53 protein-coding genes (2 of these 53 cut by a window edge) are annotated in these 57,671 nt (G+C 43.5%); 34 read left to right on the forward strand and 19 right to left on the reverse strand.

Going from position 1 to position 57,671, the window contains the following annotated elements; all coding sequences use genetic code 11:
- A protein-coding gene (locus tag QWZ01_RS19485; RefSeq protein WP_290326233.1) for a glycoside hydrolase family 10-like protein crosses the window boundary here: on the forward strand, positions 1 to 122 show its final stretch. It extends 1,441 nt beyond the left edge of the window; only the last 122 of its 1,563 coding nucleotides appear in the window; the start codon falls outside the window, past its left edge; it ends in the stop codon at positions 120 to 122.
- 10 nt (positions 123 to 132) lie between these two features.
- Here the strand turns inward: QWZ01_RS19485 and QWZ01_RS19490 are convergent, their stop codons facing one another.
- The 5 genes from QWZ01_RS19490 to QWZ01_RS19510 form a co-directional block, all read right to left on the reverse strand.
- The gene (locus QWZ01_RS19490) at positions 133 to 882 is read right to left on the reverse strand and encodes an SDR family NAD(P)-dependent oxidoreductase (RefSeq protein WP_290326235.1); all 750 of its coding nucleotides are present in this window, start codon (positions 880 to 882) and stop codon (positions 133 to 135) included.
- Between the two features lie 3 nt (positions 883 to 885).
- Entirely contained in the window at positions 886 to 1,674 is a 789-nt protein-coding gene (locus QWZ01_RS19495) for a DUF1835 domain-containing protein (protein ID WP_290326237.1), read from the reverse strand.
- Positions 1,675 to 2,063: 389 nt separating this feature from the next.
- Positions 2,064 to 2,801, reverse strand: coding sequence for a carboxypeptidase-like regulatory domain-containing protein (locus tag QWZ01_RS19500; RefSeq protein WP_290326239.1), 738 nt, complete (start codon positions 2,799 to 2,801; stop codon positions 2,064 to 2,066).
- Positions 2,802 to 3,485: 684 nt separating this feature from the next.
- Positions 3,486 to 6,821 carry a vitamin B12-dependent ribonucleotide reductase gene (locus QWZ01_RS19505; protein ID WP_290326241.1) on the reverse strand — a complete coding sequence of 1,112 codons (3,336 nt, stop codon included), beginning with the start codon at positions 6,819 to 6,821 and terminating at the stop codon, positions 3,486 to 3,488.
- A gap of 439 nt (positions 6,822 to 7,260) precedes the next feature.
- Positions 7,261 to 9,726, reverse strand: a complete 2,466-nt coding sequence (locus QWZ01_RS19510; RefSeq protein ID WP_290326243.1) for a TonB-dependent receptor — start codon at positions 9,724 to 9,726, stop codon at positions 7,261 to 7,263.
- Between the two features lie 123 nt (positions 9,727 to 9,849).
- Between QWZ01_RS19510 and QWZ01_RS19515 the strand changes: the two genes are divergently transcribed.
- Together QWZ01_RS19515 and QWZ01_RS19520 are read left to right on the forward strand one after the other, a co-directional pair.
- Positions 9,850 to 10,503, forward strand: a complete 654-nt coding sequence (locus QWZ01_RS19515; RefSeq protein ID WP_290326244.1) for a metal-dependent transcriptional regulator — start codon at positions 9,850 to 9,852, stop codon at positions 10,501 to 10,503.
- 374 nt (positions 10,504 to 10,877) lie between these two features.
- A complete protein-coding gene (locus QWZ01_RS19520; RefSeq protein WP_290326246.1) occupies positions 10,878 to 11,573 on the forward strand; it encodes a sulfite oxidase-like oxidoreductase in 696 nt (231 codons plus the stop codon).
- Positions 11,574 to 11,647: 74 nt separating this feature from the next.
- Here the strand turns inward: QWZ01_RS19520 and QWZ01_RS19525 are convergent, their stop codons facing one another.
- The 3 genes from QWZ01_RS19525 to QWZ01_RS19535 all read right to left on the reverse strand — a co-directional run bounded on the left by QWZ01_RS19525 (position 11,648) and on the right by QWZ01_RS19535 (position 13,455).
- Positions 11,648 to 12,154 (reverse strand): hypothetical protein, encoded by a 507-nt coding sequence (locus QWZ01_RS19525; protein WP_290326248.1) that lies wholly within the window; start codon positions 12,152 to 12,154, stop codon positions 11,648 to 11,650.
- Between the two features lie 96 nt (positions 12,155 to 12,250).
- Positions 12,251 to 12,433 carry a PhnA domain-containing protein gene (locus tag QWZ01_RS19530; protein ID WP_290326250.1) on the reverse strand — a complete coding sequence of 61 codons (183 nt, stop codon included), beginning with the start codon at positions 12,431 to 12,433 and terminating at the stop codon, positions 12,251 to 12,253.
- 38 nt (positions 12,434 to 12,471) lie between these two features.
- Positions 12,472 to 13,455 (reverse strand): pyruvate dehydrogenase complex E1 component subunit beta, encoded by a 984-nt coding sequence (locus QWZ01_RS19535; protein WP_290326252.1) that lies wholly within the window; start codon positions 13,453 to 13,455, stop codon positions 12,472 to 12,474.
- Positions 13,456 to 13,597: 142 nt separating this feature from the next.
- Here QWZ01_RS19535 and QWZ01_RS19540 point away from each other — a divergent pair, with 142 nt between their 5' ends.
- Positions 13,598 to 15,481, forward strand: coding sequence for a DUF4153 domain-containing protein (locus tag QWZ01_RS19540; protein WP_290326254.1), 1,884 nt, complete (start codon positions 13,598 to 13,600; stop codon positions 15,479 to 15,481).
- 129 nt (positions 15,482 to 15,610) lie between these two features.
- On the opposite strand, the gene QWZ01_RS19545 is transcribed toward QWZ01_RS19540, so the two are convergent.
- From QWZ01_RS19545 to QWZ01_RS19570, 6 genes are all read right to left on the reverse strand, one after another.
- On the reverse strand, positions 15,611 to 16,156 hold the full coding sequence (locus tag QWZ01_RS19545) for a dihydrofolate reductase family protein (protein WP_290326256.1): 546 nt from the start codon (positions 16,154 to 16,156) through the stop codon (positions 15,611 to 15,613).
- Between the two features lie 27 nt (positions 16,157 to 16,183).
- A complete protein-coding gene (locus tag QWZ01_RS19550; RefSeq protein WP_290326258.1) occupies positions 16,184 to 17,578 on the reverse strand; it encodes a LutB/LldF family L-lactate oxidation iron-sulfur protein in 1,395 nt (464 codons plus the stop codon).
- Between the two features lie 123 nt (positions 17,579 to 17,701).
- A complete protein-coding gene (locus QWZ01_RS19555; protein WP_290326260.1) occupies positions 17,702 to 19,264 on the reverse strand; it encodes a M28 family peptidase in 1,563 nt (520 codons plus the stop codon).
- 28 nt (positions 19,265 to 19,292) lie between these two features.
- Positions 19,293 to 19,727 (reverse strand): ribose 5-phosphate isomerase B, encoded by a 435-nt coding sequence (gene rpiB / locus QWZ01_RS19560; protein WP_290326262.1) that lies wholly within the window; start codon positions 19,725 to 19,727, stop codon positions 19,293 to 19,295.
- Positions 19,728 to 20,033: 306 nt separating this feature from the next.
- Entirely contained in the window at positions 20,034 to 21,470 is a 1,437-nt protein-coding gene (pyk, locus tag QWZ01_RS19565) for a pyruvate kinase (protein WP_290326265.1), read from the reverse strand.
- 67 nt (positions 21,471 to 21,537) lie between these two features.
- Positions 21,538 to 21,957, reverse strand: coding sequence for an IPExxxVDY family protein (locus QWZ01_RS19570; protein ID WP_290326267.1), 420 nt, complete (start codon positions 21,955 to 21,957; stop codon positions 21,538 to 21,540).
- A 155-nt stretch (positions 21,958 to 22,112) separates the two neighbouring features.
- Between QWZ01_RS19570 and QWZ01_RS19575 the strand changes: the two genes are divergently transcribed.
- From QWZ01_RS19575 to rnc, 3 genes are read left to right on the forward strand one after another with little or no spacing between them, the layout of a single operon-like run.
- Positions 22,113 to 22,349: an acyl carrier protein gene (locus QWZ01_RS19575; RefSeq protein WP_031266521.1), complete on the forward strand. Its 237-nt coding sequence runs from the start codon at positions 22,113 to 22,115 to the stop codon at positions 22,347 to 22,349.
- Between the two features lie 19 nt (positions 22,350 to 22,368).
- Positions 22,369 to 23,622 carry a beta-ketoacyl-ACP synthase II gene (fabF, locus tag QWZ01_RS19580; protein ID WP_290326268.1) on the forward strand — a complete coding sequence of 418 codons (1,254 nt, stop codon included), beginning with the start codon at positions 22,369 to 22,371 and terminating at the stop codon, positions 23,620 to 23,622.
- A 10-nt stretch (positions 23,623 to 23,632) separates the two neighbouring features.
- Positions 23,633 to 24,358: a ribonuclease III gene (gene rnc / locus QWZ01_RS19585; protein ID WP_290326271.1), complete on the forward strand. Its 726-nt coding sequence runs from the start codon at positions 23,633 to 23,635 to the stop codon at positions 24,356 to 24,358.
- Between the two features lie 208 nt (positions 24,359 to 24,566).
- Here rnc and QWZ01_RS19590 read toward each other — a convergent pair whose 3' ends face one another.
- The gene (locus tag QWZ01_RS19590) at positions 24,567 to 25,382 is read right to left on the reverse strand and encodes a hypothetical protein (protein WP_290326273.1); all 816 of its coding nucleotides are present in this window, start codon (positions 25,380 to 25,382) and stop codon (positions 24,567 to 24,569) included.
- 226 nt (positions 25,383 to 25,608) lie between these two features.
- On the opposite strand from QWZ01_RS19590, the gene QWZ01_RS19595 reads away from it, so the two are divergent.
- The 8 genes from QWZ01_RS19595 to QWZ01_RS19630 all read left to right on the forward strand — a co-directional run bounded on the left by QWZ01_RS19595 (position 25,609) and on the right by QWZ01_RS19630 (position 32,372).
- A complete protein-coding gene (locus QWZ01_RS19595; RefSeq protein ID WP_290326274.1) occupies positions 25,609 to 26,484 on the forward strand; it encodes a YicC/YloC family endoribonuclease in 876 nt (291 codons plus the stop codon).
- Between the two features lie 81 nt (positions 26,485 to 26,565).
- Positions 26,566 to 27,147, forward strand: a complete 582-nt coding sequence (gmk, locus tag QWZ01_RS19600; RefSeq protein WP_290326276.1) for a guanylate kinase — start codon at positions 26,566 to 26,568, stop codon at positions 27,145 to 27,147.
- A 96-nt stretch (positions 27,148 to 27,243) separates the two neighbouring features.
- Positions 27,244 to 27,816, forward strand: coding sequence for a nicotinate (nicotinamide) nucleotide adenylyltransferase (gene nadD / locus QWZ01_RS19605; protein ID WP_290326278.1), 573 nt, complete (start codon positions 27,244 to 27,246; stop codon positions 27,814 to 27,816).
- A gap of 587 nt (positions 27,817 to 28,403) precedes the next feature.
- Complete coding sequence (locus tag QWZ01_RS19610; RefSeq protein ID WP_290326280.1) at positions 28,404 to 29,003, forward strand: MiaE family protein; 600 nt, start codon at positions 28,404 to 28,406, stop codon at positions 29,001 to 29,003.
- Positions 29,004 to 29,073: 70 nt separating this feature from the next.
- On the forward strand, positions 29,074 to 30,207 hold the full coding sequence (locus QWZ01_RS19615) for a sensor histidine kinase (RefSeq protein ID WP_290326282.1): 1,134 nt from the start codon (positions 29,074 to 29,076) through the stop codon (positions 30,205 to 30,207).
- A 6-nt stretch (positions 30,208 to 30,213) separates the two neighbouring features.
- On the forward strand, positions 30,214 to 30,915 hold the full coding sequence (locus QWZ01_RS19620) for a LytR/AlgR family response regulator transcription factor (RefSeq protein WP_290326284.1): 702 nt from the start codon (positions 30,214 to 30,216) through the stop codon (positions 30,913 to 30,915).
- A gap of 128 nt (positions 30,916 to 31,043) precedes the next feature.
- Complete coding sequence (locus tag QWZ01_RS19625) at positions 31,044 to 31,787, forward strand: dioxygenase family protein (protein ID WP_290326286.1); 744 nt, start codon at positions 31,044 to 31,046, stop codon at positions 31,785 to 31,787.
- A 48-nt stretch (positions 31,788 to 31,835) separates the two neighbouring features.
- On the forward strand, positions 31,836 to 32,372 hold the full coding sequence (locus QWZ01_RS19630) for a hypothetical protein (protein WP_290326288.1): 537 nt from the start codon (positions 31,836 to 31,838) through the stop codon (positions 32,370 to 32,372).
- Positions 32,373 to 32,605: 233 nt separating this feature from the next.
- On the opposite strand, the gene QWZ01_RS19635 is transcribed toward QWZ01_RS19630, so the two are convergent.
- Together QWZ01_RS19635 and QWZ01_RS19640 are read right to left on the reverse strand one after the other, a co-directional pair.
- The gene (locus tag QWZ01_RS19635; protein ID WP_290326290.1) at positions 32,606 to 34,204 is read right to left on the reverse strand and encodes an FAD-dependent monooxygenase; all 1,599 of its coding nucleotides are present in this window, start codon (positions 34,202 to 34,204) and stop codon (positions 32,606 to 32,608) included.
- A 7-nt stretch (positions 34,205 to 34,211) separates the two neighbouring features.
- On the reverse strand, positions 34,212 to 34,919 hold the full coding sequence (locus tag QWZ01_RS19640) for an SAM-dependent methyltransferase (RefSeq protein ID WP_290326292.1): 708 nt from the start codon (positions 34,917 to 34,919) through the stop codon (positions 34,212 to 34,214).
- Between the two features lie 56 nt (positions 34,920 to 34,975).
- Between QWZ01_RS19640 and QWZ01_RS19645 the strand changes: the two genes are divergently transcribed.
- The 12 genes from QWZ01_RS19645 (at position 34,976) to QWZ01_RS19700 (ending at position 45,079) form a co-directional block, all read left to right on the forward strand.
- The gene (locus QWZ01_RS19645; protein ID WP_290326294.1) at positions 34,976 to 35,692 is read left to right on the forward strand and encodes a hypothetical protein; all 717 of its coding nucleotides are present in this window, start codon (positions 34,976 to 34,978) and stop codon (positions 35,690 to 35,692) included.
- 219 nt (positions 35,693 to 35,911) lie between these two features.
- Positions 35,912 to 36,292, forward strand: a complete 381-nt coding sequence (gcvH, locus tag QWZ01_RS19650; protein WP_290326297.1) for a glycine cleavage system protein GcvH — start codon at positions 35,912 to 35,914, stop codon at positions 36,290 to 36,292.
- Positions 36,293 to 36,688, forward strand: coding sequence for a VanZ family protein (locus QWZ01_RS19655; RefSeq protein ID WP_290326299.1), 396 nt, complete (start codon positions 36,293 to 36,295; stop codon positions 36,686 to 36,688). It abuts the gene before it with no gap.
- Between the two features lie 413 nt (positions 36,689 to 37,101).
- Entirely contained in the window at positions 37,102 to 37,317 is a 216-nt protein-coding gene (locus QWZ01_RS19660) for a FeoA family protein (RefSeq protein WP_290326301.1), read from the forward strand.
- A gap of 9 nt (positions 37,318 to 37,326) precedes the next feature.
- Positions 37,327 to 39,441: a ferrous iron transport protein B gene (gene feoB / locus QWZ01_RS19665; protein WP_290326303.1), complete on the forward strand. Its 2,115-nt coding sequence runs from the start codon at positions 37,327 to 37,329 to the stop codon at positions 39,439 to 39,441.
- 139 nt (positions 39,442 to 39,580) lie between these two features.
- Positions 39,581 to 40,192 carry a SprT-like domain-containing protein gene (locus QWZ01_RS19670; RefSeq protein ID WP_290326305.1) on the forward strand — a complete coding sequence of 204 codons (612 nt, stop codon included), beginning with the start codon at positions 39,581 to 39,583 and terminating at the stop codon, positions 40,190 to 40,192.
- 628 nt (positions 40,193 to 40,820) lie between these two features.
- Entirely contained in the window at positions 40,821 to 41,459 is a 639-nt protein-coding gene (locus tag QWZ01_RS19675; protein WP_290326306.1) for an MBL fold metallo-hydrolase, read from the forward strand.
- Between the two features lie 116 nt (positions 41,460 to 41,575).
- On the forward strand, positions 41,576 to 42,802 hold the full coding sequence (locus QWZ01_RS19680) for an FtsX-like permease family protein (protein ID WP_290326308.1): 1,227 nt from the start codon (positions 41,576 to 41,578) through the stop codon (positions 42,800 to 42,802).
- A 10-nt stretch (positions 42,803 to 42,812) separates the two neighbouring features.
- Entirely contained in the window at positions 42,813 to 43,184 is a 372-nt protein-coding gene (locus QWZ01_RS19685; RefSeq protein WP_290326310.1) for a hypothetical protein, read from the forward strand.
- An 84-nt stretch (positions 43,185 to 43,268) separates the two neighbouring features.
- Positions 43,269 to 43,640 carry a 30S ribosome-binding factor RbfA gene (gene rbfA / locus QWZ01_RS19690; protein WP_166094943.1) on the forward strand — a complete coding sequence of 124 codons (372 nt, stop codon included), beginning with the start codon at positions 43,269 to 43,271 and terminating at the stop codon, positions 43,638 to 43,640.
- 11 nt (positions 43,641 to 43,651) lie between these two features.
- Positions 43,652 to 44,338, forward strand: a complete 687-nt coding sequence (locus tag QWZ01_RS19695) for a peptidoglycan DD-metalloendopeptidase family protein (protein ID WP_290326314.1) — start codon at positions 43,652 to 43,654, stop codon at positions 44,336 to 44,338.
- A gap of 78 nt (positions 44,339 to 44,416) precedes the next feature.
- Complete coding sequence (locus tag QWZ01_RS19700; protein ID WP_290326316.1) at positions 44,417 to 45,079, forward strand: energy transducer TonB; 663 nt, start codon at positions 44,417 to 44,419, stop codon at positions 45,077 to 45,079.
- Between the two features lie 4 nt (positions 45,080 to 45,083).
- Here the strand turns inward: QWZ01_RS19700 and QWZ01_RS19705 are convergent, their stop codons facing one another.
- A complete protein-coding gene (locus QWZ01_RS19705) occupies positions 45,084 to 45,650 on the reverse strand; it encodes an RNA polymerase sigma-70 factor (RefSeq protein WP_290326318.1) in 567 nt (188 codons plus the stop codon).
- A 243-nt stretch (positions 45,651 to 45,893) separates the two neighbouring features.
- On the opposite strand from QWZ01_RS19705, the gene QWZ01_RS19710 reads away from it, so the two are divergent.
- From QWZ01_RS19710 to QWZ01_RS19740, 7 genes are all read left to right on the forward strand, one after another.
- Positions 45,894 to 46,964 carry a FecR domain-containing protein gene (locus tag QWZ01_RS19710; protein WP_290326319.1) on the forward strand — a complete coding sequence of 357 codons (1,071 nt, stop codon included), beginning with the start codon at positions 45,894 to 45,896 and terminating at the stop codon, positions 46,962 to 46,964.
- A gap of 229 nt (positions 46,965 to 47,193) precedes the next feature.
- Positions 47,194 to 50,682, forward strand: a complete 3,489-nt coding sequence (locus tag QWZ01_RS19715) for a TonB-dependent receptor (protein WP_290326320.1) — start codon at positions 47,194 to 47,196, stop codon at positions 50,680 to 50,682.
- 22 nt (positions 50,683 to 50,704) lie between these two features.
- A complete protein-coding gene (locus QWZ01_RS19720) occupies positions 50,705 to 52,474 on the forward strand; it encodes a RagB/SusD family nutrient uptake outer membrane protein (protein ID WP_290326321.1) in 1,770 nt (589 codons plus the stop codon).
- Between the two features lie 110 nt (positions 52,475 to 52,584).
- Entirely contained in the window at positions 52,585 to 53,715 is a 1,131-nt protein-coding gene (locus QWZ01_RS19725) for an acyltransferase family protein (protein WP_290326323.1), read from the forward strand.
- A 238-nt stretch (positions 53,716 to 53,953) separates the two neighbouring features.
- Positions 53,954 to 55,414: a circularly permuted type 2 ATP-grasp protein gene (locus tag QWZ01_RS19730; protein WP_290326326.1), complete on the forward strand. Its 1,461-nt coding sequence runs from the start codon at positions 53,954 to 53,956 to the stop codon at positions 55,412 to 55,414.
- A gap of 130 nt (positions 55,415 to 55,544) precedes the next feature.
- Entirely contained in the window at positions 55,545 to 56,480 is a 936-nt protein-coding gene (locus QWZ01_RS19735; RefSeq protein ID WP_290326327.1) for an alpha-E domain-containing protein, read from the forward strand.
- A 9-nt stretch (positions 56,481 to 56,489) separates the two neighbouring features.
- Positions 56,490 to 57,461 carry a transglutaminase family protein gene (locus tag QWZ01_RS19740; RefSeq protein ID WP_290326329.1) on the forward strand — a complete coding sequence of 324 codons (972 nt, stop codon included), beginning with the start codon at positions 56,490 to 56,492 and terminating at the stop codon, positions 57,459 to 57,461.
- An 85-nt stretch (positions 57,462 to 57,546) separates the two neighbouring features.
- Here the strand turns inward: QWZ01_RS19740 and QWZ01_RS19745 are convergent, their stop codons facing one another.
- A protein-coding gene (locus QWZ01_RS19745) for a TlpA family protein disulfide reductase (protein ID WP_290326331.1) crosses the window boundary here: on the reverse strand, positions 57,547 to 57,671 show its final stretch. 385 nt of this gene lie beyond the right edge of the window; only the last 125 of its 510 coding nucleotides appear in the window; its start codon lies beyond the right edge, outside the window; the stop codon is at positions 57,547 to 57,549.

A 57,671-nucleotide genomic window follows, 5' to 3' on the forward strand; every position in this document is an offset into this window, starting at 1 on the left:
ACCTTGGTTTTGAGGATACTACCGTTCAGAAAGGCAAAACCTACTTATATGTAATAACCGCGATAGACAGGCTTAAAAATGAAAGCGACCGCTCCCCAACCATTGCGGTCACGGTACGCTGATGAACTTTGGTTAGCTGTTCATTACCGAACCGCAGTTAATATCAATGGTTTGCCCTGTTATTGATCGTTGGCTTAGCAGGTAGGCCACCAGCCCGGCTATTTCTTCGGGTTGGCTCATGCGCCTGAGCGGAACGCTTTGCATGGCTATTTCGTAAAATTCTTGCTTGCTGATGCCTATGCCATCGGCAATACCCTGCAATCCATCCTGCGACATTTCCGTATCAACCCAACCGGGGCAAATGGCATTTACCAGTATATTTTCCGGAGCAAACTGTACCGCCCACGAACGCATTAAACCCAGTAAACCAGCTTTAGATGCACAATAGGCCGAATAGTTGGCAACCCCTAAACGTGCCAATACCGATGAAGTGATCAGGATATGTTTTTCTCCCGATGATCTTTGCAGCGCGGCCAAAAAGGTATTAACAAAATTATAAGTACCTGTAAGGTTAGTCCCAATAATATCGTCCCAGCGATCTTCATTGCCCCAATAGTTTTCACCGCCAATGCCAGAGTTGGCTATCAATCCGTTCAGGGCAGTATCACCCAATTGCTGATATGCATTGGCAAGGCTCTCCTTATCTTTTATATCGGCAACCAACAGGCTATGTCCACTCCCTGGTAAACCCGCCAGGGTTTCTTTCAATTTTGCCTTGGTACGCCCCAGTAAAATACAGGTATTACCATCCTGGGCCAGTTTCTGAGTAATGGCTTTGCCTATGCCGCTTCCGGCACCGCTTATGATATAGATATTGGTCATAAGTTATATTTCAATAAGTTTCTTTTGTTGCAGCTTATCCAGATAAATATCCACCTCCGAATCGCCCATACCAAATATGGATTCTGTTTCCCAGAACGCTGCGAATATTGCCGGGCGGGTTTTGATGCCGCTGTTATAGATATCAAGCAACTTTTGCTCTACATAGTTTAAGCCGGCCTCATTGGTTTGCAGACGTTTCAGGTGAGCCTGCAAAGCTGGTTTAAGTAAAGGTACCCCACCCCAGAAAGAGTTATCATCTATCCATTTTTGCAGTTCGGCGGCATCGCCGTTGATGTATAGTTTCCAGGCCTCGTCTGCCAGTTCAAACTCCCATTCATTCAGGCGTTCGCGGGCATCGTATAGTTCCTCAAACTGTTCGCCGTTGAGTTCGCCCAGGCCCTTGGCATTTGCAAACTGTACGCAATCGGCCAGGCAAATGAGGTAAATGGCCGGTGCCGACATATCAGTTTTGTGGCTCAGCATCTGCAGTACACCCAGCAGGTTCACCTGGCAATGCAGATCAAACTCAAACCAAAGGTTTATTTCGGTATAGGTACTGTTCAGCTTTCCCAGCTCATCTATTACCTTATGCTGATAGCTGTCAGCATCCTCCTTAAAGGTTTCGGTTATCCATTTTTTGCGGGCGTTCCAGAAACTGCCCGACAGCATATTTTCCTGTAGCGGGCCTTCAGAAAGCACCTCGCGCCATATCATTACATCCCCGTCTAAACCGGTTTGGTTAAAGCCGTCCAGGGCGGCATCACCATTTAAAATATGCAATATGTTTTCCATCGGACTTAAAAATTACAACAGCAAAGCAACGGGTTTAATTGTTGAATGAATATCAATTGTGAAAATAAATTTCATCAACATTTTTTACCGATCTCTTTTAAATACCAACTTCTTAAAATTTTATTTTATCAAAAAACGGTTTCATAATTATTGAAAAAACGACCATAATTTGGCTAAAAACTCTAAAATCGACCAAAAATTGCTGGTTTTAACTCGTTTTGACGTGCTTTTTTTGCTTTAAAAAGTTATAACCAACTGATATTGAGTATATTTTTAAAAATACACCCAATCTCCACTGTTTTAAAGCTTAACAAAACAGCCCGGCTTTCTCGCAAAAAAGAGCCGGGCTGTTAGCCACATAAAGATACGAAAATTCGCTCTGTTTTTCCTTATTTGGTTTTAGTGGGTGTATCGTTCCTGAATTTCTGACTACTGGCTTTGATATAAAGCCTGATGTCATAATCGGTCATTTTTTTGAGCGCATTTATGCCGGGGCGATACCTGTCCATAAAATTCAGGAGCGAATCCTCTTTTAGCCCGGTAAGCTCAGTTACAAGGTCATCGCCGAAACGACTATCGATATAGCGGTTCTGTTCATCCCTGATCAGTATTTTTTTAAACTTATACTCCCGGGTGTGCTTATAGGCTATAGCCCTGATTAGTTGCGAAGGCACAATGGTAACCCCGGCTACAGGAATGGGGCCCGGGCTCGCAGCCACCACTACAATGTCCTTAAATTTGGGTGCCGACGCGTTAAACTCCTTCGCAAACATTTTGCGGTTGTTCAGGGAGTCTTTTACCCTGTCGCGCTTGCCGGTTACATGCACCTCGTTCAGCTCAATAACGGTTTCCTGCAGTGTTATTATTAAGTTTTTGCTTACCGATGCATCAACAGGCAGCACATAGGGTTTGTAGCCCTGCATCTGAACCCGGATAGTATCTCTTGTATTATAGGCCTTAATCGTGAATTCGCCCTGCAAACCGCTGATGGTAGCCGCCTTTGCCGAAGTGATCCACGCCCCGCTGATCCGCTGCCCGGTTCGGCCATCAGTAACTATGCCGCTGATGGTTTGCGCCATGATATTCAGGCTTGTACCGATAAAAAGCAGGAGCAACAGGTAACGCATAGGTTTGAATTGACTTTCAGATCATTACAAACATAGGTTGCGGGTGTGGTTTATAAAATTGGTTTAACGTTTTTTAACGCATTGGCATAATTTTGTCTGAACCAGGATTGAACAGATTTATCGGATTAAAGGATTTTACTTAAGTTTATATAATCCCGGCAATCCCAAAATCTCATAAATCGTGGTTCAGACAAATCCGCGGTTACTCACTACACCGTAATCACCAATATGGGATGCTTTCACGAATCATTGTTCTACAGCCACTTTTTTCCTCCCCTCTTGAGAAGGGGGACGGTGGAGAGTGCGGTGGCAGGGGTGTGTTATTCCCGCGTAAAAAACACACCCCTCCGCCCCTCTCGAGAGGGGAATCGCACGGGCCTGGCTTTTTACTTAAGAGCGGGTCAGCCTGACACACCCACCTATATTATTTTTCTCCCCTCTTGAGAGGGGTGCGCTGGAGAGTGCGGCTGCAGGTGTGTGTTATTCCCGCATAAAAGACACACCCCTCCACCCCTCTCGAGAGGGGAATCGCACAGGCCTGGCTTTAAGTTTAATGGAGATTAAGCAGGCTTTTTAAAGCCCTCTCCCTTGGAGAGGGTTGGGTGAGGTCCCCCACAAAAAAAGCCCCGCTTTGCAGCGGAGCTTACACATTAAACTATTTATAACTGAACAAAAACTTGCAGATCAGGAGCAGCCCATAGAGTTGCCACAGTTAAGGCATTTGTAGCAGGTGCCCGAACGTACCGTGGTGTGGCCGCATACGTTACAGCTTGGGGCATCGCTTTGTACGCCCATACTCACATCAAACGATAAACCCTGACGTTTGCCGGTACCATAGCTATCTGTTTCGGCAGGCTTGTTGACGGGCGCGTACACGTTGCTTTCGTCGGTATTAAAATCTTCGTCGCCCATTTGGGGGTTCCCCAGTACACCGTTTTTGTCGGTGATAATGTGCACCAGGTCGGTACGGTTCTGGTATTCGTAGCCCAGCATCCGGAATATGTAATCAATAATACTGGTGGCGCTTTTGATATTGGCATGCCCGGCTACCATACCGGCAGGTTCAAAGCGGGTAAAGGTGAATTTCTCCACATACTCTTCCAGAGGAACGCCATATTGCAAGCCAACCGAAACGGCTATGGCAAAGCAGTTCATGAGCGAGCGGAAGGTTGCGCCCTCCTTGTGCATATCCACAAATATTTCGCCCAGGGTACCATCCTCATATTCGCCGGTGCGTACAAAAACGGTTTGCCCGTCGATACTGGCTTTTTGGGTAAAGCCACGGCGCTTAAATGGCAGGCTCTTTTTTTGAACCACGCGCGATAGCTGGCGCATGAAGTGGGTATCTTTCGATTTTTCCATAATGGCCATAGCGGCTTCCAGCACCTGTTCGGGGGTGAGGTCGCTCAGCCTTACGTTGGCAGCCTCGCCCAGTACTTCTTCTACGGTATCCAGCTTTTCGTCGGCTTCTTCCTTCGCGTCTGATTTGGTTGATAGCGGCTGACTTAGCTTACAGCCATCACGGTAAAGCGCGTTGGCCTTTAAGCCCAACGCCCATGACAGCTCGTAGCAATCTTTAATTTCATCAACGGTGGCCTCATTAGGCAGGTTAATAGTTTTTGATATAGCCCCGGAAAGGAAAGGCTGCGCGGCGCTCATCATTTTAATGTGGCCATGAGCATGTATATAACGCTCGCCTTTGGCACCGCATTTATTGGCGCAATCAAATATAGGGTAGTGCGCTTCCTTTAAATAAGGTGCACCCTCAATGGTCATGGTTCCGCAGATGTACTCGTTGGCCTCAGCAATTTGTTTTTTGCTGAAACCTAATGCACGCAGTACGTTAAAATCAGGCGCATTATATTGTTCAGGCGTAATTCCCAGGCGTTTCAAACACTCCTCACCTAACGACCATATATTGAACGCAAAGCTGATCTCAAAGGCTGATACCAGTCCTTTATCCAGTTTTTCCAGTTCATCATCAGTAAAACCTTTGGCCTTTAAGCTATCCGTATTAATATGCGGCGCACCTTTCAAACTGGCAGCACCTTTGGCGTAATTTACAATGGCAGTAACCTCATGCTCGCGGTAACCCAGGTTGCGCAGTGCTTCGGGAACGGCCTGGTTAATGATTTTGAAGTAGCCACCGCCTGATAGTTTTTTAAATTTCACCAAGGCAAAATCAGGCTCAATACCGGTAGTATCGCAATCCATCACCAAACCAATGGTGCCGGTTGGGGCAATAACGGTAGTTTGCGCATTGCGATAGCCGTATTTCTCGCCCATTTCAACAGCCTTATCCCAGGCATTGCAGGCGGCAGAAAGCAAATAATCCGGGCAGTGCTGCGGGTTGATACCCGGGGGAGCTATCTCTAAATTTTCAAAGTTTTCGGTGGAGTTATAGGCAGCATAACGGTGGTTGCGCATTACACGCAACATGTGCTGCTTGTTATCATTGTACTTGCGGAAGGTACCCAGCTCGCGGGCCATCTCGGCCGATGTGGCATAGGCCGTACCGGTCATGATGGCTGTGATAGCACCGCCAATGGCACGGGCCTTATCGCTATCATAAGGGATACCATTCACCATTAATGCCGAACCCAAATTGGCATAGCCTAAACCAAGGGTGCGGTAATCGTATGATAATTGAGCAACTTCTTTGGATGGGAACTGCGCCATGAGTACGGATATTTCCAGAACAATAGTCCACATGCGGCAGGTATGCTCAAAGCCCTTTACATCAAACACGCGGGTTTGCGGATCAAAGAAATGCGCCAGATTAACCGATGCCAGGTTACAAGCTGTATTATCCAGGAACATATACTCCGAACATGGGTTGGAGGCATTGATACGGCCACCCTCGGGGCAGGTATGCCACTCATTAATAGTAGTATCAAACTGTACACCCGGATCGGCACAAGCCCAGGCCGCAAAAGCTATATCATCCCACAGTTTTTGTGAGGGGATGGTTTTTGTGGTTTTACCGGTGATACGGCTGGTTAAATCCCAGGGCGAACCACCTTTAAGGGCATGGAAAAAGCTGTTGGGAATACGCACTGAGTTGTTGGAGTTTTGACCAGATACCGTACGGTAGGCTTCGCCCTCATAATCTGACGAATATCCCGCGGCGATAAGCGCGGCCACCTTTTTTTCTTCCTCAACCTTCCAGTTCACAAAACCCTCAATTTCGGGGTGATCAAGATCAAGGCAAACCATTTTGGCCGCCCGGCGGGTAGTACCGCCAGATTTAATGGCCCCGGCTGCCCTATCGCCAATTTTCAGGAACGACATGAGGCCCGACGAATAGCCGCCGCCTGCCAGTTTCTCTGTTTCGCCCCGTATTTTGGAAAAATTGGTACCCACACCCGATCCGTATTTAAAGATGCGGGCCTCCCGCACCCAAAGGTCCATGATGCCGCCCTCGTTCACCAGGTCGTCATCAACCGAAAGGATGAAACAGGCATGAGGCTGCGGGCGCTCATAGGCCGAGGTTGATTTGCTTAATTCTTCGGTAACGGGGTCCACAAAATAGTGCCCCTGCGGCTTGCCGGTAATATTGTATGAGGTATGCAACCCGGTATTGAACCACTGCGGCGAGTTTGGCGCGGCCAGCTGCCCTACTATGGTGTATACAATTTCGTCGTAAAATATATCGGCATCTTTTGGGGTGGCAAAATAGCCATAACGCATACCCCAATTCCGCCAGCAGTTGGCCATGCGGTGGGCCACCTGCTTAATACTTTTTTCTGCATCCCGGCTGCCATCCTGCTGCGGAACGCCGGCTTTACGGAAATATTTTTGCGCCAGGATATCGGTTGCTACCTGGCTCCATGTTGCCGGCACTTCTACATCATTCATTTCAAATACGGCATCGCCAGATGGGTTACGGATAACCGACGATCGCTTCTCGTACCTGAACAAATCAAATATATTTATGCCTTCTTTACTGAAATAACGGGTTGTTTTAAGTCCCTTTCCACTTTTTGCAGCTGATGTTTTTGGGGTTGTGTTTTTAGTCATAGCATGATAGTTTGAAGAGGTGATAAAGTACAGTTTAAAAACACAAGGGGTGTTTTAATCAAAACTATCAGTATCACTATTACCTTGCATTTCAGAGTTTTCCACATGTGTCAGTTAATAGCCCCCTGCACCATATATTGATTTATAAAATACTCATTATTAATAAATTAAATGTGTTAATAACTAAAAACACAACATATTATGCAGGAAAAACGTAGGGAGCAAGGGTGTAGAAATTTGTCTGAACCACGATTAAACTGATTTAGGGATTATGGGATTTTTTAACTACGCAGTCCGAAGTTTCTGACTTCGGACTGCGGGAGTGCGGAATAAGACCGCTGTCATTTCGACTGCAGGGAGAAATCTTATACATAGGATAGACTTAATGTATAGAATTTCTCGTCGTCCCTCCTCGAAATAACAAGCATATTTACCCCAATCAAAAATGAACAATCACCTTAAAGCTCAAATTACGGCCCATATTATAGATACCTGTGTGCCCGCTGGGCGATGATTTAAAGTATTCAAAATATTTAAGCCGGTTTAAATTGGCCTGGTAAGCGGTATCAAATAAATTATCGGCCTGTACAAAAAACTCGTAGAAAGCGGTCTTCGCCCTGGCTGGTTTAATGGTGAAGCCCAAGCCGGCGTTGAACAGGGTATAACCTTTAGTAAAAGTTTCGGTATTGTCCAGCGCATAAAAATGGTTCTGGTCGGCGTAGCTATCGGCTTCCAAACGGGTGTTGAGTTTGGTAAATACCCCATAATTACCCGGCAAGCTAACTTTTAAGGCCGACCGGATATGCAGCGGCGGTATAAAGGGCAGGTATTTGGCATCATTACCGTACTGTGCAATCAACTGCGGGTTTTTATTGATGCCGGTTACCCAGGCCACGCTGTTATCCAAAGCCAGCCATTTTATGCTTCGCGGGTGCAGGTTGAGGGTAAGTTCGGCACCATAAAGGCGTGCCTTTGATTGCTGATACTGGTAGGTGCTGTTGCCCGGTACTATCACCACCGGGTTGCCCTCGGCATCGTTAACCCGGGCCTGGTATATATAGTTGTTGATGTTGTTGTTAAAAATTTCGGCCACAATATCCATATCGGGCAGATAGGCAATAAAGCCAATATCCTGCTGCAGGCTAAATTCCGGGTTAAAGCTGCGATTGCCCAGGTAAACAATATGGGCACCGGGATCAAGGCCGTTTGAACCTATTTCCGTAATGTTTGGTGCACGGTAGCCGCGGGCGATGTTGGCCTTGAGCAGGAGGCGGTCGCTGAGGTTATAGGTGAGCCCCACACTGCCCGAAACACCCTGGTAAGTGTGCCTGAACGATGGAAATTGGAGACCTGCGCCGGCAGTATCGGGCAGGTGTGCCTGCCTGCCGAAACCGGTTTGCGTATCTGTACCTACATAAAAGTTGTTCCAGCTGATGTGGCGGTTATCATACCGCAAACCACCAGATATATCAACCTTACCAAAGCTTTTCTTAGCGAAAATGAATCCACCGGCATCAAACAGATTATAGTCGGGAATAGGGAAATCGGTAGCAGCCTTGCTGCGGTTGGTTTGGTAAATGCCATTAACCCCCACCGTGGTTTCTACCCCGGCTATGGCAGGCAGGTTATACCGAACATCGTAATTAATAGTATTAAGCACCACGTACAAACCTGCCTGTTCGGGAACGGTTGGGTGGTTATATTCCCGCCGGACACTTTGCTGAATACCCAGCGAGGCGCTGACGCTACCCTCCCCGGCTTTAAAAGAGTTAGTAGTGTACACCCGGTAATGCTGTATACGCTGGTGCAGGGGCGCAATGCGGTATGAGCGCAGCTCATCGGGCGAAACTATGGGACGGTTTTTAATATCATCCTGCCCGGCCTCGGCAATCTGTTTGGTAAACTGGCGGGTGAGCGAATCGCGACTGCCATCGGGTATTTCCTGCCGGTTATCATACAGCGTAGCGCCAATTTGTGCGTATCCCCATTTTTTATCAACCCGGGCAATTCCTGAAAGGTTAAACTCGCGAAAACCGGTATTGTATACAAAGCCATCTACCTTGTTCTGGTAATCATGCGCGGTTTTAGCCGTAGCCCGGAAGGCGTATTTCCAGTTGTTTTGTTTGTATGATAACCCGAGTGATGTACCTGCCATGCCGTTGTTGGTATGATAATCGGTTATAAAATCACCATTCAGTTTACCGTCTTCGCCATTAGGAATATAAGGGATCAGGTTAATTACCCCGGCCAGGGCGTCGGAACCATAGGTTAAACTTGCCGGGCCTTTCACCACTTCGGCACGACCAATGCCGTACTGATCAATCTCGATACCGTGTTCATCTCCCCATTGCTGGCCCTCCTGACGTATCCCATCGTACAGTGTCAAAACCCGATTATAGCCCAGCCCGCGGATAAAGGGTTTGGAAATATTTGGCCCTGTGGTAACCGCGCTTACACCCGGCACGCCTTTAATAATGGCATCAATAATATTATTGTTCACATGCTGCTCTATTTCCTTTTTACCCATTACGGTTATAGGCACGGGGTTACTGCGCAGCTGGGTGGCTCGCGATACGCCGGTAACTACCACCTCATTCAGTTTTGATGGTTTTTCTTTCAGGTTGATATTGTGGATAGCTGCCACATCGGTATTGATGGTGATGCTGATGGTTTCGGCCTCAAAACCTATACTGGTTATGGTAAGTCCATAGGTACCCGGTGGGATATTTTTAATTTCAAAATAGCCCTTGGTGTTGGTACTTGCCCCTCGCCCGGTGCCTTTAACATTTACCGACGCGTATGATAACGGCTCATTATTTCCGGTAACACGACCTTTAATAACTCCAGTTTGCGCCATTAACACCTTGCCTGTAAGTAATATAAAAAGTAAAAACAGTATCCGCATATAAATTTTAATTTGCACAAACTTATTCAATTAATTTGACAAACTAAATTAAAATAATTAGACAAGACTAATTTTATAATTATGGGATGTTTTTATTTATGTTTGTGTGTAATCATAAAGCGTATGTACACCCTATCGGAAGAGAATTATTTAAAGTCTATTTACCGGCTTGCACAGCAAAACGGTTTTAAGATAACACCCACTGCCATTGCCGAAGCATTGGGCAACAATCCGGCATCAGTGGTTGACATGATACGTAAGCTTACCGAAAAGCAGCTGATTGCCTACGATAAAAAGAAAGGCGTTGAATTAACCCCACAAGGGCTTAAAGATGCTGTACTTATAGTTCGCAGGCATAGGCTTTGGGAGGTATTTTTGCTGGAGAAGCTTGGCTATCACTGGGATGAGATACATGACATTGCCGAGGAGCTTGAACACATCAGTGATGCCACCCTGGCCGACAGGCTCGACAAGTTCCTGGGGTTCCCCGAGTATGACCCTCACGGCGACCCGATCCCGAAGGCTAACGGAAAAGTACCCAAACCCTATTCCGTAACCCTTACCGATCTTAAAACCGGGGATACTTGCCGGGTAGCCGCGGTTCGCGATACCAGCAGTCCGTTTTTGCAATACCTGCAAAGGCTTGATATTGGTATAGGCACCAACATACAACTGCTTGAAAAAATACCTTTCGATAATTCGCTCGTGATCAGTATCAGCGGTAGGGAAAGCACCACCGTATCGCAAAAGTTTGGGGAAAATATTTTGGTTGATTAGCTTCTGGTGTTATGCTCCCATCACGCGTTATTGTGAGGTACGAATAAATAGTCTCACCCAATCCTCTCCAAATGAGATTTAAAAGAGCTTCTGCTTTGAACCTTATAGCAATACCCGCGGAGAAAGCCATGGCTGGCTATGTTGAAACATGCAATGCGTATCTCATAAACGACTCACCCCGACATCGCTGTGCTTGTCACCCCTCTCTTCGCCTGCGGCGGAAAGAAGGGATTTTCTGTTACTTTTTTTCTCTGCCCTCTTTCCAGCGAAGCTGAAGAGAGGGCGGTCCAGCGTAGCGTAGACCGGGTGAGTTGATTTATCCTCCCAAACATCTCTTTTTCTCCTTATCTTTAATAGTGTAAACCCCGGCTGCTATGGAAGAATCAGAAAAATTGAACCGCATTATTGAGGCCCGCATGAAACTAAAGGCCCGCTTTGAGGAAAAAATGAAGCTCACTCCATCCGTTGCCGATGATATACCGCGCGGGACCGGAAAAACTAACCGGCATGGCATGCCTTCCATACCCATTGGCCAAACGGTAACCTTTAAATGGCCCGTGCTTGACTTGGGTTATCAGCCCAATGTGCCTACAGAAAGATGGCGGCTCACTATTGACGGCGCTGTTGAAAACCCCGTAAAACTTACCTGGAAAGAGTTCATGGCTCTGCCACAAACCAAAGACACTTCCGATTTTCACTGCGTTACCACCTGGTCAAAATTAAATATGCCCTGGAAAGGCGTGAGTCTGCTTGACCTGGCGGCCCTGGTTCATCCGCACGAAGATGCCACCCATGTTATGTGTTATGGTTATGATACCTACACTACCAACCTATCGCTTGAAGAAGCCCTGAAACCCGATGTGCTGCTGGTACATACCTTTGAAGGACAGCCGCTACCTAAAGAGCATGGCGGGCCGGTGCGTATGATAACCCCGCAGTTGTATGCCTGGAAAGGCTCTAAGTGGATAAAGCGGATAGAGTTTTTAACTGAAAACAAATTAGGCTTCTGGGAAGATCGCGGTTACTCCAACACCGCCTACCCATGGCGCAACGACCGATACAGCGATTAAGCGGAAAGCTCAAAGCAAAAAGCCGAAGGCTTAAAGTACACCTACATGGAGCTTTAAGCCTTCCGCTTTCAGCCTTATTGTTGTTTGCCGTTTATTTTGGCCGATTCTTCCAGTTCGTTATCAACCTGGTCATCAAAATACAGACGGTATATTACCCAGTCGTTTTTTGGTTTGTAAAACATAAAGGTAAACCTAACGGGCGAGTTTTGATGTTTTACCAGGTAGCTGTATAGTACCAGGCTGTTTGATGCCTTGCGCTGTACAATAAGCTCTTTACCCTCATACATACCAACCAAAGCACGGGTAGTATCAATTTTGGCTATCAACCCCCTCAGGCTGGTTGAATCAACCTGGGGGTTGGTTTTAAAAATATTGATGATAGCACGTGAGGTACCGTCTTTTTCATAAGTTTTAAAAAACTTATCAATATAACCTGTTACACCGGCAACAGGCGCGACAGCAGCCGGTTTTGGTGCGGTAGCGGCAGGGGTTTGTGCGTAGGCGGCGCTGCAAATAATGCAGGCTAATACCATAAAAAATAAAGGTTTTATTGCTTTAAAGCCGAAGTATTGCATGATCATATTTTATCAGCCTAAAATAGGTAATAAAATAATATCAACTCATGCGGATAGTAAAATCGGGGTAAAATTTATTGAGGCATATTTATTACCGCGGTATTAAACTCCAAAAAATAAAAGACGGAAGGCAGTTTCTTGCCCTGTTTCAGGGTAAGCCGTTACCTTTACTTTCAGGCTTTTGATCAGCGTTACCGAATCGCCATTGTTCAGGATATTACGGTTAATTATTCTATACCCAGGCTTGGTTACTCCTATTTCAAAGCACAAAAAAAGCCTGCTCATTTTGAGCAGGCTTTTTCATATATTGTTATAAGGCGTTATTATTTAGTAACGTACATTACTTCTTTAACCGCTTTAACAACCCTTTCAGGGTTTGGCAGGTATTCCTGTATTAAAGTTGGTGCGTAAGGCAATGGAACGTCGCCGCCCATGATGCGCTGTATTGGAGCATCAAGGTAATCAAACGCATCTTTTTGTACTTTAAAGGCAACCTCGGTAGCAATTGAACCTAAAGGCCAGCTTTCTTCAATAATTACCAAACGGTTTGTTTTTTTAACCGATTCAATAACTGTAGCATAATCAATAGGGCGTACAGTACGTAAATCGATCACTTCGGCGTTGATACCTTCTTTTTCCAGTTCGGCAGCGGCAGCGATAACCACTTTCATGATCTTGCCAAAGCCAACTAAAGTAACATCTGTACCTTCTTTAACAACCTTTGCTTTACCCAATGGTATGTAGTAAGTTTCTTCAGGCACTTCACCTTTATCGCCGTACATTAATTCAGATTCCATGAAAATAACCGGATCCGGATCAAGTATAGCTGATTTTAATAAACCTTTTGCATCATATGGGTTTGATGGAACAACCACCTTTAAACCAGGGCAGTTGGCATACCAGTTTTCAAAACACTGGCTGTGCTGTGAGCTTAACATACCCGCGTTACCGGTTGGGCCACGGAAAACGATTGGTACCGAGAACTGGCCACCGCTCATTGACATGATCTTGGCAGCACCGTTAATGATCTGGTCAATGGCCACTAACGAAAAGTTAAAGGTCATGAACTCGATAACCGGGCGTAGTCCATTCATGGCCGAGCCAATGCCTATACCGGCAAAGCCTAATTCAGAGATGGGCGTATCAATAACGCGTTTAGCACCAAATTCATCTAACATACCCTGGCTTACTTTGTAGGCACCGTTATATTCGGCCACCTCTTCACCCATCAGGTATATTTTATCGTCGTTGCGCATTTCTTCGACCATGGCCTCTCTTAGCGCTTCTCTGAACTGTATTTCTCTCATTATATTTATATAAAATGATGTTTTTTGCGACCGCAAATATAAACACTAATGTGTAAAATGCAATCCTTAGGCTCACACACCTACGGTTTTAATACATATATTTTACAAAAATGGGTACATTAGGTGTGTAAACCTTACGCCAATGAAATTTCTGTCGTTAAAAAACCTTGCCCAAGGTGCTGCCACCACCATAAAGCATTATCCTTTTGAGGTTTTGTTTGCGCTTGCAGGTACTATTGCCGGTACCGGCCAGGTAGAATTAACACATCTTAACCGTGTTAATGAAGGCTGGTGCATACGCATCCTGATGATAGCAAACCTGGGCCTGCTGCTTAGCCTTTCGGCCACATTATATACCCAAAGCATTGGCACTCCCCGAAGCAAAAAACTGATCATCAAATGCATTGCTGCCATTTTCGCGGCATCGCTGATATTTATCATCAACCCCACCAACCGCGAGGCCGATTATATCCGCTTTTTGCTGATGAGCCTGGCTTTTCATCTACTGGTGGCCTTTGCGGCATTTACCGGGCACGGGCAGTTGCAGGGTTTCTGGCAGTTCAATAAAACGTTGTTTCTGCGTTTCTTAACCAGCGTGTTATATGGCGCGGTGCTGTTTCTGGGACTTGCTGCCGCTATTGGTGCTACCAACTTTTTATTCAACTTTAAGTTTGAGTGGGATACCTACGCCATTTTATGGGTGTGGATAACGGGTATGTTTGTAACCCTTTTCTTTTTGGCAGGTGTACCTGTTGATCCAGCCTCGCTTAATGAGGATACCAGCTATCCTAAAGGCTTAAAAATATTTACGCAATATGTGCTCATACCATTATCTACCGTATACGTAATCATTTTACTGGCCTATGAAATAAAGATATTAGTTGAGTGGAACCTGCCCAAAGGCCTGGTATCAAACCTGATATTGGGTTACGCGGTATTTGGTATACTATCACTGCTGTTGGTTTACCCCATACGCGAGCACGACGAAAACAAATGGCTTAAAACTTATTCCCGCAGCTTTTACTTTTTACTGTTGCCGTTGCTGTGCCTGCTGTTTGTGGCTGTTGGCGCACGGGTATTTAAGTATGGTATAACTGAGCTCCGGTACTTTCTGATATTGCTTGCCGTTTGGCTGTTATTTATATCGGTATATTTTTTACTGTTTAAAAAACAGAATATTAAACTGATCCCCATTTCCCTGTGTGTAATTACCCTGCTGGCTATCTACGGGCCGCAAAGCGCGTTTTCGGTGAGTATGTATTCGCAAAGGCGTATCATTATCCGTTTTTTTGAAAAACATAATGCCTTTAAAAATGGAAAGTTAATGGCGGTTAAAGGTATTAAACCGGGCAGCAAGGAAGGAAACCGCGCGGCGGCCAATCTGGAGTATTTTGTATCACATTATGACCTGATACCCCTGCAACCATATTTTGACCGAGATCTATCTGTAGTTGCAGATTCGTTAGGCAAACTGAAAAGCAAAGGCAGTTATACTACATTAGGGCGTTATGAGCTGCAAACCGAAAAACAGGACTGGGTAAAACAACAACTGGGGCTTAGTAAGTTTTCGTCCCGTTATATTAATACCGAGGAGGATGAAAAACTGGTTTATTATCGCATTAATAAATCAGGCACCGTGCTTGATGTTAAAGGATATGACTTTATAATGGATCCCGCCCTGGCAAATGATACCACTAAAGAAAATTTTAATGACCTTACCGTTGAGCACATTATCCTGAAAAACAAGGCTGCTATCCTGAAAATAAACAACGAAACACTCACGTTCGATCCATCAAAAATTGCGCGGAAATTATTAGCAGATCAAACAAAATTAGATACCTATCTCGAAAAGAATAACGAACCTAACAATAACCGTTATGATGTGCCTGTTGAATGGATGTCGGTTACAGCCGAGAGCAAAAGTTTTGAGGTAAAGCTTATTATTGATGATCTGAATTTTGGTACATCAGGCAAGAACATTGATATTACCTATGTGCGGTATTTGTATTTAATAAAGCGGAAGTAGGATTTAGTTTACCTCCACTTTAACCAATTCGTCATCCTGAACTTGTTTCGGGATCTCATATGCTGAGTTAAACACCATACGCACAACTTGTCCTGTGGGATGCCGAAATAAATTCGGCATGACGATCGTCTACATGCCATCCAGCATGCTCATATCAAATTTGGGTTTCAGGGCATAGGTTAGCTGTACCAGGCCGCTGCTGAATTGTTCGCTTTTGAGTAGTACCAGGTCAGTGCGTTCCTTAATATCTGTAAAGAGTGGTTTACCGGCTCCTAAAATAGTTGGATGCACGGATAGCATCAACTCGTTGATCTGGTTCTGTGTAACGAAAGCCGATACCAGTTCGGCCCCGCCGTAAAGCCAGATATTGGCGCCGGGTTGGTGCCTGATCTCGGCTATACGCTGTTTAAAATCAGCCCTGGTAATAATTTCGTTATTCCCCTCAACATGGGTAAGCGTATCTGAAAAAACGTACATCTTTAAAGCTGCGAACATTTCCGGATAGGCCGCCATAAGCATTTCATAACTTTTGCGGCCAAGGAAAATGGCGTCGGTGTTGCCTAAAAACTCGGTCATGCCATAATCCTGATCAGCAAAACACCAGTCGTACTCGCCATTGGGCCCCTCAATATATCCATCAAGGCTCATGGCCAGGTTCAAAATTATTTTACGCATGTTCGGGTTCCGGTTAGAATGGAAGGTTTATTCGTGATCAGTAGTAGTACGGCTTTTTTCCTGCCACTGTTTGGTGAATGATTTTTCGGCCACGTTTGGCATCTCCCGCAAATCTCCCCATGACTTTTTAAAGAAAGTTTTGAGCAAAAAGTTTTTCATTTTGCAGCCAAAAAAATCGGTGAGTTTGCGTTTAAGCATGGCTTTTGTCCACATGTTCCAGCCCCAGCGTTCCTTGTTGGTAACAAGGTGCTCTTTCACGGCATCGCGGCGGTTAAGGAGCAGCATTTTGTGGATATCTATTTTAACCGGGCACACTTCGGTACACCTGCCGCATAAGCTTGATGCGTAGCTCAGGTGCTTAAATTCGGCCATACCTCGTTCATGTGGGGTAATAATAGAGCCGATTGGCCCGCTGTAAGTAGTATTATAGGTATGGCCCCCAATGTTTTTATAAACCGGGCAGGCATTTAAGCAAGCGCCGCAGCGGATGCAGTACAAACCCTGCCGCTGTTCTTTTTGTGCCAGCAGGTTGGTGCGCCCGTTATCAAGCAGTATCACGTACATTTCGTCGGGGCCGTCGGTTTCGCCGGGTTGGCGCGGGCCGCTTAAAATGCTGTTGTAAACAGTCAGGTTTTGGCCGGTACCATGAGTGGCCAGCATAGGCCAAAACAGGTCGAGATCGGTGATAGAAGGGATCACCTTTTCAATACCAACTATAGCAATATGAACCTTCGGGAACGTGGTGCACAAGCGGGCATTCCCCTCGTTTTCACTAATGGCAATGCTCCCGGTATCGGCCAGTAAAAAGTTGGCCCCGGTGATGCCTATATCGGCCTGTAAATATTTTTCGCGCAGCAGTTCGCGGGCTTTCAGGGTAAGCTGCTCGGGTGTGGCGTCAATGGGGGTACCAAAGCGCTCATGAAAAAGTTTGGCAATATCCTCTTTGCTGAGGTGCATGGCCGGGGTAACTATATGGTACGGCTTTTGGCCAAGCAGCTGTACAATGTATTCGCCAAGGTCGGTTTCTAACGATTCAACGTTGTTACTTTCCAGGAACTCATTTAAATGAATCTCCTCCGTAACCATTGATTTTGATTTAACAACAGTTTTGGCGTTTACCTTTTTAATGATGTTCAGGATCTCGCGGTTAGCTTCTTCGGCATCATTGGCCCAAATCACTTTGCCTCCGCGCTTTTGGAAATTGGCCTCAAACTCCGGCAAAAACTTGTCCAGGTTCTCCATCACCTTCCATTTGATCACATGCCCCTTGCGTTTGGCGTTATCAAGGTTAATGATACGGGAAAGGCCACGCGTTACCGCGGTGCTGTACTTATCAATATTGTTATTGATGATACGGCGGTGATCAACATCAAATGCCTTCTCCTCTGAGGCTACCAAAAACTCTTCCGCGGTGCTTCCCATACAGGCGAATTTAATATTTTTTTTCAGTTATAAGTTTTAAGCAGTGAGTTTTGAGTAATGAGTTTTGAGTTTATTATTTGCATTGCACTTTTAAACTCAAAACTCACAACTTAACACTTAAAACTATTCTGATGTTTTACCATCAACCACTGGGCGTTTATCTCGGTTAGCCAATTCCCAACCGGTGTAAAATACCAACTGCGCGCGTTTAGCCAGCAGCGGGAAGTTGATCTTGCTAACCTCATCGCCGGGTTGGTGATAATCATCATGTACGCCGTTAAAGTAAAAAATGATAGGCACGCCGTGCTTGGCAAAGTTGTAATGATCGCTGCGGTAGTAAAACCTGTTCGGGTCATTCGGGTCGTCATATTTATAGTCGAGGTGCAGTTTGGTATAAGTGTTGTTGGCCTGCTCGCCAATATCATGCAACTCTTTGCTCAGCATAGATGAACCTATGGCATACACATAATTAGCAGAATCTGCCTTGCCGATATACTCGTAACCTACACGACCGATCATATCAATATTCAGATCGGTAATGGTACTGGTTAACGGGAATACCGGATGTTCTGAATAATACTCGGAACCCAGCAAGCCCTTTTCCTCGCCCACATTACCCAAAAACAGGATACTACGGCGCGGGCCGTGCCCATCTTTTTTAGCCTGGGCAAACGCGCGGGCAATTTCCAGTATACCTGTAGTGCCCGAGCCATCATCGTCGGCACCGTTATTCACTTTATCTTTTGCAGATGCATCAGGATTTAGGCCGATGTGATCATAATGAGCCGAAAATATCAGCACCTCATCCTTCAGGTCGGTACCGGGCATATAGCCTAATACATCAACCGCCTTTACATCAGTTTTTGAGGTTGCGTAACCAATTGTTACTGCACTTTTCACGGTTTCTGTATGTGTAAGCGCTGTTGCTGAAGCGGCCTTTAGTTCATCAAAAGTTTTGCCCGTAGGTTTTACCAGCTCGTTAGCCAAATTGGTGGTTATGTTGAACAATGGGGCATTGGTATTGGCCGGCTTGGCTGCACCACCCTTAACTGTTAACCGCGGACTTGCCACGCTCCGTCCAAAACGGCCAAGTGCTTCGGCTATACCCGGGTTAGCCGCCAGTATAGCTGCCGCCCCTTTGCTTTGCAAAAACTTGATGGTTTTGGTGCGGTTGGCGGTTAAGCGGTAACTGTTGTTGGGTTTTGCATCACCTTCGGGTTTATCCTCATTTATCCAAAGCACTATTTTGCCGGTAAGGTCGGTAGTACCAACTTCACTTTCGGTTCCGTAGCCTACAAATACAATATCAGTTGTATTGATGGTGTTATCGGGATAGGCACCGTTTAAAAAGAAATCTTTGCCGTACTCAAAGGTTTTACCGTTAACCGTAAATGCGGTTACCTTTAAAGCATTTTGGGTTAATGGCACATCTAAAAAATACGATCCATTAACGGGAGCCTGTAAACCTAATTTTTTAAACTCGGCAGCTATGAAGTTTGCGGCCTTTTCGGCACCGCGGGTACCGGTTTCGCGACCCTCAAACGCGTCGGATGCTAAAATGCTCAGGTGTTTCCGGGCATCATCGGCAGTGATAAGCGCGCCGTACTTTACAGCAGTTTGATTTTGCTGTGCACAGGCATTAAACGCAAATGCGGTTGATAATGCCCATAGTGATATTTTTTTCATTTATAATGTATGTTATGTTCAAAAGTGGTTAGCAGGCAATTTTACCTACACGTGTTGCGTGGCGGCCGCCCTCAAAATCGGTACTTAAAAAGGTATCAACAATTTTCCGCGCTTCATCAATGGTAATAAAACGGGCGGGGATACATATAATGTTAGCATTGTTATGCATACGGGCCAGTTGGGCCAGTTCCTGGTTCCAGCATATGGCCGCGCGGATACCCTGATGCTTATTGGCAGTAATGGCTACACCGTTGGCGCTGCCGCAAACCAGTATGCCCAGGTCAAATTGGCCGCTTTCAACAGCCGAGGCTACGGGGTGCGCAAAATCGGGATAATCGGCCGATGAATCGGAGTATGTGCCAAAATCCTTTAGCCCCTCTGCGGGTAACACCTCCTGTAAAGCTTGTTTATAATCAAATCCGGCGTGGTCGGCGCCAATGGCAATCTTTAACCCTTGTTTCATATCCCTTATACTATAATTATAATTAAAGGCTAAAAGTAAATATTTTGCCTGATATGGGATAAGCGGTATTCATAAGAATCATGACGGATTTTGGCTAAAGCCTTACTGATTTATTCGTGTTCCGTTGGCTAAAGCCAACGGCAATGATATACACCAGGTAACTAAATAAGTTCCATTCATTGCCGTCCCATAAATGGGACGGGTCAAGATCCTGAAGATCGGTTTTAGCCAAATTCAAACATCAAGGCAACAAAAAAGGGCTCCTTTGCAGAAACCCTTTTTCCATTAAAAGTATATTCAATAAGGTTATTCAATAATGCTTACTTTAAGCATATTGGTTTTACCTTGTTTAATAATAGGAACGGCAGCAGTATTGATTACTACATCACCTGCTTTAATTAAATCTTCAGATTTAAGTATAGCGTTAACATCGGCAATGGTTTGGTCGGTACTTTCCAGCTGATCGTAGTAGTAAGAACGTACGCCCCAAACTAAACTCAATGCATTTAACAATTGCTTGTTTGATGTAAATATATAGGTGCTTGCCTTAGGCCTGTGGCTTGATATTTGGAAAGCGGTGTAGCCAGATGTTGTCATGGATACGATACCAACCGCGTTGGTATGCTGCGCTAAGTGTACTGCCGATTCGCAAACAGCATCGCTCAGGTAATTTACAGATTCCGGATCAGTGTTATCTGATTTGCTGGTATTAAAGCTATAACCAAACTCCTCAACATTACGCACAATTTTAGCCATGGTTTCAATAACAATAACCGGGAACTCACCAACCGATGTTTCGCCGCTCAGCATCACCGCGTCGGCACCATCCAGTACAGAGTTGGCAACGTCATTAACTTCGGCACGTGTTGGGCGTGGTGTAGTGATCATTGACTCCAGCATCTGGGTAGCAACAATTACCGGTTTTGAAGCAGCACGGCATTTGCGGGCAATCATTTTTTGCAGCAATGGCACTTCTTCCAAAGGCATTTCAACACCAAGGTCGCCACGGGCAACCATCACACCGTCGGTAGCGGCAATAATTTCGTCTATATTATCAATTGCTTCAGGTTTTTCAACTTTAGCGATAACGCGTGCAGCCGAACCAGCCTGGGCTATGATCTGTTTTAATTCAACAATATCCTGACCTGTACGTACAAACGATAAACCGATCCACTCTACATCATATTTTAATGCAAACTGCAGGTTAATCAAGTCTTCTTCGGTTAAGCTTGGGATAGATACCTTGGTATTGGGCAGGTTAACACCTTTACGTGAGGTAAGGATACCACCGTGTACCACTTCGCATATTACAGTATCTTTCCTGTTGGTTTCAATAACTCTTAACTGTAGTTTACCATCATCAAGCAGGATGATCTCATCGGCTTGAACATCCTGAGGGAAGGTATCATAAGTAATGTAGATCTGCTCGTCATTACCGATACACTCCTGGGTGGTAATTTTGATTTGCGTACCGTTAACCAGGTGTATGCCTCCATCTTTTACCAAACCGATACGAATTTTTGGCCCCTGTAAATCGGCCAGGATGCCTACGTTGGTTTTATATTCTTCATTGATCTCGCGGATGATGTCGATCACAGCTTTATGATCCTCAGGTCTTCCGTGCGAAAAATTAAGGCGGCAAACATTAACACCGGCTTTTATCATAGCTAATAAAACATCTTTTTTAGCAGATGCCGGGCCCATGGTGGCTACAATTTTGGTACGATTATAGTATAGTTTCATATTGTTCTGGTTAACTTGGTTTATTATTCATATTAGTGTAAAACCAACACTATTTTTAAATTCGGCGCTAAAATAACAGATTTTCGCGTGATTTTATTTTTTTCGGATCAATCTTTACGGCCGCCACAATTTCGGGTATCTTATTCAGTGTAGAAATCAGATTATCCAGATCATCATCATCTATATAATTCCTGATCATCAGAAAATAATCGGCACTTTTAATTTCGGGCACTAAATAGCCCTCAGAGCCTTTATTCCCAATAAAATAGAAATCTGTTTCGGTTGTTTCCCAGTGATAATGGTATAGTGAAAATAAAACCGGCTCGCTCCCCTGATAAATATCAACGGCCAGATCATTGGATTTAGTAAAATTAAAATTTAAAAACTTATTAATAAGATAACATACCCTGTAATCTTTCAGCGAGGTTGTAACTGCAATAAGCACAAAATCAAAATCGATCTCAAACTTTAAAAATTTCCTGTTCAAAATCATTACTTTTACGGACATTCAAAAATACAAATCGAAACCGTTTGAATAAAATTTTGTTAACGAATTATATTGTAAAAGTTTTAGATTTGATAATTGACAGAATTTATTTTTCTTTGCACTGAATTTTTATTAATCATTAAACTATAAAGACTATGTCTGATATCGCTTCAAGAGTAAAAGCTATTATCGTAGAAAAACTGGGTGTTGACGAAAGTGAAGTTACGCCAGAAGCGAGTTTCACCAATGATCTTGGTGCCGACTCGTTAGACACCGTGGAATTAATCATGGAGTTTGAAAAAGAATTTAACGTGGCTATTCCTGACGATCAGGCTGAAACTATTGGTACTGTAGGCCAGGCTGTTGCTTACCTTGAAAAAAACGTTAAATAAGACTCCCTAACTGGATTAAATGGAGTTTAAAAGAGTTGTAGTAACCGGGCTTGGAGCACTTACTCCTATTGGTAACACAGTTTCAGAATACTGGAACGGTTTGATCAATGGGGTAAGTGGCGCTGCCTTAATCAAAAGTTTTGATACTGAAAAGTTCAAGACGAAATTCGCATGCGAAGTAAAGAACTTTGATGCGGATGGTTTTTTGGGGCGTAAAGATGCCCGCAAATTAGATCCTTTTGTTCAATACGCGCTGTTTTCAACCGAAGAAGCCGTAAAAGACGCTGGATTAGACTTTGAAAAATTAGATACCAGCCGTATAGGAGTTATCTGGGGATCAGGTATAGGTGGTTTAAAAACATTTTTGGATGAGGTTGTAAACTTTGCCAAAGGTGACGGTTCGCCGCGTTTTAACCCTTTCTTTATCCCTAAAATGATAGCTGATATTGCTCCCGGCCATATTTCTATCAAATATGGTTTACGCGGGCCAAATTTCTCAACCGTTTCTGCCTGTGCTTCTTCAAACAATTCACTTATAGATTCATTTAACTATATCCGCCTGGGTAAAGCTAATATGTTTATAAGCGGTGGTTCTGAAGCAATCATTAATGAAGCAGGTATTGGTGGTTTTAACGCAATGCACGCATTATCAACCCGTAACGATGATCCGGCTACGGCATCACGTCCGTTTGATCTGGACAGGGATGGTTTTGTTGCAGGCGAAGGCGCCGGTACCATAATTTTAGAAGAGCTGGAGCATGCAAAGGCCCGCGGCGCTAAAATTTATGCCGAAATGATGGGCGGTGGCATGAGTGCCGATGCTTACCACATGACTGCACCACACCCTGATGGGCTTGGAGCGGCTCTGGTTATGCGTTCTGCACTGCAAGATGCTAACCTTACCCCGGCTGATATTGATTATGTGAATGTTCACGGAACATCCACCCCTATTGGTGATCCACAGGAAATTAAAGCTATACATGACGTATTTGGCGATGATATTTACCGTATAAATATCAGTTCAACCAAATCAATGACCGGTCACCTGTTAGGTGCTGCCGGCGCGGTTGAAGCTATTGCGTCTATATTGGCCTTAAAAAATGGTATTATCCCACCAACTATAAATCACTTTACCGATGATCCTGCTTTTGATCCGAAAATAAACTTCACTTTTAACAAAGCTCAAAAACGTGATGTGAGGATTGTTCAAAGCAACGGATTTGGGTTTGGCGGCCATAATGCTTCTGTGATATTTAAAAAGTACGAAGATTAATTGTGGTTTGATGCCGATCAGTCAGTTTTATAAGTTATACATATCACCAAATAGAAAGTACGTTAAGATTTTAAAGAACTTGCTCGGCTTTGTGCCGGGCAATTTGTCTTTATACCGACTGGCTTTCCGTCACAAGTCTGTTGCCCAAAATGTTAAAAAAGGGGTAAAAAACAGCAATGAGCGCCTGGAATTTTTAGGCGATGCTGTGCTGGGCAGTGTGGTAGCCGAGGTTTTGTTTAAACTATACCCCTATGAAGATGAGGGCTTTTTAACTGAACTGCGCTCAAAAATTGTAAGTCGCGTAAACCTTAACGCGCTTGGCCGCAAGCTGGGTTTTGATAAACTTATTGAGTATGATAGCCGCATGCTTAACTCAAGCAGGCAGGGATCATTACTGGGCGATGCATTTGAAGCTTTAATTGGTGCCGTTTATTTAGATAAAGGGTACGATTTTACCAAAAACTTCCTGATCAACCACATCATTAAATCACATATTGATATCCATAAACTGGAACAAACCGAAACCAACTTTAAAAGCAAGTTGATTGAATGGTGCCAGCGCCACGGCAGGGATATTATATTTGAACTGGTAACCAACCAGGAAGGCGAAAGCAACAAACTGTTCACCGTACAGGCCAGTGTTGATGGCGAAGTTATGGGTGAAGGCAAAGAATTCAGCAAGAAGAATGCCGAAAAACTTGCAGCCGAAAAAGCCTGCGAAACACTGGGCATTTAATACAATTTCTTTTATTAAAAGTTCAACGCTACCGCAAGCGTCCCGCTTGTGGTGATGTAGTCGGGCTCATTACTACTGCATTCAGTAGTCTAAAGACTATGAGCATAAGTATCCAAAGTCGGAGACTTCTGATAGCATAATGGGCTTATAAGCAACTCAAGTAGCACCGCTCTGGCCATCCCTTCATACTTACCCCAGGAAAAAGATTTTAATTTATTAATTTCTCCTTTTTCAGGCCTTTAAGACTTTCGCCTGGTTGAGAAAGTTTGAGGGTAGAATCGCTTTTGATAAACGTAGGGGCATTCAATTTTTCCAGTCGGGCCTTATCGGGGCTTTTGCTGTAATAATCATAAGCCTTCAGGGTATGTTTAATGAGGTCGTAGTTAGTCCAGCCCTTCAAATCTTCAAATGTTGGGGTGTAATAGTCCATGAATTTTTGCGCCGCGCTATCGGTAGGCAGTTTGGTGTACTCCCTAACAAAGGCAACATTGTATCGCCTGATAATTTCGGCCTGTTCGGCCTCGCCCCTGGCAAAATTCTTAAATCTGCGTGCCCGGCCTGGCGTTTTGCCAAACAGCTCATAAATACCGGTTAGCGGGTTTGTTAAAAATGAAAGTACCGGCGGGCTGCCATTATAAAAGGTACCTTGTTTGCGGTAATCACCTAAAACTTCGTTAAGTTCCTGTTTTTTTGTTTGGCCTAAAACCTTTACCTCATCAAGCTTAATAATGGGTTGCAGGTAAATGGGCATATCGCTGTTGTTGAGCACAACAACCTTTTGAGGAGTAAAATCTTCTTTGGTAAATAACAGGGTATCGCCTACAGCTGTCGCTATCGAAAACCAGCCAACATCGTCGCTCATGATCTGGATGTTGGTTTTTAAATCCTTGACCACTACCCCTGCCACACGCTCGGGCGAGCTCTTTTTAGAGACAACACCTTTGATGGTAAATTGCTGAGCTGATACTTTTAAAACAGAACAAAAGCAAATGGTTACAAGAAGCAGGGAAAAACGATAATGCATTAAATATAGAAAACGTAAATATACCAACTGTATTTTACACCAAATGTAAAAAAGTGTTAAAGCTCAGGAGCAAGCAGGGAAGTTTTTAGTCACCTTTGTAATCACTTTAATGTCTATTATTGGCTTACAATCCCTCTGACTGCTAACTTTTTCCATATCTTTTCAACTTCGGGGTTTCCCTGATTTTCAGACTTTCCAACTTTAAAACAAAAACCTATCTTTGCACATGATAAAATCCATGACAGGGTATGGAATTGCCAGTTCAGATTCAGGTAATACAAAATATACCGTTGAGATCAAATCCCTGAACAGCAAATTCCTCGAACTATCACTTCGCCTGCCCAAAATATTTTCTGAAAAGGAGTTTCAGCTCCGTAATGATTGCAGTAAACAAATTGAGCGCGGCAAAGTAAATCTGTCTATCAATGTGGAGCAGGTAAATGTTGCGGTAAAAGCAGCCGGAATTGATAAGGTTTTGCTGAAGCAATATTACCAGCAACTTAAAGATGTTAGCGTTGAGCTTAATGAGCCTACATCCAACCTGCTGCAGCTTGCCCTGGGTTTGCCCGAAGTAGTAAAATACGAAGACGAAACCGCATCTGATGATGAATGGAAACTGGTTGAAAAAACTTTTCAGCAGGCACTGGCCGCGTTTCAGCAATTCAGATCAGACGAAGGTAACGTACTGGAAAACGACCTGAAATACCGCATCGGCGTTATCCTTAAAAACCTGGAACTGGTTGAGCTTGAAGATCCTAAACGTGTGCCATTAATTCGTGAACGCCTGAATACTTTTTTAAGTGAGGCCACCAACCGCGAAGCTATTGATCAAAACCGTTTTGAACAGGAGCTGATTTACTATATTGATAAGCTTGACATCACCGAAGAAAAAATAAGGCTTAAAACCCACTGCGAATACTTTATTGAAACCCTCAAAAATGCCGATGCCAATGGTAAAAAGCTTGGTTTTATATCGCAGGAAATTGGTCGTGAAATAAACACTCTGGGCTCCAAAGCCAACGATGCCAATATCCAAAAACTGGTTGTGGGCATGAAAGAAGAGCTTGAAAAAATTAAAGAACAACTGTTAAACGTATTATAATAAGCTTATAGTTAACAGTTTATAGATCATGGCCTTTTAGCTGCCATGATCTATAAACTATTAGCCATTACCCAATAACTAATGACTAAAGAAGGTAAACTCATCATATTTTCGGCTCCATCGGGGGCAGGTAAAACAACCATAGTGCATCACCTGCTTGGCAAAATACCTGAGCTTGAATTTTCAATTTCGGCCACCACCCGTGAGCGCCGCGGTGATGAGGTTCACGAGAGCGATTATTATTTTATAAGCAAGGAAGAGTTTTTGCACCGTATTGCCAAAAAACAGTTTGTTGAGTTTGAAGAGGTTTATACCGGCACATTTTACGGCACCCTGCGCACCGAAATTGAACGCATTTGGGCAATGGGTAAAACTGTAATATTTGACATCGACGTAGAGGGTGGTATGCACCTTAAACGCAAGTACGACGGCCAGGCGCTGGCCATATTTGTACAGCCCCCATCACTGGAAGTTTTGATTGAGCGCCTTACCGGCCGGGGTACCGATAGTGAGGAAAAACTTAAAGAACGCTTTGCCAAAGCCGAAAAAGAACTGAAATACGCTCCGCAGTTTGATATTATACTCAAAAATTACGATCTTGATACGGCTTGCAAGGAGGCCGAAGAACTGGTAAGAAACTTTATTGGCACTCCGGCCGTTTAAAGGGCGTTGCTGAAAGGGTTTGTTTGATCAGGGCTATTCATCGTTAATTTTTTTAAATACCCATTTTCGTCCTTGGGAATAAGGCGGCTACCTGATATGAAAATAGGCTTACTGTTTGGTTCATTTAATCCGATACACATAGGGCACCTGATTATTGCCAACTATATGGCTAATCATACCACGCTTGATAAGGTTTGGCTGGTAGTATCGCCACAAAACCCCCTTAAAAAGTATGGAGACCTTATTAACACCTATGATCGTATTGAAATGGCCCGTCTGGCTACAGATCATGCCACCAATATTACCGTAAGCGATGTTGAGCTAAAGCTTCCACAGCCCTCGTATACCATTGATACGCTAACGCACCTCAAAGAAAAATACCCCGATCATGAGTTTGCCCTCATTATGGGTTCAGATAACCTGGGCACACTGCATAAATGGAAGAACTATAAACTGATACTGCGCGATTACAAGATATACGTTTATCCCCGCCCTGGCTATGAAAACGCCGAACTGGCCGATCACCCATCGGTAACCATTACCATGACCCCGCAGATGGAGCTCTCGGCTACGTTTATCCGTAAATCCATCGCCGAAAAAAAGAACGTGCAATACTTTGTACCCGATCCGGTTTTAAAGTTTATTGAGAGCAAGGGATTGTATAAGTAATATATACAGGCAAAAGATAGCTTCGCAAAGCAAAAGCCTCCTCTAAATCTCCCCCAAACGGGGAATATTTCAAAATACTTTTAAGTCTTCTCCTTTGCAGAGTAATGACCCACGAAACGTCAGTAACTAAAAAAAACTGTCATGCTGAGCTCCGTCTAAGCATAATGGCAGGCCTCTGCACTCCACCCTTCGACGGTGCTCAGGGTGACAGCCCGCTTTAGTGTATTTTACCTCTTTCTTCCTTTTGCTGGGCAAAAGGAAGAATTACAGAATCGCATGGCATACAACGACTCACCCGGTCTGCGCTTCGCTGGACCACCCTCTCTCCACCTGCGGCGGAAAGAAGGGATGGCAAAATAGATAAAGGGTAAAATAAAATTCCCCAACCCTCTTTGCGGCGAAGCCGGAGAGGGGTCGATAAGCGTAGCGATGTCGGGGTGAGTCGATAAACAACCTGATTGGATGCAATTGCCTCTTTGGGCTAATTCCCCCTTGAGAGAGTTGAGTGAGGCTCTAACTTCGCAATGACATGAGCTTTTTATTATTCCTTCCTTTTGCCTTTGAGCTCCTTAAACTATCTTTGTACCGTGAGCGAAAAAACTATACTTAAACTGCAGCTGCCTACCGACCCGCTTTGGGTTAAAAATGTGGTGGAAAGCAACATTGAGGAGCTGCTGACCGATCATGCTTTTTGTGAGCAGAAGGCGGCCAGCAACGCCATAACGCTTATTGTACAGAACCCCAACCTGTCTGACCTGGTTCAGGAAATGGCCCTGCTGGTTCAGGAGGAGATGGATCATTTTAAACGTGTTCACGATATTATTATTGAGCGTGGTTATGTACTTGGCCGTGAGCGTAAGGATAATTACGTGAACGAACTGCGCAAATTCATCATCATAGGCGGCGGTCGCGAAGCCCAATTGATTGATCGGCTGCTGTTTTCGGCTATGATTGAGGCCCGTAGCTGCGAACGCTTTAAAGTACTGTCTGAAAATATTAACGACACTCATCTATCAGAGTTTTACCATGAGTTGATGGTGAGCGAAGCAACCCATTACGCCATGTTCATTCGCCTGGCTAAAAAGTATGCTGTTGAAATAGATGTTGATAAACGCTGGACCGAATTTTTAAAATACGAGGCCGAGGTAATCCAAAACTACGGCAAAAGCGAAACCATACACGGGTAGTTCATCTATACAAAGCCCCTAATTACCGATACTTCCTTTTATTACCGGTTTTGAATGCGTTACTTTATATATGTCGCGCTTTAAAGCATTCACGGTTACTATACATATTGCCGGCTGGCTATTATTTATGGCCTTCCCGCTGGTGTTTTTAAATAGCCGGGGGCAGGGTACACCTGCCTGGTCGTTGTTGCAAAAGCACAGTTATTGGTTCTTCTGCTATATCTATATCTTCCTTTTTTACAGTAATGCTTACTACTTTATACCACAGTTCTTCTTAAAAAAGCGATATGTCATTTATACCGTAATTGTGTTGGTGCTGCTTGGCAGCGTTTACTATTTGCGGCCATTTGATAAGCTGCTTCGCAGCAGCGGGAGCCGGCCATATTATCAGCATCCCCGCTTTTGGCAGCCACCTTCGGGTCATATGCATGGTAGTCCGCCGCCTTTTGGAGTCGGACAACAACCTCCACCTCCTGATGGTAACAACACACCGCATCCTTTTTCACGGCACAGGCCATTGGATAGCACCAGCCTGTTCATATTTTTAATGATCATGGCCTTAAGTACCGCCATTCGCACGGTGCAACAATGGCAGCTTACCGAGCAACGCGCCGCACGTGCCGAAGCCGATAAAGCCAGCGCAGAGCTTTCGTTCTTAAAAGCGCAGATCAATCCGCACTTCCTGTTCAATACCCTTAACAATATCTACACGCTCGCGGTCACTAAAGATGATCATGCTCCGGATAGCATCATGAAACTATCAAACATTATGCGCTACGTAACGGATGATGTAACGGAAGATTTTGTACCCCTGCAAAGCGAGATAGACTGCATTGGCGATTATATTGAGCTGCAGCGCCTCCGAATCAGCAATAATACTACCGTGAATTTTACTGTTGATGGTAAGCCCGATGCTAAAAAGATAGCACCGCTGGTATTCATGACCTTTATTGAAAATGTGTTTAAATACGGCATCAGCAAACATGAAAACTCTGTTATTGATATTCGTATCGGCATCACTAATTCAGCTATTACCTTTGTTTGCAGCAACCGGATATTTGCGGCAAGCCGTGAAAACCATCGTACGGGTATCGGCATTAACAATACAAAACAGCGCCTGGCGCATTTGTATCCTGGAAAACATTTACTAAACATCAGCAATGAAAATAATCTGTATACGGTTCGGCTTACCTTACAAACCTGATTACGCATGATACTTAAATGTATAGCTATTGATGATGAACCGCTGGCGCTAAGGCTGATCAGCGAATATGTATCGCGTTTCCCTGCCCTACAGTTAGTTAAAACATTTGATGATGCCATTTCGGGTGCCGAATTTTTAAAGACCCGTCCCGTCGACCTTCTTTTTATCGACATCAATATGCCCGATATTACCGGTATCGACCTCGTGCGTTCATTAGAAGTTAAGCCCATGATTATATTTACCACGGCTTACAAAAACTTTGCCTACGAGGGTTTTGAACTGGAAGCGCTCGACTATATATTAAAACCGATAGATTTTAAACGCTTTGAAAAGGCCGTTGAAAAAGCCGTTGATTACTTCCGCTACAAAAACCAAACACCCGGTGAGCAGCCCGATGAAAGCCTGTATGTATATTCAGAATACCGCATGGTAAAAATTGACCTTAATGCTATTGAATATATTGAAAGCATGGAGGATTATATCAAGATACACCTTACCGATGCCAAAACCGTACTTACGCTCATGCCCATGAAAAAGGTATTGGAGAAACTGCCTGGGGATAAGTTTCAGCGCATTCACCGTAGTTATATAGTGCCCGTTAACAAGATCCGTTCTATTCAGAACCGTAAGGTTAAACTATCAGATGTGGAGCTGCCTGTAAGCGAAAGCTACACCGATTTTATCCGTACGTGGATGAAATTCAGATGAAAAAACCTGCTTTATCGGCACAAATTCCCCATTTACCGATACCCTCCCATATCTGATTACCCCAGCCGGTACATTTACATTGATTAATAAAACGCATTGTTTAACCTTATTAATTGATGTAAAAGATCATGGAACGAAAAAGTTTTCTCCGCACCTTTGCTGTTGCAGCAGCCGCCGGCCCCATGCTGATAGAAGCCTGCAAAAAAGATTCAACAGCAAGCACTGCCGATGCCGCATCATCTACCAGTAATACCTCAACCAATGGCAGCACCTGTTTAGTTTCGCCCACCGAAGTAGAGGGCCCATACCCCTATGCCAGCGGCGAAATTAATAACCCGCTAAACCGGGCCGATGTTACAGGCGGCCAAACCGGCGTGCCTTTATCCATTGGCTTTGTGGTGGTAAATACCAACAATAACTGTAATGTAGTAAGCGGTGCCCGTGTTGATATATGGCACTGCAATAAGGATGGCTATTACTCGGGCTATGCAAACCAGCAGGGTGCGCTGGGCTCCAAAAGTTATATCGGCGAAACCTGGCTGAGGGGTTACCTGCTTACTGATACATCCGGACTGGCTAAATTCAGCACTATTTATCCTGGGTGGTATACAGGCAGGGCAACGCATATACACATAGAGGTATTTATAAATAATGTGCTTAAAAAAACCACGCAGATGGCTTTCCCGGAGAGCATTTCGGATACGGTGCATGTTTCAACCCTGTACGCCACACATGGTGTAAACACCATCCGCAATGCCAGCGATCAGATATTCGGCAACTCGGCTACCGATCTGGCCAACGAAACTATATCGTTAACCGGGAGTGTTGCAGATGGCTATTCCGGCTCCTACACGCTTGGGCTTGCTTTATAGCCGTAACTAAGAATGTAAAACCTACCACTTATAACATAAAACCCTAAAATGGCACTTATTAAATTAGCATACAGGCAAATCATCACTGCATCATCGGCAGGCGAATTTGAAAAAAAGGTATTTGAGGCAACATACCAGGAGTTTTTATTAAAAAGTCAAACCTATAATCCCTTCGGAAAATATAAAACCTTTACCGAGTTAAAGGCTCATGATGGCCGGGCCAACTCGCTGCACTATAAAATGAGTTTTGCAGCGGGTCACTTTATAACAATGCTTGATAATTATATTCCCAACCTGAAAGATAATCTTGGTAAAAGCATCAAATTTGAGTTACCGCAATTTGAGCTTATTGAATCGGCTATTGATAACCTGTATGTGCACCAGGTAGCCATCATTTATACCACCGGCACCCTAACTTTAATTAATCAGCTGGGCGAGTTTATGATACTGGCCGAGGGCGATATTTCTAAATTAACCGCTGCCTCCACATTTATATTAAAAATGCAGCAAAACCTATCTATTGTAAGCTACCAGGAAACCGAAGAACCCGATTTAAAAGAGTTGAATGGTATAAAATATGAATGATGTTCGGAAGAAATAAAAAATTGTCATTTCGACGAGGCACGAGGAGAAATCTTATACAGCATGTTTAACCCACGCAGAAGATTTCTCCTCACTCCGGCTCACAAATCGCCCCATGTTCGTCGAAATGACAACGTTTCGCGATGTTTAATCTAATACAACAACGACAGGGGCATGTCTAAAAATAAATAAAATCCCCTAAGCTTATAAAGCTGCTTAGTACTTAAGCAAACGATTCAGTTTGCTTTAAACCCTACCACATTTTGCAGGTAGTTATCCATCATATCAATATCTATCACATCATTTACAAAACCCAGATACATATCGGGGCGAACGATGAGTGCTTTTTTTTGATTTTCGCCTATTCCGAAAGCATCAAAAACATGCTGGTTACGGGTTGATGGAGGCAGGTAAAAAAAGTTAAGATTAACCGGGTAACTCTGGGTGATCCATTTGGCCAGGGTAAACAGGTCAAGCTCCTGCAGCTTGCCCAGGGTTATTATGGTAAAGCCAGGCTTGCTGCACCATTCGTGCAGGTCGGTTTCCTGCTGTTTCTTCTCGTCGAATACTTTGAGGTAAGACAGCCTGTCGCCGGCCTTTACCGGCGAATTGTGGCTCAGGTGCAGATTAATTTTGCTGTGGCGGTAAGCAATGGCCGTTTGCGATACCCGTTTAAAGAATGTTTCCCTTGATTCGGGCTTACTCCACACCTGTTTTAATATCCGCGGAAACAGCCACTTTTTAAAAAGGCCAACAAACCAGTTGGTTGACAGTATCATTTTAAATATCCTGTCGGTTGTGTTCAGCAGGTCTTTGGCCACAGGCATGCGTTCATCTGCATAGCTATCTAAAATAGCTTCATTAAACTGGTTGTTTACAACTCCGGCCAGTTTCCAGGCGAGGTTATAAGCATCCTGCAAGCCGGTATTCATACCCTGCCCGCCAACCGGTGAGTGGATATGTGCCGCATCGCCAATTAAAAAACACCTGCCCTGCCTGAATTTATCAGCCATGCGGTGGTGCAGTTTGTAGGTGGCAAACCAGTTAGTTTGCTCTACGCTGATTGTTGTCCCGGTAATGATATCCACAAAAGGCAAAACATCCTCCATTTGCAGGTCTTCGCGATTATCAAACTCAGTAGGCAGGGTTCCAACAATTCGGTAATACTGCTCTTCGGGCATCAGAAAAAACGCGGTAAAGCCTTTTTTTGATAAATACAGATTTACTTTATCGCCTAAAACATTCTGTATTTTAACATCAGCAACATAAAACTGATGTTCATAAGTATCACCATTAAATGAAACTTGGAGCTGTTTACGAACAGGACTCCTTGCACCATCAGCCCCGATCAGCCAATCGCAGGTAAGGGTCTGGGTATCATCCCCGGTTTGCAGCTGAACGGTCACTTTTGAGGCATCCTCTTCAACGCTCAATAAAGTAGTATTCCAGTAAACGGGGCAGCAATTAAGGGTTAAATAATCAAGCAGCAAACGCTCCGTTTTGCTTTGCTGATACATATAAATAAAAGGGAATGCGGTTTGTTGTTCTCCAATACCCTCAAGCGATAATGACGCTGCTACTTTACCTTCCTGGTTAATAACAGCCCCCCGGGCAGCCTTGCTGTTGCTAAGTATCTTATCGGCAAGACCCATTTGTCTGAATATTTCCAGCGAGCGGGCCTGTACCGCAAGGGCCTTTGACTTATCCGTTGGCCCTTGTTTATTATCAATTATTATAGGCTGTATACCATAACGCAATAGCTGGGCGGCCATCATAAGCCCTGAGGGCCCTGCTCCCACTATTAAAACGCTGGTATGCTGCTGTGTAACTGTCATAGATTGCTTAATGGAACAGTAAAAATATGGTTGGCCGTTTATGCAGTTCAGGCACCTTTTTTTGCCATTCGGCTATGGTTTTGGTTTGTACAAATTCGGTAGCTGAGGTAAGATCAGCAGCTATACAGAGTTTGGTTTTAGGGTTGGCGGTTTTCAATATCTCCTCCAGCAATGGGTTATTGCGGAACGGCGTTTCAATAAATATCTGGGTTTGATCGAGCTTAATGGCCAAACCTTCCAGCTCCTTGATCTTTTTGCTGCGCAACACTTTATCAATTGGCAGGTAGCCATTAAAAGTAAAGCTTTGCCCGTTAAATCCGGAAGCCATCAGCGCCAGCAAAATAGAGCTTGGCCCAACCAGCGGCACCACTTTTATACCCATGCGGTGCGCCTTATCCACAATTTCGGCGCCGGGGTCGGCTATGCCGGGGCAGCCAGCTTCGCTCATGAGGCCCACATCGTTTCCGGCTTGCAGGCCCTTAAAAAAATCGGCCTTACCCATATCACGGTTATGTTTACTATAATCGTGAATCAGGAGTTCGCTTTGCGGTGTTTTTAACCCGGCTTCTTTTAAAAACCTGCGCGCGGTTTTTTCATTTTCCACAATGTATTCTTTGATGCTGTTAATAGTATCAACCAGGTACGGTGTAAATGATTTGGCAGCCGCTTCTTCGGCCAGGGGTACGGGTATTAAATATAGGGTTCCATAGGGCATATTGCAAAGTTGGTGTTTTTTGTTTAATTTAAGCTATTGAAAGGAACTTGAAAAATATGAATTCATTAGGCGTTAACTGGTTTATTGAGGGTTATATTGATTTTGAGCACAAAAAATACGTTCTGCTGAATTACTTGCAGGAAATTAACCGCCACTTTGATAAAAGCCGCCTCTACCCCAACCTGGCCGATCTGATATTTCATTACAACAACCTTATCGACTTTAAAAAGAACAAAACCATACTACAACAGGCTTTTCCGCAAAGGCTTACCCAGGCAGATATTGATGCGGTAAAACTTACCTACCAAAAAATTATTAAGGACGATCAAAGCATGCAGGAAATTGAGCAGATCATAGCCTTTGCCCTTGCACAGATGGACCCTGCCATACAAACCGGTATGGAGATATATGATTTTGTAGAAAGCCACCTGAATATTGATCCCGTGGGTATTATACCGCTGATGCCTTATCACGGCTATTTTTCGTTACGCAATGGCAAGGAGCGCACCAACCTTATTTATGAATACCAGCTCACCATTTTTGAACGCAAGGACGATAATTACCGTGGTATCAACATTACATTTATCGATACTTACGAACATAGCCTTACCAACACTCCTGAGGCCATTAAACTGAGCCTTATAAACCGCAACAAGTTTTTGCCTAACCCGGCCGTGTATCATGTGCATAGCGATATCACGTTTCCGCTGGAGCAAACTTTATTGCCGGTAGCTAAAAGGAGTTTGGTGAAATTTATTTCAAAGGCGGCGTAATGTTTGTTTGAGTCAGAATGAGATTAAGCGATTGCCCGGATAGGTAAAATCCTGTAAATCTTGTAATCTGTTTAGTTGTGGTTCAGACAAAAAATGCGACCATGTAAATCGTGATTCTGACAAAAATGTTCAAGCAAAATTATACTCATGTCAATAAAATCTTAAAATATTGTGATAGCCTAAAGTTTTATTATTTTTGACCACATAAAATTGAAAAACATGAACTTTCCAGCTGAATTAAAATACACTAAAGACCACGAGTGGATAAGAGTTGAAGGCAATGAGGCTTACATAGGTATTACCGAGTTTGCTCAGGGCGAATTGGGCGATATTGTTTACATCGATATTGCTTCCCTTGGAAAAGAAGTTGGTAAAGATGAGGTATTTGGAACTGTTGAGGCAGTAAAAACCGTATCGGACCTGTTTATGCCGGTTGCCGGAACAGTAAACGAAACCAATCCGGCCCTAACCAACGAACCAGAGCTGGTAAATTCAGACCCATATGGCGAAGGCTGGATGGTTAAAATCACCCTTGCCAACGCGGCTGATGTTGATTCACTATTATCTGCCGACGAGTATAAAGCAGTGGTTGGTGCTTAAATGAAGCTGTTTTTAAAATATCATAGGCTCACTATTTTGTGGGCCTTATTTATTTTAGTGATGTGTTGCGCCAACCTGGGCGATGTTGGTGATTCGTCAATGTTTTTCCCGGGCTTTGATAAACTTACGCATACCGGTTTCTTTTTCACGCTTGTTGTACTTTATTGTAACGGGGCAGTAAGGCAACAAAAGCCTGTGCCATTTTCGTATAAGCAAGCAGTTTTAGTTACCGTAATTGCCATTGTATTTGGTGGGCTGATAGAAATTCTTCAGCTCACTATTTTTACCTGGCGCAGTGCCGACTGGAGCGATCTTTTTGCCGACAGCCTGGGTACCTGTATGGGTATTTTTAGTGTAATGGTAACATTAGCAGCAAGTGGTTATGATAAAAAGTAAGTTTATACTATTAGGGGCGGCAATAATGCTGATGAGCGCATCATCATGCGGCATATTTAAAAAGAATTGCGGCTGCCCTCATTTTGGAAAGGTGAAAACGCATAATAAAGATATGCAGATGCGCAAATATGCGGATGTGCAGATGATTGGATAATCCTCTTTTGTGTATTTGTTTTATTAAAATCCTCTAACCCAATAAATCCATTTAATCTTGGTTCAGACAATTGGAGATTGCCACACTAAGCCCGCAATGACATGTTGCAGAAGAACATGTAACAAATCTTAGTTCCGCAATATTTGTCACATTAAAACAACATTCTCTCATCCCACGTCCATATCTGCAAATTACCCCCTTGGCATTATTTGGATTTAATATAAATAAGACTACATTTGCTTTTGGTTAAAATTATACGATGACACTTTCACAACTTGAAGTAGGCCAAACAGGAATTGTAAAGGAATTTACCGATCTGGAAATGTCGGTAAAGCTGATGGAGATGGGTTGCCTGCCGGGCGAGGAGATCAGGATTTCACGTATTGCCCCCCTTGGCGATCCTATTGCCATTCATGTTTCGGGCTACCAGTTAAGTCTGCGTAAATTTGAAGCCTCCACCATTATTTTGCAGTAGTTTTATAAATTGAAAGCCGACATAAGAGTTGCACTTGTAGGAAACCCCAACACCGGTAAATCAACTCTCTTTAATATTTTAACCGGTCTTAATCAAAAAATAGGAAATTTTCCTGGGGTTACTGTTGACAAAAAAACAGGATTTTGTCAGCTGCCTGATGGCCGCACCGCCGAGATCATTGACCTCCCCGGCACTTACAGCATCTATCCAAAAAGTAAAGACGAATCCATCGTATTTTCTGTACTGGCAGATAAAGCCAAAGGCATGGTGCCCGATTTGATCGTGGTGATACTGGATGCATCAAACCTGAAGCGCAACCTGCTGCTTTATACCCAGATAGCCGATTTAAAGATACCCGTTGTGGTAGCTTTAAACATGATAGATGTATCTGAAAAGGCAGGTATCAAAATCAATATTGATCTGTTTGCCAAAAAACTGGGAGTACCGGTTGTCCCCATTTCTGCCCGCAAGATCAAGGGTATAGATGAGCTTAAAAAAACCATTGCCTACGCCAATAAAATAGCCCTGCAACAGGATACTATTGATGTAGACGCCATCGCCCCACAAATTATAGCGCAAATTAAGGATGATCTAAAGATCGAAAACCCTTATTATGCACTGCAGCTTGCCCACCAGCACGAAACGGTAAGCTACCTCTCCACACAGGAAAGCGACCGTATTGAGCACCTGGAACAGGAGTTTTCATTCCATTCGCAAAAGGCGCAGGCTACAGAAACTATTGCCCGTTATAACTTTATAAATGATTTGCTTTACGATACTGTTAAAAAGCCAGAAACGGCTCATGACGAAACCGTAAGCAATAAAATTGATAAGATACTTACCCACAAAGTATTTGGCTTTGTAATTTTCTTTGCCATATTGATGTTCATATTCCAGGCCATATTTTCATGGTCGGCATATCCTATGTCGCTCATTGAGGATCTGTTCATCTGGCTGCAAAGCGTGGTTACCAAAGCTCTGCCCGCTGGCCCGCTGGTTAGTTTGATAAGCGATGGAGTACTGGCAGGTTTAAGTGGTGTAATGGTATTTATACCTCAGATAGCCATTTTGTTTGCCCTGATCTCTATCCTCGAAGATACCGGCTACATGTCGCGCGTTACGTTCATGATGGATAAGGTGATGCGCAAGGTTGGCCTCAACGGCAAATCGGTAGTGCCGCTCATAGGCGGTTTTGCCTGCGCTGTACCATCAATCATGAGTACCCGCAACATCGAGAACTGGAAAGACAGGATGATCACCATCATGGTAACCCCATTGGTGGCCTGCTCGGCCCGTTTACCGGTTTATACTTTGTTGATAGCACTGGTTGTACCCAACCGCAATGTATGGTGGATTTTTAACCTACAGGGTTTGGCGCTAACAGCCATGTACCTGCTCAGCATTGTATCAGCGGTGGTAGTGGCCTTTGTCATGAAGTTTATTTTAAAGGCCCGCGAACGTGGTTACTTCATTATGGAATTACCGGTATACCGGATGCCGCGCTGGAAAAACGTTGCATTCACCATGTATGATCGTTCTAAAACGTTTGTATTGCAGGCGGGCAAGGTAATTATAGCGGTATCTATCATACTATGGGTATTAAAATCTTACGCTCCAGGCGATACCTTTGCCCGTATCGACCAAAAATACAGCCAGTCGCAGTACACCAAAACCATGACTCCTGATAGTCTGAATAAGGTTATTGCATCTGAAAAACTGGAAACTTCTTATGCCGGTGTGTTCGGCCATATGATAGAGCCGGTGATAAAACCGCTTGGGTTCGACTGGAAAATAGGCATAGCTCTCATCAGTTCATTTGCCGCCCGCGAAGTTTTTGTAGGCACCATGGCCACCATTTACAGTGTGGAAGGCGATGCCGATAAAATGGAGTCGGTACAGCAAAAAATGCACAGCGCCACCAATCCGCAAACGGGGCAACCGGTGTTTACGTTAGCAGTGGCGTTTTCGCTCATGATGTTTTATGCTTTTGCCATGCAGTGCGCAAGTACCGTTGCAGTAGTGTACCGCGAAACCAAAAACTGGCGTTGGCCCGCCGCCCAGTTCGCATATATGACCTTGTTAGCATATACCGCCAGCTTTATTGTTTATCATTGGTTGAAGTAGGCTTTAGTCTATTGTCAACAATCAGTGGTCGATAGATTACGGTCGATAGTTCGCAGAATCTGAAAACTTTACAAACCATCGACTATGGTCTATTGATCATCAACTACCAAAAATCCTTATCTTTGTATTGAGGTAAAAATTGGATAAAGTAAAAGTTTTAGAAAAGTATCTTCCAGCAGAGGCGGCTCCTTTGATAGGCCGCTGGATTGATTACTTTAAATGCGAGTTTAAAATTTCGCGCAACCGCGGTACCAAATTTGGCGATTACCGTTCGCCCTATGGCGGTAAAGGCCACCGTATTTCGGTCAATTACGATTTAAATCCCTACGCTTTCCTGGTTACAACAGTACATGAGTTTGCGCATCTGCATACCTGGAACGAGCATAAGCAAAAGGCCAAACCGCATGGTATTGAGTGGAAAAACAACTTCAAAAAAATGATGCAGCCATTTTTTGAGAAAGATATTTTCCCGGGCGATATCAAACACGCCATCGTTAGTTATTTAGATAATCCCGCTGCTTCCAGTTGTTCAGACTTGAACCTGTACCGCTCGCTGCGTAAGTATGATGCCCAAAAAGAATCAATGCTTACCGTAGAGAAAGTACCCTTCAAAGCACTCTTCAAAATTAAAGGCGACCGCGTTTTCCGCAAAGAAGAGCAATTACGCAAGCGTTTCAAATGCATAGAGATTGCCACTAAACGGGTCTACTTATTTAGTCCGGTCGCAGAAGTAGAATTGGTGCAGGATTAAGGTATTACGCTGAACCGCCGGTTATTAAAACGCAGATCTGCTTGGCGTAGTCCCGCTCTTGGCCGCGGGAAAGGCCAGTTACTTTTTTCTTGATAAAAGAGTAACCAAAAAATCAAGACAAAAAAAAGCTTCCCCCCACAGGCAAAACTCCCGGCCCGCTTTTTTGTCGGGCCATTACCCGCATTTTTTTATCATTCCACGTATACCATCCTTCAGCATTCTATCCTTTATTTTAAATTCTGTTCATTCTCTAATTCAGTGAATTCTGATTCAAACATTCAGCAGACCAGCTTCGGGCGAAAAGCAGGCAGAACATGTTGGCCTGTGTATTGGCAGGGGCATTAGCAAACCTTGCCGAAGCCGTGGCATGAGCGAACGAAGTGGGGTAAGGTTTAGCAGCCCGTGGTTCTGAATGCTTTGAGGGGAAAAGGCCTCGTGCGGCAAAGAAGTCTTTCTGCTGAAAGCCTTTTTGGTTACTTTTGTGGCGACAAAAGTAACTGGCTCTCCCGCGGCCAAGAGCGGGTATACGCCCTACATGAGGAGATTGCTTCTTTCCTGGCAATGACACGCTTTATAACTCAGACAATATTGACAAGCACACACCATATTAAATCCTTACTTTTGCCTCATGACAAACGTTAAATCATTTGTGAATAATCCTTATCAGGAAAACACCTATATTTTATATGATGAAACCGACGAGTGTGTAATTATTGACCCGGGCATGTATACCGCTTCAGAACAAAACGAAGTGGTTAATTTCATCAAAAACAATAATCTTACCCCGGTACTATTGCTGAATACCCATTGCCATATTGATCATGTGCTGGGCAATAAGTTTGTGTTTGATAAATACGGATTGAAACCTAAATTTCACATCGGTGAGTCGGAAGTGTTGGCCGCGGTAGTGTCATATGCACCGCAAATGGGCATACGTTATGAGGTATCACCGCTACCTGATGAATATTTACCTGAAACGGGCACTATACAATTTGGCAATACTACATTGCACCTGATATTTGCGCCGGGCCATTCACCGGCATCATTGTGTTTTTATGATCAGGAAACAAATATTTTAATTGGTGGCGATGTATTGTTCAGGCTCAGCATTGGCCGTACCGATTTGCCGGGCGGCAATTTCAGCACACTGATGGATAGCATTGAGAACAAGTTATTCCGTTTGCCCGACGATTGTACCGTTTACCCCGGCCACGGTCCCGAAACCACTATCGGTTACGAAAAACAAAATAACCCGTTTATGAATTAAGCGTGTGTTGAGGTTGTACGTTATACGTTTTACGTAGTACGTTAGCAAAGCAAAAAATTAGTATTTTACAACTCAGGAAAAACGTATAACGCAATACGTAAAACATACAACTTCAATTGAACACCGCGGTATATATAGCTAAAAGGTACTTGTTTTCGGGCAAGAAAATGCACGCCATTAACATCATCTCGGGCATATCTATGCTGGGGGTCTTGATTGGGAGCGCGGCCCTGATCATTATACTGTCGGCATTTAACGGATTGGAGAAAGTTATACTGGCATCATACAGCAACTTTACTCCCGAAATTAAGATTGAGGCACGTATAGGCAAAACCTTTGATCCTAATACTCCTTATTTCAATAACCTGCGTAAAGATCCGCGACTACTATCATACACCGAAGTTCTGCAGGAAAAAGTGCTTATTAAATACGGCGACAGAACCTTTTTGGCTACCAACAAAGGTGTAAGCGATGATTTTTTGAAGAATAAACGGCTTGATAGTACCGTACAGGTAGGCTCCTTCACTTTAAAAAGCGGTGGTCATTATTTTGCAGTTATTGGCGCAACTATACAGGCTAACCTCGGTATCAATGTAAAGGATGAGCTATCGCCCATACAAATATTTTCGCCAAGGCGCGAGGTGGTAAATTCAGCCAATCCGTTAAACGAATTTGTGGTACGGGCCATCAATCCATCGGGAATGTTTGCCATACAGCAGGAGTTTGATGATATTGTGGTAACCCCCATCGAGTTCACCCGCGATCTGCTTGATCAGCCAAAAGAAGTTTCATCTATAGAGCTTACGTATAAAAAAGGAACTCACCTGTCATCCGTACAAAACAAATTAGTTGATGATATAAGCAGCCGTTTTACTGTAAAAAACCGCAAAGAGCAGGACACGGAGCTATATAAAACCCTCAACTTTGAGCGTTGGTCAATATATATGATCTTAACCTTTGTGCTCATCATAGCAATATTTAACATCATTGGCTCGTTAACCATGCTGGTGATAGATAAGCGGCAGGATATTGCTATTTTAAGCAGCTTGGGGGCCAATAAACAAATTATTCAGGGTATCTTCTTTTTTGAGGGCCTCATGATTTCGGCCATTGGCTGTATTGCTGGCGTGGTGTTGGGTTTGGTGTTTTGCCTTTTACAACAGCACTACGGTTTTATAAAAATGGGTGGCACCATGTCAATGATTGATGCTTACCCTATTGACCTTGTTGCGTCTGATTTTGCTTTGGTATTTTTAACTGTTGGAATTATATCTGTCATAGCATCAGGCATAAGCGCCAGACTAAGCGTTAAAGGTTTGGACGAAATCAAACAGGATTTGTAAATTTGTTAACATGAGGATAAAGTATATTAAATATTCCGCTTTTTTACTTATTTTAATTGCTGCATGCTCATGTAACAGAAATCAGTCAAAAACTAATGAGCCTACTGTTTTTAAAGGTTTATATAGCTTTGGCCCCGAAATAAAATCGTTTAAGGATTGCGATAGCGGCCGCGAATTTTGGGTGGCAGATAGCTCGGCCCAGTTGGAGTTACAATACTCGCAGCTCAACTTTGAAAAACCTTATGAGCCGGTTTACGTTGAAGTTGAGGGCATCAAATCAAAATCGGGTAAGGAAGGCATGGGGTCTGAATATGACAGTACGCTTGTTGTAAAAAAAGTTATAAAAATCACCAAAGAAATACCGCAGGATATCTGCAATTAACGGTTATTGATAAGCCTGTGTAGCTGGCAATTTAAAACCAAATAAATAAAACTCATCTGCCACTGTGGCGTTAAACTAATAATTATGGAATCAAAACGTCAGCAAAAATTTGCCGGAGTAATACAGCAGGATCTGGCCGCGATATTTCAGCGCGAAGGCATGAACTATTTGCCTAATACACTGGTTACAATAACCAAAGTACGTGTAACTCCCGATTTGGCTATTGCCCGCATATTTTTAAGCTTTTTTGGCAATAATAACCTGCAGCTGGCCCTGCAAACCATCAAATCGCATGCTTCCGAAATCAGGTACAAACTGGGTGCCCGCATTAAAGATCAGGTGAGGATAATTCCGCAGCTTGAATTTTTTGTGGACGATACCAGCGAGTACGTGGAACGTATGGATAAAATATTTGAAAAAATAAGCAAAGAGGAACGCCAGCCCGATACTGAATAGTTAGTATTGGGATGAGCCTGCTTGATCAGCTTAAAACTTATTTGCATAACCACCCCAACACCATTGGCAAGGTGGTTGATTATAATGCCGGCACTGACCGGCTTTTTCCGTTAGATTTTACCGCCGCCAATACCGAACTAACTACAGCTATCATTGCCGATACACAGCGATTTACCAACTGGGTTAATGAGAAACTAAAGGCTAATAATTGCCGCTATGGCATTGGCGGTTACATGGAACACCGTACCATTTACGCTGTAAGCTCCCATTTTGATACCGAAGATGAACCCCGCAGGCTGCACCTTGGTGTCGATATCTGGGGCGATGCCGGTACACCTATTTATTCGCCGCTTGATGGTAAGGTGCACAGTTTTCAGGATAATAATAACCTTGGCGATTACGGCCCCACCATTATACTTCAGCATAACCTTAATAGCTTAACACTGTACAGCTTATACGGCCATCTAAGCCGCGAAAGTTTGCAGGGACTCACTGTTGGTATGCCAGTGCATAAAAACCAGCAGATAGCCACATTGGGCAATAACCAGGAAAATGGTCAATGGCCGCCGCATCTGCACTTTCAGTTGATGTTTGATATGGAAGACAGGCATGGCGATTATCCCGGCGTATGTAAATACTCCGAAATGGAAAAGTACCGGATGAATATTCCAGACCCTGGTTTGATATTAGGGTTTTAATCTTTCAGGATAAATTCCACCCCGCTCATTAAACTATATATCTCTTTTATTGTCGATATTTATAGAATGGTAAAGCGCATGTTTATACTTGCTTTTGTTTTGACCGCTACGGCCCTTACAGCCCTTGCCCAACCGGCATTTAAGGGCGGCGACCAAGCATTTGCCACATTTTTAAAGAACAATATTGTTTACCCCGAATATTCCAGCAGAAACTGCATCTCTGGTATTATTGATGTCAGTTTCAGGATCACTAAGAACGGAAAGGTTGTTGACGCTACCGTACAACGGGGTTTAGGGATTGATCTTGACGAAGAAGCGCTACGGATCATTAAGCTAACATCGGGCAAATGGATAGTGCCTGATGATTATAATGAGAACACACGCCTGGTACAGCCGGTGCGTTTTAGCCCCGATCAAACCAATTGTGGCTCATCACCCAACGCTGCCGATATTCAGGCTGCCATTACCAGCTACAAAATAAGGCAGGAACTTGAAAACGCTGTAACCAATTATTACAGCAACAAATACCAGGGCAAGGCCGATACTTCAAAAGAAGCAACCATCATAAATCTGAAAAAACAATTAGGCTTTGATGATGAGCTGATAGGCGACCTGTTGCAGCAGGCCAACAAAAAATTAAAACAGGGCGATCAGGAAGGTGCTTGTACCGATTGGACTTTTATCCGCAACATAGGGAGTAACCGGGCCGATAGTTTTATTTCAAAATACTGTAAGCATTGACCGCTTACAAAAAAAGCATATAGCTTACATGCTTTAAAGTTTGCCTTAATTTTTCAAGGGCAATACCAACCTGGCGCTCCACCGTTTTGGGTGATATGTTAAGCTGGCTGGCAATTTCTTTATACTTCATATCGCTGAAGCGGCTCAGCACAAAAATCTCCCGGCATTTTTGGGGCAATGTATTAATCGCGGCGTTTATCTGTAACGCTAATTCCTTCTCTTCATAGCCACTTTCAACCGTACTGCGCACTTCATCCAAAAGATTGTTCTTTTCCAGATAAGTCACATATAAATTTTCAATTTTTTGGTGTTTTAAATAATTCAAACTCCTGTTTTGAACCATCTTAAACAAATATGAGCTTATTGACGATGCAAATTTAACATCATGCCCATTTTCCCACAAAAAAGTAAAAACATCAGCAACAATTTCTTCAGAAACAGAAACATCATTAACAAAACGGTTAGAAAAAAGCGTAAGTTTTGTATAATAAAGCTTAAATAAAACTTCAAATGTTTCAGAATCGCCCCGAACAAGTTTATTATTTAAAAAATTTTTGCTTTCGGTAATCATTTATTCATGCTTAATCAAAATGAAGTACTTTTTAAAAATCTTTAACAAGTTAGTCATTTTTTTTTAATTGTTTCAAATTTAATATGGAAATAATGTTGAATTAATGGCAAAACATTTGGCATAGTGTACACCCAACACAATTATTTCGGGCTTTTGAAGCTCAATTCCGAACATTATTAAAAAAATATTTCGATCTTCTTTGAGGGTATGTCTCTTTCTAATTGTCTTGCTATTATAAGAGGAATGAATAACGAAGAAATAAAACTGCTTTTAGTAAAATACATTACCCGCGAGGCTGATGAAAATGAGATTGACCAGGTAAAGCAATGGGTAAGCGCTCATCCAGAAAATGAGCAGTACTTTGCACAGCTTTATGAAACCTGGCAAAATTTACTATACCTGAAACCTGAAGTTATTGATGAAGAAAAAGCCTTTGATAAATTTTCGGCAGCTAATATACCAGCGCCTCGCCCAACAAGGTACAGGCAGTTATATAAATGGAGTAAGGTAGCGGCAGCTGTAGTGTTATTTGGCGTGCTGGCAGTAATATTAAGCAGGCACTATTCTAGAAACATTGAAAGCATAAGGGAAGTAGCGGTTAATAAAGGCGGCATTAAAAAAGTTGTTTTAACAGATGGAACCCTTGTTTGGTTAAACGCGGGCAGCAAGTTAAAATACAATACAGATTTCGGCAAAAAGAACAGAACCGTTAACCTGGAAGGTGAAGCATTTTTTGAGATAGCGCCGGGCAAAAAAACAATCCCGTTCATTGTAAATACAAAAAATTACACTATCAGGGATATTGGCACTAAGTTTAACCTGAAAGCCTACCCTACCGATTCATTCTTTGAAACTACGGTTGTAAAGGGAGAAGTTTCTGTTGAAGGCAATGTGGATAACAACGCCAGGGAAATGAGCCGGATATATGTTAAACCCCGTCAAGTGCTGCGTATATATTATCCTGAGCCCAAAGAAAAATATACTTATAAACCCGATGATACGCGCGATCTTAAAAACCTGAACGAGATACAGGTTTTACAAATAGACTCGGCCCGAATGAACCAGTACGATGGGTGGAAACAGGACCTGCTGGTATTTGATGGCAATACGCTTAACGATATATCAAAAGTACTGGAGCGCCGCTATAATGTAAAAATTGTGATGAATGATGCCAGCTTGCAAAATATCCGCTACTCGGGCAGTTTCAAAAACATAAGCAATATTGACAAGGTTTTGAGCCTGATAAAAAGCAATACCGATATTGATTATGCTATTGCCGGCAATACGGTAACCATAACTAAAAACAACAACTAACTATAACAATTAAACAAACTTTAAATAAAACGGATGGCAAAAAAATAACTCTCTCTTCTCAACAAAAAACCCGGTGTGCGCTAACACTCCGGGCTATGTAAAAAATTAATAGCTAATACCCTACGCTTGGGGAAGCATGTATTAACTAATTAACAAACACAAATTTATGATAAATTTTGACAGAAAATCTGTAATGCCTCCGTGTGCGTGGCAAAAAACGATTAAAATTATGAAGCTTGTTACCGTTTTACTCTTTGTAAGTGTAATGCATATACATGCTGCGGTTTACTCACAAAATGTTTACAACTTTAATGTAAACAATGTCTCGGTTAAGCAAATGTTTAAGCAGATAGAAAAAAACAGCAAATTCACTGTTTTTTACAGGCTTGACCAAGTAAACGTAGATAAAAAGATCAATGTAGAGCTGCAGGATGCCACCATTGAAACGGTGATGAAAAATATACTCCAAAATCAGCAGCTCACCTTCCAGGTGGTTGATGATATCATTGTAGTAAAACCAGCCGATGGTGTTTTGATTGCCACACTTACCGTGACCGGCGCAATTAAAGACGCAAAAGGTACACCCCTGCCAGGCGTAAGTGTAAAACTGGTTGGCAGCTCATTAGGTACAACAACTGATGTTAACGGAAAGTACAGCCTTACCCTTCCGGATGGTAATGGTACACTTGAATTTTCCTTTTTAGGGTTTACATCGCAAAGAGTAGCCGTTAACGGCAAAACAAATATCAACGTAACCTTACTCGAAGAAGCCAAAGGCTTAAATGAAGTAGTTGTTGTTGGTTACTCCTCACAAAAGAAGAAGGATTTGACAGGCGCTATATCTGTAGTTGATGTGCAGGCCCTGAACAAACAGGCCTCTGGCTCTGTTAACAGCCAGTTACAAGGCCAGGCCTCTGGTGTTACCGTTATAGGATCGGGCCAGCCAGGCGCCGAGCCTCAGGTACGCATCCGTGGTTTTAACTCGTTCGGCAATAATGATCCGCTGTATGTTGTTGATGGTATCCCTACTCAGGATATCAGCACCCTTAACCCAAATGATATTGAAAACTTCCAGATATTAAAGGATGCCAGCTCGGCTTCTATATATGGTGCCCGTGCATCAAACGGTGTAATTATTATCACTACCAAAAAGGGTAAAGGCAAAGTAACTATACAATATGATGCTTATTATGGCCGTCAGGTACCTAAAGGAGGCAATGTATGGCACACCCTAAATCCGCAGGAAACTGCCGATCTGAAACACCTTGCCTTGGTTAACTCTGGCGTTACCGATTTTCAGGATGATCAATATAACCCCAGTGGTGATGGCTCAACATTTACCCTGCCTGATTATATTTCACCGTCTGGTGCAAAAAATGGCGACCCATCTACCGATCCTGCTTTATATTATGTAAATCCATTTTATACCAACTCTGATGATTATAACAGCTTTTACCGCATAACAAAAGCCAACAAAGCCGGAACAGACTGGTATCATGAAATATTTAAAACTGCTCCTATAACCAGCCATAATCTGGCTGTAAGCTCCGGCAACGAGCAAGGCAACTACTTATTTTCATTAAATTACTTTAATCAACGCGGTACCCTGATCAATACATACGAAAAAAGGTATACCATCCGCGCTAACAGCCAACACAATTTTAACAAAAACATACGCATTGGTGAAAATTTGGCCTATTCAGTTGTAGACAACCCTCAGGTTGGTTTTAATAATGGCGACGCGGTAATAGCACATGCTTTCAGGGAAATGCCTATTATTCCTGTTTACGATATCAAAGGCAACTATGGCGGCGACAATGGCTCCGGTCTTGGCGATTCATTTAACCCGGTAGCTATACAACAACGCACAAGAAACAACAAATCACTGGCTTACCGTTTATTCGGAAATGCTTTTGCCGAAGTTGATTTCCTACACGATTTCACCATCCGCACCAGTTTTGGCGGCGAAACCGCATCAGGCGCATCTCATAGCTTTCAATATCCGCAATATGAAAACGTAGAAAACTCACAAACCAACCAGTATAACGAAGATTCGTACAGCAACTGGAACTGGACATGGACCAATACTTTAGCTTATCATAAAACTCTTGGCAAGCATGACATTAAGGTTTTGGTTGGTTCCGAATCGAACCAAAGCTACACCAGCAACCTGGGTGGCGCAAGGCAAGGCTATTTCAGTTTCGATCCTAACTACACCGACTTGAGCACCGGCGACGTAGGCAGCGCAAGTAATTACAGCTATCGCGGCGAATCGTCACTGTTCTCTTTATTTGCAAGGGCCGATTATATCTTCAACGATAAGTACCTGTTCAATGCTACGATCCGCCGTGATGGTGCATCCAACTTTTCTGCAGTACATCAATATGGCTGGTTCCCGGCTTTCAGTGCAGGCTGGAGAATATCACAGGAAAGCTTCCTGAAAGGCGCCACATGGCTTACCGATTTGAAAATACGTGGTGGCTACGGCATTATGGGCAACCAACTTAACGTAACCTCATCAAACAGGTTTGATGCATTTAGCAGCGCCGTAGGGCAATCATACTACGCTTTAAACGGCGGTAACAGCGTTGTGGCTGGTTTCTATCAATCGCAAATCGGAAACCCTAACGCCAAATGGGAAAAAGATGCCAATACCAACATAGGTTTTGATGCATCCCTATTTAATAGCGCTATAACCATTACTGCCGATTACTATCGTAAAGATATCCGCGACCTGTTATACAATCCTGAAGTTTTAGGAACCATCGGCAACGGTACTGTACCTTATGTAAACATTGCAAAAATGAAAACTGATGGTGTGGATCTTACCATCGCCTCTAACTTTAAAGTAAATCAGGTAGGATTCAACGCATCATTTAACTTAACCACATTCAGCAATAAAATAACCAAGGTATCAAATGATGCCAACTATTTTGACAGCGACAACACCAGGGGTTTTGATGTTGGCTTTGTACGCAACCAGGTAGGCCATTCATATGGTGAGTTTTATGGCTATAAAGTAACCGGGTTCTGGAATTCTCAACAGGAGATAGATGCAGCTAATGCCAAAGTACAACAGGCTTCAGGCGATCCTAACTCTACCTACCAAACAGACGTAGCCGTGGGCCGTTTCAAATATGCCGATGTTAATGGCGATGGCAAGATCACCGATGCCGACAGAACTTTTATCGGCAACCCTAACCCTAAATTCTCAACAGGTTTAAACCTGGGTGTTAACTATGCCGGTTTTGATTTTAACGTATTGCTTTATGGTGTTTTTGGCAACAAGATATGGAACAACGTAAAACGCTGGAGAGATTTCTACTCTTCATTTGTAACCGCCAAAAGCCAAACCGCTCTTTACGATTCATGGACACCAACACACCAGAATGCAAAAGCGCCAATTCAGGAAATCAATTCATCATTTAGCAGTAACGCACAGCCAAACTCTTACTTTGTTGAAAACGGTGCCTACGTACGCGCCCGTAATGCTCAGTTAGGTTATACATTTTCGCCAAACGGTCTTAAAAAGTTAGGTATTCAAAAACTAAGGGTATACGTGTCCGGAACCAACTTGTTTACCATTACCGGATATTCTGGTGTAGATCCGGAACTGCAGGGACAGCCTGACAGCCAGGGACACACCACCTTTGGAATTGACGAAGGTACCTATGCAAGTCCGCGTACTTTTTTATTAGGTGTTAATCTAACATTATAATTAACCATTAAGCACGATTACAATGAGAGCAAAAATATATATCACCCTAAGCATGGCGCTTGCCATAGCTATAAGTTCATGTAAAAAATCATTGGATAAGCCCTTGTTGGGCGCCTTAGAAACTCCCCTTCTGGAAACAAAGGATGGCGTTAACGGCCTGCTGATAGGCACTTATGCTGCCTTGGACGGCATGGCAGGCACATCGGCCATTGGCGGGGGGAATCCCTGGGAAACCTCGCCTGACAACTGGGTTTTAGGTGGAGTGGCTGCAGGTGATGCCAACAAAGGCAGTATAGCGGGCGACGTATCTGAAATTGAGCCCATAATGCAGTTTTACAGCGACCCAACCAACGTTTTTTACAATAGTAAATGGAAGGCCGACTACGAGGGTATTTCAAGAGCAAATACTACTATAAAGGTAGCGGCTAAAGTAACGGGCTTAACCGACGATGAAAAGGCAAACATTACTGGCCAGGCTCGTTTTTTAAGAGGACACTATTATTTTGATCTGAGAAAGATCTTTAAAAGCGTGCCTTATATTGACGAAACCACAACCAATTTTAATCAGCCAAACAATACTGATGTGTGGGCAAAAATTGAAGCTGATTTTGATTTTGCCTACCAAAACCTTCCTGGTACCCAAACAAGTGTAGGCATGGCCAATAAATGGGCGGCAGGCGCATACCTGGCTAAAACCTATTTGTACGAACAAAAATACACCGAAGCAAAAACCGTGTTTGATGCTGTAATTTTAAACGGCCTTACCTCAAACGGCCTTAAATATGCTTTGAATGCTAAGTTTGATGACAATTTTACACCAGAAACCGAAAATTCATCAGAAGCAGTATTTGCCATACAAATGGCTGCCAATGTTGACCCTGATGGCCCAACCAATGGCAACAATGGCGATATGCTGAACTTTCCATACGGTACCAACAGCCCGTTTCCTTGCTGCGGTTTTTATCAGCCATCGGCAGATCTGGTAAACCACTTCCGTACAGATGCTACCGGCTTACCTTATCTTGATGATTTTAACAGTCACCCTATAAAAAATGATATGCATATATCATCGTCAACCGCATTTACGCCTGATGCAGGAAACATTGATCCGCGTTTGGATTGGACAGCTGGTCGCCGTGGAATACCTTACCTTGACTGGGGCGTACACCCTGGCGATTCATGGGTGCGTGACCAAAGTTATGCAGGCCCGTATTCGCCAATTAAAAATGTGTACTGGAATGCCACACAAGATGTTGATGGCGATCAGCACTCCTGGGCACCAGGGTCGGCCATTAACTACAATGTGATCCGCTTTGCCGATGTATTACTAATGGCAGCCGAAGTTGAGGCGCAGTTAGGCAACCTGGCAAAGGCTCAAACTTATGTAAACATGGTGCGTAACAGGGCTGCTAACCCTGCGGGTTGGGTTCATACTTACAAAGACCCTAAAAATCCAACAGGAGGCTTTACCAATACCCCGGCTGCCAATTACAAGGTTAGCCCATACCCAGGTGGTGCATTTTCAAGCCAGGCATTCGCTTTAAAGGCCATATACTTTGAGCGCAAAATTGAGCTGGCCATGGAAGGTCACCGCTTTTTTGATCTTGTTAGGTGGGGTACTGCCGAAACCGAGCTTAACGCTTATTTCAAATACCAAAACACCGTTACCACCGACCTGAGAAGCGGTAAATATGTAAAAGGGAAAAATGATTATTTCCCAATACCGCAAAGGCAAATTGACTTGAGCGCAAGCGGCGGCAGCCCTGTGCTTAAACAAAATGCAGGGTACTAAATAAATTTTATCAAAAACATACCGGAACCAAGCGTTTCGGTATGTTTTTCAGTAGCTTTTTGCTTATCACGCTCCTGTTTTAAGCCGATCAAAACCAAACAAACCAATTTATGAACAAATCATCAACACGATTTTTATCGTTGGATGTATTTCGTGGCATGACTATATGTTTCATGATCATTGTAAATACTCCCGGCAGCGGGGCGGCTGCCTTTTCGCCATTGGAGCATGCGGCCTGGCATGGCTTTACCCCTACCGATCTGGTATTTCCATCGTTTTTATTTGCGGTAGGTAATGCCATGAGCTTTTCTATGAAAAAATATCAGGAAATGGGCAGCGGAGCCGTTATGGGTAAAATATTCAAGCGCTCGCTGCTTATTTTTTTAATAGGTTACCTCATGTACTGGTTCCCTTTCTTTAATTTCAGCGGTGGTCATATATCCTTATTACCTATTGCCAATACACGTATCATGGGAGTTTTACAGCGCATAGCTTTATGCTATTGCTTTGCATCGCTCATGATCCATTTTTTATCAAAGCAATCTGTTATCATTTTATCAGTCCTGTTCTTATTTGGTTACTGGATACTACTACAGGTTTTCGGCAACCCGGCTGATCCTTTGAGCATGACCGGTAACGCGGGAATATTTTTGGATAAATACATCCTCGGCGACAGTCACATGTACCACGGCGAGAAAATAGCTTTTGATCCTGAAGGTATCCTCAGCACTATTCCAGCCATTGTTAACGTGATTGTTGGTTACTACGCCGGCAAATTTATTCAACAAAAAGGCAAAGGCTATGATGTTATTGCCAAAATGCTGCTTACTGGCTGTTTCTTTATCTTTCTGGCTGTTTGCTGGAACATGGTATTCCCCATCAACAAAAAACTATGGACAAGTTCTTTTGTATTGGTTACAACCGGGCTTGATCTAGTAATTTTGTCGTTCCTGATATATGCACTGGAAATTAACAGCTGGAATAAATGGAACTGGACCAGATTTTTCACCATCTTGGGAAAAAACCCATTACCGCTTTATATTTTATCTGAAATTCTGGTGATCCTGTTTTATATGCTTTCTGTACACGGAACATCTTTTTACGACTGGATAAATACCTCGTTATACCAGGTAATTGCTCCGGGAGCTGTCGGATCATTATTATTTGCCATCAGTTATATGCTTATTTGCTGGCTTATTGGCTGGATACTCGACAAAAGAAAGATCTATATCAGGGTTTAAACTAATTGTGTAATAAGAAAAGCGCGGTCATTTACATGGCTGCGCTTTTTTTTGTTTAAATTCCGTCCCGGCTAAGAAAAAATAACGCTTAAATATCGCAATATTTATGCACACTGCCATATAAAAATGTAAATTTTATTAAAACAGTTAAAAAAAATTGCTTTTTTATCAAAAACACTTCATAAATTACATTTTTTAAAATAACTGATTATTAATTTCTGCTTTTTTAAATTTTATCATGGAGGAATCAGCTTATTTTGACAAATATGACCCAATTAATGGCGTTTGGGACGAAATGTATGGCACAAATAGCAATATTCGCGACCATTATCGTAAAGTAATTGAATATATCTCAAAGGAATCGGCCGATGATCTGAACAAAAAGGAAGAATTGGCCAAGAGCCTCTTCATGAGTCAGGGTATTACCTTCACTGTTTACAACAGCGGCGAGGGTATTGAAAAGATATTTCCGTTCGATATTATCCCCCGTATTATCACGGCCAGCGAATGGACATTTGTTGAGCGTGGAATTAAACAGCGGCTTACTGCCTTGAATCTTTTTCTGAAGGATATTTACCACAACCAGTTTATTGTTAAGGATGGGATAGTACCTATTGATATTATTTACTCCTGCCCGCATTTTTTGCGGGAAATGTACCAGCTTAAAGTTCCGTTTGATATTTATATACACATATCAGGTATCGATTTGATCCGTGACGAGGACGGTACCTTTTATGTGCTGGAAGATAACCTGCGTACTCCATCAGGTGTGAGTTATATGCTCGAGAACCGTGAGATCACTAAACGGCTATTCCCCGATCTGCTGCCTCAGTGCGGGGTTCGCAGCGTAACGGAGTACCCTACTATATTGTACAAAAATCTGCTGGCATTATCGCCAAGGCAAATATCAAACCCGACTATAGTGCTGCTTAGTCCGGGTATATATAACTCGGCTTATTTTGAGCACACCACCCTGGCCCGATTGATGGGTGTGGAGTTGGTTGAGGGTCGCGACCTGGTGGTTAACAATCACAAGGTATACATGAAAACCACTACCGGCCTTCAACAGGTTGATGTGATATACCGCCGTGTTGATGATGAATATCTCGACCCGCTGGTGTTTAACCCAGCAAGTATGCTGGGCGTGGCAGGTATCATGGGCGCTTATCGCAAGGGAAATGTTGCCATAGTGAACGCCATAGGTACCGGGGTTGCTGATGATAAAGCCGTTTATGTTTACGTGCCCGACATGATACGCTATTATCTTAACGAAGAACCCATCCTTAAAAACGTACCCACGCATCAATTAGGTAACACTGACGAGCGGGAGCATGTGTTTAAAAACCTCAATAAAATGGTGGTTAAAAAAACCAACGGCAGCGGTGGCTATGGTATGCTGATGGGACACGCGGCATCTGAACAGGAAATTGACGATTACAAAAAGGAGATACTAAAAGACCCGCGCAATTTCATAGCTCAGCCAACCATAAGTCTTTCGGCGGCACCTTGTTATATGCAAGGCAGCTTAAAACCCCGCCGTATTGATCTCAGGCCCTATGCCTTGTACGGCCCCGATGGTATTGAGATAGTTCCGGGCGGTTTAACCAGGGTTGCACTTAAAGAAGGCTCATTGGTAGTAAACAGTTCGCAGGGCGGCGGCAGTAAAGATACGTGGGTATTAAGCCCCCCGGCCCCCTAAAGGGGGAGCAACCGGATAAATTGAATATTTTATAATTAACAATACTTTAAATCTCCCGTATTGCCCCCTTCAGGGGGTTAGGGGCTAACAAATCAAGAAATTCCCCTTTTAGGGGGTTAGGGGGCCTAATATGTTAAGCAGGGTAGCAGCAAGTTTTTATTGGTTAAGCCGTTATATTGAGCGCAGCGATGGTATGCTGAGGATGCTCAAGATAAACTATGCCTCATCGCAGGATACCGTGCAGGAATTTACGTGGGAACCCGTGATCAGGATATTTGCGGGAGCCGAGCAGGCCGAGGCTGATAAATTACAGAACGATAGCCGGTCGGTTTTAAAATATATGGTAACGGGTAAAAACAACCCTAATTCCATATTAAACATCATTACCCTGGCGCGCGAAAATGCCCGGGGCGTACAGGAGCACATCACCAAAGATTTATGGCAATGCCTGAACGAGTACTACCATACTGTAAAAGATCCGCGTATTGAACGCTCATTGCAGCGTGAAGACCCGATAGGCATCTTGGATATTTTAATAAAACAGGTAATGCTTTACTATGGCACTGTTGAAATAACAATGGAACGGGGCGAGGGGCGTAGCTTTATGAACATTGGTAAGTACCTGGAAAGGGCCATACAGTCGGTTGATATCCTGGATACCAAATTCAGTTCGGTAAGTGATAACCCCGACCTGCTGACGGATACAACCTACTGGAAACACTTGCTGCTTTCCTTAGGTGGGTACGAGCTTTACCTGAAAACCTATCGTGAAGGTTTTGAGGCCGAAAACATCCTTGAACAGGTAGTTTTGAACAATGACTTTCCGCGTTCGGTTATTTATTCGGTAAATAATATACAGCGCTATTTCGACAGGTTAAAGAACGACTCTAATGTTGATACTTACCGGGAAATGTCGTTCCAGATTGGGCGTTTACAAAGCCGTATCAAATACAGCTCGGTACGCAGTATCCGGCAGGAAGGCCTTCACGTGTTTCTTACCCAGATCAGGAACGAACTGTATGGCGTGGGTAACTCATTGAACGAGTATTATTTTGCAAACTCATAATTTGAAATTATGCCTGAATTTAAAATACAACACATCACCAAATATACCTATGAGGGCCTGGTGCGCGACAGTGCCAACCAGATCATCCTTTTCCCGATAAAGGATGAGTACCAGGATGTAATAAAGCAGGAGCTGCACATCACCGGTAACCCTGTGGTTGATACCCATATTGATTATTACGGCAATGAGGTTGGCAGTTTCACCTACAGCGATCAGCACTCCATGTTGCTTATCAATTCAAAGGTGGATGTTATTACACGCCAGCGGCCATTACCGGTAAACGATATTTTCCCCGAACAACAATGGGAAGATCTGAAGCGCCTGCAATACATGGTGCCTTACATCGACTTTTTAAAACAGGAGTACTTTGAGGGCTTGCCCGAATTACAGGTTATTGTAGAAAAAGAACGGTTAAAAGACGATACTCCCTACCAGATAGCTTTGCGTTTTTGCAATTATGTATATCAGAATTTTGAATACATAAAAGGTGTTACCACCGTTGAAACCACGCTTGATGAGGTTTGGAAATTAAAGGCCGGTGTTTGCCAGGATTTTGCCCATATTTTAATGGTGATGCTGCGATTGTTAAAAATACCAGCTCGTTACGTTAGCGGCTATATATGCACGCACAGCAGTTCTATGCGTGGCGAGGGAGCTACCCACGCCTGGGCCGAAGCTTATATTCCTGATTATGGATGGCTGGGGATAGATCCTACCAATAACTGCATAGCCAATGAAACGCATGTGCGTTTAGCAGTAGGCAGGAATTTCCCTGATTGTTCGCCGGTAAAAGGTGTGTATAAGGGATCATCGGGCCACAAACTGGAGGTTTCTGTTACGGTTGATGATGAAAACACGTTTAGCTACGATGATAAAGTTGTACATGAGCCGTCTCCGTTGCAACCCGTAACCGAGTATCCTAAAAACAGCTACCAACGCTATATGGAAATCATTCAACAACAACAGCAGCAGCAACAGTAATTGATGTGCAGATGTGTAGATTACAGATGATTTAAGATTCTCTTATCTAACACATCTGTAATCTACACATCCGCACATTTAAAAATTAGGCTTTTTTAGCGGCAGCTACCAGTACCGGTATTGTTGGTACTTTATCGTAGGTTTTTGATATTTTGCCCGTTTTGTCATAAATGGCAATAAACGGTGTATTTTTTATCTGGTAATACCTTT

Source organism: Mucilaginibacter aquaedulcis (assembly GCF_030409325.1).
GTDB classification, from domain to species: domain Bacteria; phylum Bacteroidota; class Bacteroidia; order Sphingobacteriales; family Sphingobacteriaceae; genus Mucilaginibacter; species Mucilaginibacter aquaedulcis.

Excerpts from the sequence above, each read along its gene's own strand:
- QWZ01_RS19615 (WP_290326282.1), top strand. The coding sequence starts at position 29,074 with ATGTCGCGCTTTAAAGCATTCACGGTTACTATACATATTGCCGGCTGG.
- QWZ01_RS19710 (WP_290326319.1), top strand. The coding sequence starts at position 45,894 with ATGAATAACGAAGAAATAAAACTGCTTTTAGTAAAATACATTACCCGC.
- gcvH (WP_290326297.1), top strand. The coding sequence starts at position 35,912 with ATGAACTTTCCAGCTGAATTAAAATACACTAAAGACCACGAGTGGATA.
- rnc (WP_290326271.1), top strand. The coding sequence starts at position 23,633 with ATGCCGATCAGTCAGTTTTATAAGTTATACATATCACCAAATAGAAAG.
- QWZ01_RS19625 (WP_290326286.1), top strand. The coding sequence starts at position 31,044 with ATGGAACGAAAAAGTTTTCTCCGCACCTTTGCTGTTGCAGCAGCCGCC.
- QWZ01_RS19740 (WP_290326329.1), top strand. The coding sequence starts at position 56,490 with ATGCCTGAATTTAAAATACAACACATCACCAAATATACCTATGAGGGC.
- QWZ01_RS19540 (WP_290326254.1), top strand. The coding sequence starts at position 13,598 with ATGAAATTTCTGTCGTTAAAAAACCTTGCCCAAGGTGCTGCCACCACC.
- QWZ01_RS19715 (WP_290326320.1), top strand. The coding sequence starts at position 47,194 with ATGAAGCTTGTTACCGTTTTACTCTTTGTAAGTGTAATGCATATACAT.
- QWZ01_RS19590 (WP_290326273.1), bottom strand. The coding sequence starts at position 25,382 with ATGCATTATCGTTTTTCCCTGCTTCTTGTAACCATTTGCTTTTGTTCT.
- QWZ01_RS19535 (WP_290326252.1), bottom strand. The coding sequence starts at position 13,455 with ATGAGAGAAATACAGTTCAGAGAAGCGCTAAGAGAGGCCATGGTCGAA.
- QWZ01_RS19545 (WP_290326256.1), bottom strand. The coding sequence starts at position 16,156 with ATGCGTAAAATAATTTTGAACCTGGCCATGAGCCTTGATGGATATATT.
- rpiB (WP_290326262.1), bottom strand. The coding sequence starts at position 19,727 with ATGAAACAAGGGTTAAAGATTGCCATTGGCGCCGACCACGCCGGATTT.
- QWZ01_RS19655 (WP_290326299.1), top strand. The coding sequence starts at position 36,293 with ATGAAGCTGTTTTTAAAATATCATAGGCTCACTATTTTGTGGGCCTTA.
- QWZ01_RS19645 (WP_290326294.1), top strand. The coding sequence starts at position 34,976 with ATGAATTCATTAGGCGTTAACTGGTTTATTGAGGGTTATATTGATTTT.
- QWZ01_RS19490 (WP_290326235.1), bottom strand. The coding sequence starts at position 882 with ATGACCAATATCTATATCATAAGCGGTGCCGGAAGCGGCATAGGCAAA.
- QWZ01_RS19555 (WP_290326260.1), bottom strand. The coding sequence starts at position 19,264 with ATGAAAAAAATATCACTATGGGCATTATCAACCGCATTTGCGTTTAAT.
- QWZ01_RS19735 (WP_290326327.1), top strand. The coding sequence starts at position 55,545 with ATGTTAAGCAGGGTAGCAGCAAGTTTTTATTGGTTAAGCCGTTATATT.
- QWZ01_RS19510 (WP_290326243.1), bottom strand. The coding sequence starts at position 9,726 with ATGCGGATACTGTTTTTACTTTTTATATTACTTACAGGCAAGGTGTTA.
- QWZ01_RS19630 (WP_290326288.1), top strand. The coding sequence starts at position 31,836 with ATGGCACTTATTAAATTAGCATACAGGCAAATCATCACTGCATCATCG.
- QWZ01_RS19725 (WP_290326323.1), top strand. The coding sequence starts at position 52,585 with ATGAACAAATCATCAACACGATTTTTATCGTTGGATGTATTTCGTGGC.
- QWZ01_RS19575 (WP_031266521.1), top strand. The coding sequence starts at position 22,113 with ATGTCTGATATCGCTTCAAGAGTAAAAGCTATTATCGTAGAAAAACTG.
- rbfA (WP_166094943.1), top strand. The coding sequence starts at position 43,269 with ATGGAATCAAAACGTCAGCAAAAATTTGCCGGAGTAATACAGCAGGAT.
- QWZ01_RS19525 (WP_290326248.1), bottom strand. The coding sequence starts at position 12,154 with ATGATCATGCAATACTTCGGCTTTAAAGCAATAAAACCTTTATTTTTT.
- QWZ01_RS19660 (WP_290326301.1), top strand. The coding sequence starts at position 37,102 with ATGACACTTTCACAACTTGAAGTAGGCCAAACAGGAATTGTAAAGGAA.
- QWZ01_RS19720 (WP_290326321.1), top strand. The coding sequence starts at position 50,705 with ATGAGAGCAAAAATATATATCACCCTAAGCATGGCGCTTGCCATAGCT.
- QWZ01_RS19675 (WP_290326306.1), top strand. The coding sequence starts at position 40,821 with ATGACAAACGTTAAATCATTTGTGAATAATCCTTATCAGGAAAACACC.
- QWZ01_RS19530 (WP_290326250.1), bottom strand. The coding sequence starts at position 12,433 with ATGAGCAGGCTTTTTTTGTGCTTTGAAATAGGAGTAACCAAGCCTGGG.
- nadD (WP_290326278.1), top strand. The coding sequence starts at position 27,244 with ATGAAAATAGGCTTACTGTTTGGTTCATTTAATCCGATACACATAGGG.
- pyk (WP_290326265.1), bottom strand. The coding sequence starts at position 21,470 with ATGAAACTATACTATAATCGTACCAAAATTGTAGCCACCATGGGCCCG.
- QWZ01_RS19730 (WP_290326326.1), top strand. The coding sequence starts at position 53,954 with ATGGAGGAATCAGCTTATTTTGACAAATATGACCCAATTAATGGCGTT.
- QWZ01_RS19695 (WP_290326314.1), top strand. The coding sequence starts at position 43,652 with ATGAGCCTGCTTGATCAGCTTAAAACTTATTTGCATAACCACCCCAAC.
- QWZ01_RS19515 (WP_290326244.1), top strand. The coding sequence starts at position 9,850 with ATGTACACCCTATCGGAAGAGAATTATTTAAAGTCTATTTACCGGCTT.
- QWZ01_RS19495 (WP_290326237.1), bottom strand. The coding sequence starts at position 1,674 with ATGGAAAACATATTGCATATTTTAAATGGTGATGCCGCCCTGGACGGC.
- QWZ01_RS19700 (WP_290326316.1), top strand. The coding sequence starts at position 44,417 with ATGTTTATACTTGCTTTTGTTTTGACCGCTACGGCCCTTACAGCCCTT.
- QWZ01_RS19635 (WP_290326290.1), bottom strand. The coding sequence starts at position 34,204 with ATGACAGTTACACAGCAGCATACCAGCGTTTTAATAGTGGGAGCAGGG.
- gmk (WP_290326276.1), top strand. The coding sequence starts at position 26,566 with ATGACTAAAGAAGGTAAACTCATCATATTTTCGGCTCCATCGGGGGCA.
- QWZ01_RS19620 (WP_290326284.1), top strand. The coding sequence starts at position 30,214 with ATGATACTTAAATGTATAGCTATTGATGATGAACCGCTGGCGCTAAGG.
- QWZ01_RS19520 (WP_290326246.1), top strand. The coding sequence starts at position 10,878 with ATGGAAGAATCAGAAAAATTGAACCGCATTATTGAGGCCCGCATGAAA.
- QWZ01_RS19500 (WP_290326239.1), bottom strand. The coding sequence starts at position 2,801 with ATGCGTTACCTGTTGCTCCTGCTTTTTATCGGTACAAGCCTGAATATC.
- QWZ01_RS19705 (WP_290326318.1), bottom strand. The coding sequence starts at position 45,650 with ATGATTACCGAAAGCAAAAATTTTTTAAATAATAAACTTGTTCGGGGC.
- QWZ01_RS19505 (WP_290326241.1), bottom strand. The coding sequence starts at position 6,821 with ATGACTAAAAACACAACCCCAAAAACATCAGCTGCAAAAAGTGGAAAG.
- QWZ01_RS19685 (WP_290326310.1), top strand. The coding sequence starts at position 42,813 with ATGAGGATAAAGTATATTAAATATTCCGCTTTTTTACTTATTTTAATT.
- QWZ01_RS19640 (WP_290326292.1), bottom strand. The coding sequence starts at position 34,919 with ATGCCCTATGGAACCCTATATTTAATACCCGTACCCCTGGCCGAAGAA.
- fabF (WP_290326268.1), top strand. The coding sequence starts at position 22,369 with ATGGAGTTTAAAAGAGTTGTAGTAACCGGGCTTGGAGCACTTACTCCT.
- QWZ01_RS19550 (WP_290326258.1), bottom strand. The coding sequence starts at position 17,578 with ATGGGAAGCACCGCGGAAGAGTTTTTGGTAGCCTCAGAGGAGAAGGCA.
- QWZ01_RS19595 (WP_290326274.1), top strand. The coding sequence starts at position 25,609 with ATGATAAAATCCATGACAGGGTATGGAATTGCCAGTTCAGATTCAGGT.